General features: G+C 64.8%; 53 protein-coding genes and 1 tRNA gene (1 of these 54 running past the window's edge). 14 read left to right on the top strand and 40 right to left on the bottom strand.

Annotated elements, in window-relative coordinates; all coding sequences use genetic code 11:
• Positions 1–257: 257 nt before the first annotated feature.
• The 4 genes from BLV04_RS13975 (at position 258) to mtaB (ending at position 3523) form a co-directional block, all read left to right on the top strand.
• A complete protein-coding gene (locus tag BLV04_RS13975) occupies positions 258–749 on the top strand; it encodes a hypothetical protein (RefSeq protein WP_093033578.1) in 492 nt (163 codons plus the stop codon).
• 33 nt (positions 750–782) lie between these two features.
• A complete protein-coding gene (locus tag BLV04_RS13980; protein ID WP_139191937.1) occupies positions 783–1460 on the top strand; it encodes an Hsp20/alpha crystallin family protein in 678 nt (225 codons plus the stop codon).
• Between the two features lie 331 nt (positions 1461–1791).
• On the top strand, positions 1792–2190 hold the full coding sequence (locus tag BLV04_RS13985) for a YybH family protein (protein ID WP_093033177.1): 399 nt from the start codon (positions 1792–1794) through the stop codon (positions 2188–2190).
• The gene (gene mtaB, locus BLV04_RS13990; protein ID WP_093033181.1) at positions 2174–3523 is read left to right on the top strand and encodes a tRNA (N(6)-L-threonylcarbamoyladenosine(37)-C(2))-methylthiotransferase MtaB; all 1350 of its coding nucleotides are present in this window, start codon (positions 2174–2176) and stop codon (positions 3521–3523) included. The genes BLV04_RS13985 and mtaB overlap by 17 nt, the downstream gene beginning before the upstream one ends.
• Positions 3524–3558: 35 nt before the next feature.
• Here the strand turns inward: mtaB and BLV04_RS13995 are convergent, their stop codons facing one another.
• The 3 genes from BLV04_RS13995 to xthA all read right to left on the bottom strand — a co-directional run bounded on the left by BLV04_RS13995 (position 3559) and on the right by xthA (position 5949).
• The gene (locus BLV04_RS13995) at positions 3559–4113 is read right to left on the bottom strand and encodes a hypothetical protein (RefSeq protein ID WP_093033581.1); all 555 of its coding nucleotides are present in this window, start codon (positions 4111–4113) and stop codon (positions 3559–3561) included.
• A 35-nt stretch (positions 4114–4148) separates the two neighbouring features.
• On the bottom strand, positions 4149–5009 hold the full coding sequence (gene murI, locus BLV04_RS14000; RefSeq protein ID WP_093033184.1) for a glutamate racemase: 861 nt from the start codon (positions 5007–5009) through the stop codon (positions 4149–4151).
• Between the two features lie 121 nt (positions 5010–5130).
• Positions 5131–5949 carry an exodeoxyribonuclease III gene (xthA, locus tag BLV04_RS14005; protein ID WP_093033188.1) on the bottom strand — a complete coding sequence of 273 codons (819 nt, stop codon included), beginning with the start codon at positions 5947–5949 and terminating at the stop codon, positions 5131–5133.
• A gap of 192 nt (positions 5950–6141) precedes the next feature.
• Between xthA and murU the strand changes: the two genes are divergently transcribed.
• The 3 genes from murU (at position 6142) to BLV04_RS14020 (ending at position 9458) form a co-directional block, all read left to right on the top strand.
• The gene (gene murU / locus BLV04_RS14010) at positions 6142–6816 is read left to right on the top strand and encodes an N-acetylmuramate alpha-1-phosphate uridylyltransferase MurU (RefSeq protein WP_093033191.1); all 675 of its coding nucleotides are present in this window, start codon (positions 6142–6144) and stop codon (positions 6814–6816) included.
• A gap of 79 nt (positions 6817–6895) precedes the next feature.
• Complete coding sequence (locus tag BLV04_RS14015; RefSeq protein WP_093033194.1) at positions 6896–8320, top strand: glutamate-cysteine ligase family protein; 1425 nt, start codon at positions 6896–6898, stop codon at positions 8318–8320.
• 103 nt (positions 8321–8423) lie between these two features.
• The gene (locus tag BLV04_RS14020) at positions 8424–9458 is read left to right on the top strand and encodes a M14 family metallopeptidase (protein ID WP_093033197.1); all 1035 of its coding nucleotides are present in this window, start codon (positions 8424–8426) and stop codon (positions 9456–9458) included.
• Between the two features lie 157 nt (positions 9459–9615).
• Here BLV04_RS14020 and lipA read toward each other — a convergent pair whose 3' ends face one another.
• The 18 genes from lipA to BLV04_RS14110 form a co-directional block, all read right to left on the bottom strand.
• Positions 9616–10611 carry a lipoyl synthase gene (gene lipA, locus BLV04_RS14025; protein ID WP_093033200.1) on the bottom strand — a complete coding sequence of 332 codons (996 nt, stop codon included), beginning with the start codon at positions 10609–10611 and terminating at the stop codon, positions 9616–9618.
• 258 nt (positions 10612–10869) lie between these two features.
• Positions 10870–11442 carry an isopentenyl-diphosphate Delta-isomerase gene (gene idi, locus BLV04_RS14030; RefSeq protein WP_093033203.1) on the bottom strand — a complete coding sequence of 191 codons (573 nt, stop codon included), beginning with the start codon at positions 11440–11442 and terminating at the stop codon, positions 10870–10872.
• 48 nt (positions 11443–11490) lie between these two features.
• Positions 11491–12792: a RuBisCO large subunit C-terminal-like domain-containing protein gene (locus BLV04_RS14035; protein ID WP_093033207.1), complete on the bottom strand. Its 1302-nt coding sequence runs from the start codon at positions 12790–12792 to the stop codon at positions 11491–11493.
• Between the two features lie 3 nt (positions 12793–12795).
• Positions 12796–13224 (bottom strand): secondary thiamine-phosphate synthase enzyme YjbQ, encoded by a 429-nt coding sequence (locus BLV04_RS14040; RefSeq protein ID WP_093033210.1) that lies wholly within the window; start codon positions 13222–13224, stop codon positions 12796–12798.
• 81 nt (positions 13225–13305) lie between these two features.
• Positions 13306–13509, bottom strand: coding sequence for a light-harvesting antenna LH1, alpha subunit (gene pufA, locus BLV04_RS14045; RefSeq protein WP_093033213.1), 204 nt, complete (start codon positions 13507–13509; stop codon positions 13306–13308).
• A gap of 87 nt (positions 13510–13596) precedes the next feature.
• Entirely contained in the window at positions 13597–13740 is a 144-nt protein-coding gene (pufB, locus tag BLV04_RS14050; RefSeq protein ID WP_093033216.1) for a light-harvesting antenna LH1, beta subunit, read from the bottom strand.
• 145 nt (positions 13741–13885) lie between these two features.
• Positions 13886–14092 (bottom strand): light-harvesting antenna LH1, alpha subunit, encoded by a 207-nt coding sequence (pufA, locus tag BLV04_RS14055; protein WP_093033219.1) that lies wholly within the window; start codon positions 14090–14092, stop codon positions 13886–13888.
• A 203-nt stretch (positions 14093–14295) separates the two neighbouring features.
• Positions 14296–15378 (bottom strand): photosynthetic reaction center cytochrome PufC, encoded by a 1083-nt coding sequence (pufC, locus tag BLV04_RS14060; RefSeq protein ID WP_093033222.1) that lies wholly within the window; start codon positions 15376–15378, stop codon positions 14296–14298.
• Entirely contained in the window at positions 15375–16346 is a 972-nt protein-coding gene (pufM, locus tag BLV04_RS14065) for a photosynthetic reaction center subunit M (protein ID WP_093033225.1), read from the bottom strand. Before pufM ends, pufC begins: the two co-directional genes overlap by 4 nt.
• Positions 16347–16362: 16 nt before the next feature.
• Positions 16363–17199, bottom strand: a complete 837-nt coding sequence (pufL, locus tag BLV04_RS14070; protein WP_093033228.1) for a photosynthetic reaction center subunit L — start codon at positions 17197–17199, stop codon at positions 16363–16365.
• A gap of 115 nt (positions 17200–17314) precedes the next feature.
• Entirely contained in the window at positions 17315–17527 is a 213-nt protein-coding gene (pufA, locus tag BLV04_RS14075) for a light-harvesting antenna LH1, alpha subunit (RefSeq protein WP_175534637.1), read from the bottom strand.
• 80 nt (positions 17528–17607) lie between these two features.
• Positions 17608–17751, bottom strand: a complete 144-nt coding sequence (gene pufB / locus BLV04_RS14080; RefSeq protein ID WP_093033233.1) for a light-harvesting antenna LH1, beta subunit — start codon at positions 17749–17751, stop codon at positions 17608–17610.
• A gap of 785 nt (positions 17752–18536) precedes the next feature.
• Positions 18537–19976: a chlorophyllide a reductase subunit Z gene (gene bchZ, locus BLV04_RS14085; RefSeq protein ID WP_093033236.1), complete on the bottom strand. Its 1440-nt coding sequence runs from the start codon at positions 19974–19976 to the stop codon at positions 18537–18539.
• A gap of 25 nt (positions 19977–20001) precedes the next feature.
• Positions 20002–21495 carry a chlorophyllide a reductase subunit Y gene (gene bchY / locus BLV04_RS14090; protein ID WP_093033239.1) on the bottom strand — a complete coding sequence of 498 codons (1494 nt, stop codon included), beginning with the start codon at positions 21493–21495 and terminating at the stop codon, positions 20002–20004.
• A complete protein-coding gene (locus BLV04_RS14095) occupies positions 21488–22456 on the bottom strand; it encodes a chlorophyllide a reductase iron protein subunit X (RefSeq protein WP_371828644.1) in 969 nt (322 codons plus the stop codon). Before BLV04_RS14095 ends, bchY begins: the two co-directional genes overlap by 8 nt.
• A 26-nt stretch (positions 22457–22482) precedes the next feature.
• Positions 22483–23436, bottom strand: coding sequence for a chlorophyll synthesis pathway protein BchC (bchC, locus tag BLV04_RS14100; protein WP_093033242.1), 954 nt, complete (start codon positions 23434–23436; stop codon positions 22483–22485).
• A gap of 101 nt (positions 23437–23537) precedes the next feature.
• Positions 23538–24653: a methyltransferase gene (locus tag BLV04_RS14105; RefSeq protein ID WP_093033245.1), complete on the bottom strand. Its 1116-nt coding sequence runs from the start codon at positions 24651–24653 to the stop codon at positions 23538–23540.
• 405 nt (positions 24654–25058) lie between these two features.
• Entirely contained in the window at positions 25059–25925 is an 867-nt protein-coding gene (locus tag BLV04_RS14110; RefSeq protein WP_093033248.1) for a polyprenyl synthetase family protein, read from the bottom strand.
• Between the two features lie 118 nt (positions 25926–26043).
• Here BLV04_RS14110 and crtD point away from each other — a divergent pair, with 118 nt between their 5' ends.
• Together crtD and BLV04_RS14120 are read left to right on the top strand one after the other, a co-directional pair.
• The gene (gene crtD / locus BLV04_RS14115; protein ID WP_093033251.1) at positions 26044–27540 is read left to right on the top strand and encodes a 1-hydroxycarotenoid 3,4-desaturase CrtD; all 1497 of its coding nucleotides are present in this window, start codon (positions 26044–26046) and stop codon (positions 27538–27540) included.
• Between the two features lie 32 nt (positions 27541–27572).
• Positions 27573–28454, top strand: a complete 882-nt coding sequence (locus BLV04_RS14120) for a carotenoid 1,2-hydratase family protein (protein WP_342721913.1) — start codon at positions 27573–27575, stop codon at positions 28452–28454.
• 105 nt (positions 28455–28559) lie between these two features.
• Here the strand turns inward: BLV04_RS14120 and BLV04_RS14125 are convergent, their stop codons facing one another.
• From BLV04_RS14125 to bchF, 14 genes are all read right to left on the bottom strand, one after another.
• Positions 28560–29858, bottom strand: coding sequence for an AMP-binding protein (locus BLV04_RS14125; RefSeq protein ID WP_245731887.1), 1299 nt, complete (start codon positions 29856–29858; stop codon positions 28560–28562).
• A 153-nt stretch (positions 29859–30011) separates the two neighbouring features.
• Positions 30012–30617, bottom strand: coding sequence for a bacteriochlorophyll 4-vinyl reductase (bchJ, locus tag BLV04_RS14130; RefSeq protein WP_245731888.1), 606 nt, complete (start codon positions 30615–30617; stop codon positions 30012–30014).
• Positions 30614–31975, bottom strand: a complete 1362-nt coding sequence (gene hemN / locus BLV04_RS14135; protein WP_093033260.1) for an oxygen-independent coproporphyrinogen III oxidase — start codon at positions 31973–31975, stop codon at positions 30614–30616. The genes bchJ and hemN overlap by 4 nt, the downstream gene beginning before the upstream one ends.
• Positions 31976–31988: 13 nt before the next feature.
• The gene (bchE, locus tag BLV04_RS14140) at positions 31989–33644 is read right to left on the bottom strand and encodes a magnesium-protoporphyrin IX monomethyl ester anaerobic oxidative cyclase (protein ID WP_093033263.1); all 1656 of its coding nucleotides are present in this window, start codon (positions 33642–33644) and stop codon (positions 31989–31991) included.
• 372 nt (positions 33645–34016) lie between these two features.
• The gene (puhE, locus tag BLV04_RS14145; RefSeq protein ID WP_093033266.1) at positions 34017–34943 is read right to left on the bottom strand and encodes a putative photosynthetic complex assembly protein PuhE; all 927 of its coding nucleotides are present in this window, start codon (positions 34941–34943) and stop codon (positions 34017–34019) included.
• 265 nt (positions 34944–35208) lie between these two features.
• On the bottom strand, positions 35209–35664 hold the full coding sequence (gene puhC, locus BLV04_RS14150; RefSeq protein WP_093033269.1) for a photosynthetic complex assembly protein PuhC: 456 nt from the start codon (positions 35662–35664) through the stop codon (positions 35209–35211).
• 12 nt (positions 35665–35676) lie between these two features.
• Entirely contained in the window at positions 35677–36333 is a 657-nt protein-coding gene (puhB, locus tag BLV04_RS14155; RefSeq protein ID WP_093033272.1) for a photosynthetic complex putative assembly protein PuhB, read from the bottom strand.
• A complete protein-coding gene (gene puhA, locus BLV04_RS14160) occupies positions 36330–37097 on the bottom strand; it encodes a photosynthetic reaction center subunit H (RefSeq protein ID WP_093033275.1) in 768 nt (255 codons plus the stop codon). The genes puhB and puhA overlap by 4 nt, the downstream gene beginning before the upstream one ends.
• Positions 37098–37379: 282 nt before the next feature.
• The gene (gene bchM, locus BLV04_RS14165; protein WP_093033278.1) at positions 37380–38081 is read right to left on the bottom strand and encodes a magnesium protoporphyrin IX methyltransferase; all 702 of its coding nucleotides are present in this window, start codon (positions 38079–38081) and stop codon (positions 37380–37382) included.
• A complete protein-coding gene (bchL, locus tag BLV04_RS14170) occupies positions 38081–38992 on the bottom strand; it encodes a ferredoxin:protochlorophyllide reductase (ATP-dependent) iron-sulfur ATP-binding protein (RefSeq protein ID WP_371828643.1) in 912 nt (303 codons plus the stop codon). Before bchL ends, bchM begins: the two co-directional genes overlap by 1 nt.
• Positions 38989–42726, bottom strand: coding sequence for a magnesium chelatase subunit H (locus BLV04_RS14175; RefSeq protein ID WP_093033281.1), 3738 nt, complete (start codon positions 42724–42726; stop codon positions 38989–38991). Before BLV04_RS14175 ends, bchL begins: the two co-directional genes overlap by 4 nt.
• Positions 42701–44308 carry a ferredoxin:protochlorophyllide reductase (ATP-dependent) subunit B gene (gene bchB / locus BLV04_RS14180; protein ID WP_093033597.1) on the bottom strand — a complete coding sequence of 536 codons (1608 nt, stop codon included), beginning with the start codon at positions 44306–44308 and terminating at the stop codon, positions 42701–42703. The genes BLV04_RS14175 and bchB overlap by 26 nt, the downstream gene beginning before the upstream one ends.
• Before the next feature lie 4 nt (positions 44309–44312).
• The gene (locus tag BLV04_RS14185; RefSeq protein WP_093033284.1) at positions 44313–45596 is read right to left on the bottom strand and encodes a ferredoxin:protochlorophyllide reductase (ATP-dependent) subunit N; all 1284 of its coding nucleotides are present in this window, start codon (positions 45594–45596) and stop codon (positions 44313–44315) included.
• A complete protein-coding gene (gene bchF / locus BLV04_RS14190; protein WP_093033287.1) occupies positions 45593–46084 on the bottom strand; it encodes a 2-vinyl bacteriochlorophyllide hydratase in 492 nt (163 codons plus the stop codon). Before bchF ends, BLV04_RS14185 begins: the two co-directional genes overlap by 4 nt.
• Positions 46085–46655: 571 nt before the next feature.
• On the opposite strand from bchF, the gene ppsR (BLV04_RS14195) reads away from it, so the two are divergent.
• The 4 genes from ppsR (BLV04_RS14195) (at position 46656) to BLV04_RS14210 (ending at position 50601) form a co-directional block, all read left to right on the top strand.
• Positions 46656–48080, top strand: a complete 1425-nt coding sequence (ppsR, locus tag BLV04_RS14195) for a transcriptional regulator PpsR (protein WP_093033600.1) — start codon at positions 46656–46658, stop codon at positions 48078–48080.
• A gap of 5 nt (positions 48081–48085) precedes the next feature.
• On the top strand, positions 48086–48994 hold the full coding sequence (gene chlG / locus BLV04_RS14200; RefSeq protein WP_093033290.1) for a chlorophyll synthase ChlG: 909 nt from the start codon (positions 48086–48088) through the stop codon (positions 48992–48994).
• Positions 48995–49089: 95 nt separating this feature from the next.
• Positions 49090–50295, top strand: a complete 1206-nt coding sequence (locus BLV04_RS14205) for a geranylgeranyl diphosphate reductase (RefSeq protein ID WP_093033293.1) — start codon at positions 49090–49092, stop codon at positions 50293–50295.
• A gap of 39 nt (positions 50296–50334) precedes the next feature.
• Entirely contained in the window at positions 50335–50601 is a 267-nt protein-coding gene (locus BLV04_RS14210; RefSeq protein ID WP_093033297.1) for a hypothetical protein, read from the top strand.
• Between the two features lie 11 nt (positions 50602–50612).
• Here the strand turns inward: BLV04_RS14210 and BLV04_RS14215 are convergent, their stop codons facing one another.
• Together BLV04_RS14215 and ppsR (BLV04_RS14220) are read right to left on the bottom strand one after the other, a co-directional pair.
• Positions 50613–52808, bottom strand: a complete 2196-nt coding sequence (locus BLV04_RS14215; protein WP_093033300.1) for a PAS domain-containing sensor histidine kinase — start codon at positions 52806–52808, stop codon at positions 50613–50615.
• Positions 52809–52827: 19 nt separating this feature from the next.
• Entirely contained in the window at positions 52828–54201 is a 1374-nt protein-coding gene (ppsR, locus tag BLV04_RS14220) for a transcriptional regulator PpsR (protein ID WP_245731889.1), read from the bottom strand.
• Positions 54202–54340: 139 nt separating this feature from the next.
• Here ppsR (BLV04_RS14220) and BLV04_RS14225 point away from each other — a divergent pair.
• Positions 54341–54417: transfer RNA gene (locus tag BLV04_RS14225), tRNA-Arg, on the top strand.
• Positions 54418–54501: 84 nt separating this feature from the next.
• Here BLV04_RS14225 and BLV04_RS14230 read toward each other — a convergent pair.
• The 3 genes in view from BLV04_RS14230 to BLV04_RS14240 are tightly spaced (each overlapping or abutting the next) and all read right to left on the bottom strand, a layout consistent with a single transcriptional unit that may run on beyond the window.
• Positions 54502–55254, bottom strand: coding sequence for a type III pantothenate kinase (locus BLV04_RS14230; protein ID WP_093033302.1), 753 nt, complete (start codon positions 55252–55254; stop codon positions 54502–54504).
• On the bottom strand, positions 55251–56138 hold the full coding sequence (locus tag BLV04_RS14235) for a biotin--[acetyl-CoA-carboxylase] ligase (protein ID WP_093033606.1): 888 nt from the start codon (positions 56136–56138) through the stop codon (positions 55251–55253). Before BLV04_RS14235 ends, BLV04_RS14230 begins: the two co-directional genes overlap by 4 nt.
• Positions 56135–57671, bottom strand: partial view of a M61 family metallopeptidase gene (locus BLV04_RS14240; protein ID WP_093033305.1) — the 3' portion only. 305 nt of this gene lie beyond the right edge of the window; only the last 1537 of its 1842 coding nucleotides appear in the window; its start codon lies off the right edge, out of view — the gene reads right to left on this strand; it ends in the stop codon at positions 56135–56137. Before BLV04_RS14240 ends, BLV04_RS14235 begins: the two co-directional genes overlap by 4 nt.

Consider the following 57671-nt stretch of genomic DNA (forward strand, 5'->3'; position numbering starts at 1 on the left):
TGTTGTTCAAGCACCCCGAGGGAGGCCCACCGCTCTCCCTCATACAAGTTGACGATTTAAGAGGAAAAACCCATCAGGGAAGGTGGCCGTACTCAGCGAGGCCTCGTCTCGCTAAGGAACCTGCCGTATGCTTGTTCTCGCTCATCGCCCCACCGCAGACCGCGATCCGCCGACCGACCCTGAAAGCCAACAGCGACAGCATGATGGACGATCACGCCCCCCCCGCAAGCCCCCCACGCGTCCAGACGCTCGGCGCCATGGGTGCGCAGATCACACAGGTCCTGTCCTTGCTCGGGCGTTTCGGCCTGGAGTTCAGCCTTCATGATGCAGGCCAGCCGATTCCCGGCTCTTATTGGGGTGAGTCGGAAGCCGGCCTGGTCCGCGACGTCCTGCATGCCGCACCCGAGACTCCTCTGCACTCGGTTCTGCACGAGGCGGGGCATTGGATCTGCATGGACCCGGATCGGCGCGCGCGCCTGCATACGGATGCAGGCGGCGACGACCCGGAAGAGAATGCGGTTTGCTATCTCCAGGTGCTGTTGGCGGATGCGATCCCGGCGCTTGGGCGCGAGCGCCTCTTCGCCGACATGGATTCCTGGGGCTACAGCTTCCGGCTGGGCTCGACCCAGCGTTGGTTCGAGCAGGATGCCGAAGATGCACGACTCTGGCTCTTGGCGTATGGCCTCGTCGATTCGGCGGATCGCCCGACGTGGCGGGTGCGCCAATGTCCTCGACCGCCCTATACTTGATGTATCGGATCCCCGCAGATGTAGGAGTCACCGATGCGTATCGCCCACCTGACCGCCGCGGTTTTGATCATCGCGGTTTCCGCCCCGACCTTCGCGTGGGGTCCTTACGGGCCACCACCGGCCGGGCCAGCCTACCCCGCTGTCCCATGGTCCGGCGGATGGAGTGGCGCCGGCCCCTTCGCGGATCCGGGTATGCTCTACGGGCCGGAGTCTTTCGGACCACCGCCGTTCATGGATCCGCCGGGTTTGCCTGTACCGCCGAGCGACCCCTTCGCCGAACGATCGGATGCGCCTCCCGCGCAGCCCGCGACCTGGAGCCAGCGGGGTAGACATCTGTCGATTTCGCGACGGGCGACTCCCGACGCCTACCTCGTCGAGATCAGACTTGCGAACATCGATCCCGAGCAGGTTCAAATCAGTTCAAGAGGGCGCGGATTGAGGATTGCCTACCGGACAAGGGCCGAAGAGTATCGTGACGACAGCTTCGGCGCGGGCTATGGCCGGGGCTACAGTGTCATGAGCGGGTCGGCGAGTCAGCGTCTCAACCTGCCGCCGGACGCGGACATGGAAGCCATGTCTCGCGAGGTGAGCTCGGACCGGATCCAGCTGCGCATCCCGCGAGTGGATCTGCGGCGATCGGCGCCTTGGTTTAGTCCATCGGTGCCCGAACGGAACACGGAATCAGGCCCGAGCGCAGCTGCACCGGAGTGAGGCAAGGTCCGATGCAGGCGGTGGGCTTGCGGAGATCAGCGGTAAGCCAAGGTGGTTTCCGGAAAAAGGATCGGTCTCCGGTTGGGGCGAGTTAAGGTGATCGCCGGGAATAAGCATCCCGACTGCCCATGCCCGGAAGACCTGAAGGGCTGTGCGTGCGAATAAATTCGCACCTACACGCCTGCTGTGCCTTTTCCGGGCATCACTTGAGTCGCCCCAACGCGAATCGCAGGAATGCGCGGCCGGGATGTTTATTCCCGGAAGTCGCCCGACAGCGATCGGCCAATCGCCGACAGTCCACGATCAACCCATCAATCAGGAACCCACGCCAATGCCGTTCGACACACCTCAGGACGCCGAGGACGCCTTCTACGATGCGCTGGAGGCGGGCGACCCCGCGGCCATGACACAGGTGTGGGAGGACTCGGAGGGCATCGCCTGTCTCCTGCCGATGACGCCGCTGGTGATGGGGCGCGAGGTTCTGCAGCTTTGGCGCTCCATCTTCGAGCAGGCCGGGGCCTTCGACATCCAGGTGCGGCACATCGCCTGGATCGAGGCCGGAGAGACCGCGATCCACCTGATCGAAGAACGGATGCAGGGTGGGGCGCCGGGTCAGCCGGGGCCGGCGATCTACGGCACCAACGTCTTCAGGAAAGGGGCCGATGGCTGGCGTCTGCTGATCCACCAGAACTCGCCGACGCCGCAGGCGCCGAGTGCGCCGGGGGCGTGAGATCGGACCCGATGAAGATGGGCTCGCCGTAAGCCTCGGTCGTCGCGTCCATATTACGACGCTCGGCTGCCGGCTCAACGAGGCCGAATCCGAGGAGTGGGCCGAGCGTTTTCGGGACGCGGGTTTTCGCGTGGTCGACGCGAGCGCCCCGGCCGATCTGGTCGTCGTCAACACCTGCGCCGTCACACAGGAGGCGGTGCGCAAATCGCGCGGGGTCCTGCGGCGTAGCCAACGCGCCAATCCCGGGGCGCGGCTGATCGTAAGCGGCTGTCTCGCCACGCTCGGGGACAGCGCCGTCTCGGCAGAGTCCGGCGTTGATTTAATCGTCGCCAATCGCGACAAGGACCGTTTGGTCGAGATCGCGCTCGCCACCCTGAGCCTTCCGGCCATGCCCGAGACGGCTGCAAACGATGCCGCCGGAGCACTCTTCGCGCGGGGACGTCAGCGTGCCTTCATCAAGATCCAAGACGGCTGTCGCTACAGCTGCACCTTCTGCATCACCACCGTCGCGCGAGGTGCCGAGCGCAGCCGGACCCCTGCCGAGATCATCGGCGCAATCGAACGACTGGTCGAGCAGGGCATCCGCGAGGTGGTCCTGACCGGCGTGCATCTCGGCGGATACGGCAGCGACTCGGACAGCACGCTATCGGACCTGATCGCGCGCATCCTCGGCGAGACCGGGATCCCGCGTCTACGCATCGGCTCGTTGGAACCTTGGGATCTCGGCGATGCGTTCTGGCGATGTTTCGAGGATCCGCGCCTGATGCCGCATCTGCACCTGCCGCTGCAAAGCGGCTCGGACAGCGTCCTGCGACGCATGGCGCGGCGCTGCAAGACGGCCGAGTTCGCGCGCCTGGTCGAGCAGGGTCGCGCGCGCGTGCCGGACCTCAACATCACGACCGACATCATCGTCGGCTTCCCCGGCGAGAGCGAGGAGGACTGGGACGAGACGCTCGCCTTCGCCGGGTCGATGCGATTCGGCCACATCCATGCCTTTGCCTACTCGCCTCGGGCAGGAACCCGAGCGGCCGAGATGCCGGGCCAGGTCGATAGCCGGATCAAGCATCGGCGCTTGATCGCTCTGAAGGACCTCGCGCTGCGCATGCGCACGGCGGTCCTGCGCGAGCAGATGGGCAAGTCAGTCGAGATCCTCTGCGAGGGCAACCCCGACGGCGAGCGCCGGGAGACGCGATTCGGCTACAGCCCCAACTATCTGCCGGTACAGGTCGCGACGCACGAGACCGCGATCGACGGCAACCAGCTCGTCAAGATCGTGCTTGCCGGATTGGACGACGGCGGACTCGCGCTGGTCGGGCGGCCGACGGATCGGTGACCCGACAGCCGTGACTGAAACGACCGGGTCCGGGCTCAGAGGCCCCGGTCGATCTGCGCGGCGCGTGCGGCGTTGATCTCGGTGGCGACGTAAGCGAGCGCGAGGCCCATCTCGCGCGTCCAGGACAGCTCGATGCGCCAGGTCGGCGACGGCGTCCAGACATGCATGGCGACCCCCTCACCGCGACGGATCGCGACCAGACGGCGCCCGGGCGTGGTCGCATCGGGGGAGAAGCGGCTGCGGTCTTCGCCGGGACCGTAGATGTCGCGCAAGGCGGCATAGGTCTCCTCGTAGCGCAGTTGTGTGGAGACGCCGAAGGCACGCACGACCTTGTAGATCTGGCGGTTGAAGGCGAGCACATAGAGGCGGTCCGGGCCATCGACGAACACCAAGGCCAGACTCGCATCCTGCTCCTGGCGCACGAGCGGAGGCGGAACGGCCTGCAACAGCGGCCCGACGTCTCCGCCCAAACAATAACGCCCGAACACCATCTTGAGGCACGGCTCGTCGGCGAAGACACCCGGCGAAGCAAACGCAGCGAGGAGAAGGGTGACGATCGCGGCGATTCGGACTCTCATTTTTCCACGCATGATGTCTCCGCAACGAGGTTGCAAGCCGAGGGACATCATCGGCTGCACCCGGCGCCTTGAACGACGAGGGCCTCACCCTCTCCGAAAAGCGGTGTCGCCGCCTCCCGGGTCAAGGGATAGAGCTCCAGCGGTGCGCCCCAGAGCCGTTCCATCACCGCAGCGACCGTGCCCGGCTCGCCGCTCGTCCAGAAACGCTCGGTTCCCACGCGGCCGGGCGGTGCGAGCAGACCAACCTCGGCCAGACGGCGATGAACCTGCCGCGCAACGGCAGCCCCGGAGTCCAACACGGTCGTCCGGGATCCTGCAATCTCCGCGATCAGCCTACCAAGGTGCGGATAATGGGTGCAGCCCAGGACCAGGGTATCGGCACCCTGCGCCAAGAGCGGCTCGACGTAGGCCGCCAACAGGGCTCGCGTGCCTTCGCCCTCCAGGTCCCCGGCCTCGACCCGCTCGACCAGACCCGGACACGCCTGGAGGAGAATCTCCGGCCCCTCCCCCATGCGCGCGAGCAGCTGCTTGAAGGTGTGGCTCGCCAGGGTCTGTCGCGTGGCCAGAACACCGATCACGCCCGAGCGGGTCCGGTCGATGGCCGGCTTCACGGCAGGCTCCATGGCGATCACCGGCACCGAATACCGGGTCCGGAGCACCCGGGCCGCGGCACCGGTCGCCGTATTGCAGGCCACGACGATCGCCTTCGCCCCGCGAGCGATCAGCTGCTCGGTGACCGCAACGGCGCGCAGCTCGATCGCATCGGCCGACTGATCGCCGTAAGGCGCATAGGCCGAGTCGGCGACATAGAGCAGATCTTCGTGCGGCAGCGCGCGACGGATCTCGCGCAGGACCGATAGACCGCCGACACCCGAGTCGAAGACGCCGATCGGCTGATGCGCCGTCATCGCGTGAGTGCTCTTGCCGAAGCAGGTTTTCGGGACATGATGTGAGGCATCAGGATCGCCGTGTTGATTGAGTAAAGATGCTTGCCCGGATGCGAATCGCCGTTCGACCTCGAAGGCGGACTCAGAGATCGAATCGCGCCCAGACCGGACAATGGTCCGAGGGCTTCTCCATCCCGCGAATGGCATAGTCGATATCGGCGTCCAGCAGACGCTCGCGCAGGGGCGTGGTCACCAATAGATGATCGATCCGCAGCCCGTGCTTGGGGTCACGCTCGAAGCCGCGCGAGCGATAATCAAACCAGCTGAAGCGGTCGTCGACCTCGGGGTGCACCGCGCGATAGGCGTCGACCAGACCCCAATCGGTCAAGGTCTCGAGCCATTCGCGCTCCTCCGGGAGAAAACTGCATTTGCCGGTGCGCAGCCAGCGCTTGGCGTTGTCCGCCCCGATGCCGATATCCAGGTCGAGCGGCGCGACATTCATATCGCCCAGCACGACGAGGTTCTGATCGGGCGTGCAGAAGTCGCGAAGATAGGCCGTGAGATCCGCATAGAACTTGCGCTTGTTCGGGAACTTGATCGGGTGGTCACGGCTCTCGCCCTGCGGAAAGTAGCCGTTGATGACCGTGATCTCGCCCCCGCCGGGTAAGGGATAGCGGCCGATGATGGCGCGACGCTGAGCGTCCTCGGCGTCCCCCGGAAAGCCTTTAATGACTGCAAGCGGCTCGACCTTGCTCAAGAGCGCGACACCATAGTGCGACTTCTGGCCGTGGAAGTGCGTCGCAAACCCAAGCCGCCGCACCAGATCGACCGGAAAGGAGTCGTCGGCGACCTTGCACTCCTGCAGGCCAAGGACATCCGGATCATGGGCAGCCTTGATCGCTTCGAGCTGATGGGGTCGCGCACGAATTCCGTTGATATTGAAGGAGATAATCTTGAACACGACGAAGACGCTCGCTCACCTCGTTGGCCGACAGGGCGCGAAAAGGCTACCACGGCAACGGCGGGCGTCCAAACCGGCCGTCCGCTGCGTTCGAGCCGCAGGATCCCGATCGAGTCGACGACCCCGGCGACGCCGGCTGATGGATCTTCTGGTGTATCTTGGAGACACCCCCACAACAGTCTGCCCGCTCTTATGAAGGCGATGATCCTCGCCGCCGGCCGCGGCAATCGAATGCGCCCCCTGACCGATCGTGTCCCCAAGCCCCTGCTCGAAGCCGGCGGTCGCCCATTGATTCAATATCATCTGGAACGTCTGGCCGCGGCCGACATCCGGGACATCGTGATCAACCACGCCCATCTCGGCGAACAGATCGAGGCGGCACTGGGTGACGGCAGTCGATTCGGCGTCCGCATCCGCTATTCCCCCGAGCAAACGGCCCTGGAGACCGGCGGCGGCATCTTCAAAGCCCTACCGCTTCTTGGTCCGGACCCCTTCCTCGTGATCAACGGCGACATCTGGTCCGATATCGATCCGATCGGCCTGCACCTCTCGGGGAGCGACCTCGCTCACCTGGTGTTGGTCGACAACCCGCCGCACCACCCGAGCGGCGATTTCGCCTTGACGGGCGGCCGGGTCCACGCCGAGGGAGGCCACGCCGAAGGACGTAGCCGTCTGACCTTCAGCGGAGTCGGCGTCTACAGCCCGAGCCTGTTCGCAGGGTGTCGCCCGGGGGCCTTTGCGCTGGCACCGCTGCTTCGAGACGCAATGGCGCGGGGCCGGGTCGGCGGAGCGCATCACCGCGGACACTGGCTCGACATCGGCACGCCGGAGCGACTCGCCGAGCTGGATCGGCTCCTGCGGGAGTGATCGCACCCCGCATCGCCTATCGAACGGCCCGCGAGCGGACCATAATGAAACCTAAGTCAACCGTCACGGGGGACAAGGGATGGGCCAAGAGATTGCGGGGGCGCATTTCACCGAGCAGGACTTCGTCGAATTCGCCAATCGGCTGCACGAGGAGACGGCGCTCTTGGAGGACTGGCTCGACTCCGATCGGTTCGAGGTCTCCGAGCCGACCGCCGGATTCGAGCTGGAGGCTTGGCTCGTGGATCCTCGCCTGGATCCGGCACCCGAGGTCGAATCGCTGCTTGCGGGTCTGAATGACCCCTTGGTGGTCGCGGAGCTCGCGACGTTCAACGCGGAGATCAACGGCTCCCCGATGCCGCTGACGGGCGACTGTCTGTCTCGACTCGCGACCGAGCTGACCGCGACGCTGCAACGATGCGACCGCATGGCTCAGACACTGGGGACGCGTCTCTTGACGATCGGCATCCTACCGACCGTGCGCCCGCAGCATCTGAGCCTCGGCGCGATGACACCGCGACAGCGTTACCGAGCGCTGAACGACCAAATCTTCGCCCTGCGGCACGACCGCCCCCTGAGGCTCGAGATCGCGGGACGCGACCATCTCGCGCTGGAGTGGCACGATGTCATGTTGGAGGCCGCCGCGACCTCGTTTCAGATCCACCTCAAGGTGACCCCGAAGGAAGCGGCGCGCGTCTACAACGCATCGAAGATCATCAGCGGCCCCATGGTCGCCATCTCGGCCAACTCGCCTTATCTCTTCGGACACGACCTCTGGGACGAGACCCGGATCCCGCTGTTCGAGCAGGCGGTCTCCCCGGGCGGCCCCATCCTGCAGGAACGCGTGAGCTTCGGTTTCCGGTTTGCCGAGCGTTCCATCATGGAGACCTTTCGCGCGAACCTGGAGCGCTATCCGGTCCTGCTCCCGCACCTCATGGAGGAGGAGCCGCAGGCGTTGGCCCATCTGTGTCTTCACAATGGTACCATTTGGCGTTGGAACCGCCCGCTGATCGGCTTCGATGCGGCACGGCGACCGCATCTGCGCATCGAGCACCGTGTCGTTCCGGCCGGCCCGACGGTGTCGGACATGATCGCCAATGCGGCCTTGTATCTCGGTGCCGTGCGCGATCTAGCCGATCAACCCGAGCCACCGGAATCGCGGATCCCCTTCCTGCACACCCGCGCGGCCTTTTATGCCTGTGCACGCGAAGGACTGGATGCCCGGATTCAGTGGCTCGACGGCGCGATGCTTCCGGTCACACGCATCCTCCGAGAGGATCTCTTGCCCCGAGCGCGGCGCGGGCTGCTGGCTGCGGGCATCGACCCGACGGAGATCGCACATTGGCTCGGCATCGTCGAGCGACGGCTCGAAACGCGCCGAACCGGCGCCGGTTGGCAACGCGCCTGGGTCGCCCGTCATGGCCCCGACATGGCCGGCCTGACCGCCGCCTACCTGGAACAGCAAGACACGGGGCGGCCGGTACACGAGTGGGCCTTGCTCGGCTGATCGGATCGTGCCGAACCCACGGATCCCTCCAACGAATCACGACAGGCTCGACCGCATACCGAGCGACCTTTCAACCCACTCCCGAATCGACGATCAAGACGCCATGCTGCAAGAGCTCGATGATCTTCCGGAAGGCCTCCTCGAGGCCGAAAGCCATGAGCTGGATCGGCTGCTCGGCGCGCCGACATTGATCCATCTGCCCGGCGCTCGCGAGCCCGCGCTCTTCGTGTCGGTGCTCATGCACGGCAACGAGACGGTCGGGTGGGAGGCGATCCGCGCTTTGCTGCGCGAACGGCTCGAACGCTTCGGCGAGCTGCGCCTACCGCGGGCGCTCAGCATCTTCATCGGCAACGTGAGCGCGGCGGCATCAGGGGTGCGCCGTCTGCCCGGACAACCGGACTACAACCGAGTCTGGCCCGGCACCGATCGCGCGCACACCCCCGAGCACGACCTGATGGCGGAAGTCGTGCGCATCATGGCCGAACGCGGACTCTTCGCCAGCCTGGACATCCACAACAACACGGGCTCGAATCCGCATTACGCCTGCGTGAAACGGATCGACAACCGGTTTCTGAACCTCGCCAATCTGTTCGGACGCATCGTCGTCTATTTCACCCGACCGACCGGCGTGCAGTCGCTCGCCATGGCCAAGCTGTGCCCGTCCGTCACGGTGGAATGCGGCAAGGTGGGAGAGCAGCAGGGGATCGAGCATGCCCGCAGCTTCATCGAGGCCGCGCTGCATCTCGCACGCATCTCGCCCCATCCGGTCGCGCCGCAAGATATCGATCTCTTCCACACGGTTGCTCAGGTGAAGGTCCGCGAGGATGTGGGGTTCGGATTCTCTCCGGAAGAGGCCGACCTTCAGCTCAATCCGGCCTTGGAACATCTCAACTTCTGCGAGCTGCCCCGAGGCATGGCCTTCGGTCGCATCGCTCCGGGCTTGGGGATCGGTCTGGACGTGCGCGACGAGCACGGAAGGGATGTCGGCGAGCGCTACTTCCACGTCGAAGACCAAGAGCTGCGGCTACGACAACCCGTCATGCCCTCGATGCTGACGAGCAACCAGGTCGTCATCCGACAGGATTGTCTCTGTTATCTGATGGAACGTTACAGCGACCATCTGCCGACGGAAGACTAAAGGGATTCCGGAACTACTATGCCCGTAGTCAGTTGTGCTGACGATAGGAAGCACAACTTGCGCCGACGGTTGGTTTTGCCTCGCACGGCTCGGCACAACGGCACTCGGCGCGCCGGTGCCGGCGCGCCATCCATCCCGGGTTCTCGGCGGCCAGCCGTCAGACCTGCTCCGACTCCAAGCCGTCGAAGATCTCGCTCGCCTGACGATCGGCGTGGTAAGAGGAGCGCACCATGGGAGCGCTCGCGACGTTGGAGAACCCGATCGACTCGGCGAAGCGCCCGAGGTCTTCGAACTCGTCCGGGGTCCAATAGCGCTTCACGGGCAGGTGATCGCGACTGGGCTGAAGATACTGACCCAAGGTGAGCATGTCGCAACCGTGCGTGCGCAGATCACGCAGGGTCTCCTCGACCTCCTCGCGCGTCTCCCCGAGTCCGAGCATCAACCCCGACTTGGTCGGCACGCCGGGATGAACCGCCTTGAAGGCGGCGAGCAACTGCAACGAGCCCGCATAGTCCGCCCCCGGGCGCGCCTCTCGATAGAGCCGCGGAACCGTCTCGAGATTATGGTTGAAGACGTCCGGCACCCCGGCTCCCACGAATTGCGCGAGCGCGAGCCCCTCACGGCCGCGGAAATCGGGCACTAGGACCTCGAGCTTGATCGTCGGACTGCACTCGCGAACCGCGGCCAGGCAGGCCGCGAAATGCGCGGCTCCGCCGTCGCGAAGATCGTCGCGGTCCACCGATGTGATCACCACATAGCGAAGACCCATGGCCGCAATCGACTCGGCCAGATGTCGCGGCTCGTCCGGATCGACAGGCTGCGGACGCCCGTGCGCGACGTCGCAGAAGGGGCAGCGCCGCGTGCAGATGTCGCCCAGGATCATGAAGGTCGCGGTGCCGTGATTGAAGCACTCGCCCAGATTCGGGCACATCGCCTCTTCACAGACGCTCGCCAGTTTGCCTTTGCGCAACAGACTCTTGATCCGGTTGACGCCCGCTCCGACAGGCGCCTTGGCCCGGATCCACGCGGGCTTGCGGAGGATCTCGGTCGCGGGTTCGATCTTGATCGGGATACGCGAAACCTTATCGTGTCCGCGCTGATGGGTTTCGGGTGTCGTCCGCGAAGGGGCGTCGAGCGGTTGTTCGGGGGCCATGGCTGATATCGGGAAAGCTCGGGAAGGCGATCGACATGATACGCACGCTCGGCGGGCGGGCGAAACGTCTGCGGGGTGTGCAGCGATTCACGGCGGTCGGTCGTGCACCGGAAGCCGATCGCATTCCGGTGCAACCGATGGTAGGTTGCCGCGATCCGGGGAAGGGTTGGGGCTCGCTCGGCCGATCACCAGGCCGGTCTCGGTCAAGCTCGTCTGTTCGAGCGTCTCATTCGGCGAACCGACCCGTCGGCAGCCGATTCAGCGCGGAAACAGACGTTTCATCAGCAGGCCGAACCAGGGCGTAAACCACTCGGGGCGACGCGCCAGAGCGCGATGGATGGCCGGGACGGACATCCATCGCCAGGCACCGATCTCGGATGGATCAGGCCGCGGATCCCCGGCGTAAACGCCGAAGAAGACATGGAGATACTCATGCTCGATCAGACCCGATGCTTGGTCCTCGGCACGGTAGACGAGCTGGGTGCGCTCCACGAGCGGCACGCGGATTCCGAACTCTTCCTTCAGGCGACGGCCTGCGGCCTGCGTCGTCGGCTCGTCCGGCCTGGGATGACCGCAACAGGTATTGGACCAACGCGTCGCGAAGTGATACTTGGCATCGGCGCGTCGCTGCAGCAGGAGCCGGTCGGCCGCATCGAAGACCAGGATCGAGAAGGCACGGTGCAGTTGACCGTCACGATGCGCATCGATCTTGCCGGCACACCCGAGGGTGCGGTCACGGTCGTCGACCAAGATCACCTGCTCGCAGGCGTCGCGCTGCGCTGCGCGCTCCAGAGCTTCGGCTGCAAGCGGCGGTACGATTCGGGCACTCAAGGATGACCTCCAACGAAACATCTCATCGGGACGTCGCCGTCATGCGGCTCAGGCACTGCAACCGAAGGTGTCGATCGCGGCACGCAGCTCGGCATGATGCCGGGCGTGATCCTCGATCGGGATGCCGGCAGCGATGGCGTCCCACGCCTGACGAATGCTCGCGGCACCGCCGCGCGGCCCCATCGGGTGCCCGAAGACCCCGCGTCCCGGCACGAAGCCGAAATCACGCGTTCCGAGCGTGTCGTGAACCCGCTTCAGCGTCCCGGCCCAATCGCTTCCGCCGGGCACCGGCAGACTCGGGCGCAGAGCGCCCATCGGCTCGAGGCAGGCCGCGGCGTTGCGACACACCTCCGCATCCGACATGAACATTCGCCCGCCGAAGCCCGGCATGATGACGACATCGAATCCGGCAAGTCGCTGCAGCTTGGTCATGACCAGCGAGCTGATGCCGAAATGCTCCAACCGACTCAGCGCCGCGAGCATCGGGAAATGCGCCACCAAGGGCACTCGGGTGTGGTGCGCCAGCATCCGAACGGCACTCAAGCCCACCGGAAGAGCGTTCACGAGTAGGGCATTGGCACCGTTGCCGACGGCCACGTCGTGCAGATCGCTCAACCGATCCACCTCGTCGGTCACGTTGGCCAGGTAGACCTTCGGCGTGCCCGTCTGCGCCTCCGCGCTACGCCGGGCGGCGCCCAACAGCGCGGAGCGTCGCTCGAGGCTACACCAATCGGTATCGCAAAGCATCTCGTCGTCTTTGGCGACATCCAGTCCGCCCAGCCATCCCTGGAGACCAAGCTCGGCCATATCCTCCGGCGGCAATCCGATATTGGGCTTGATGACCCCGAAGAAGATCGGGCGGTCGTAGACCCCGAGCAGGTCACGGAAACCTTCGACACCGTAGCGCGGCCCGTCGAAATGGCTCAAATAGGCATCCGGGAAATGAATGTCGAGCAACTTCACGACAGGGGCGCCCGGCGAGAAGAAGGTGCCTTCGCCGCAGACCGCACTCAAGAGGTTGGGAATACGAGGACCGAAGTTACGATGGGGATGGGCGATGCGGACACGACACGCATGAATCTTGCCCTCACCCGGCGCCTTCAGCCCGTAGCTGAAGTCCGGCAGGGTCGCATCGACGGCGAGATGGACGACCTTCGCACCGAATTCCCCGCGCAAATCCTCGCTCGAGCCGACCCGGCGCCACTGGGCGGTCGACTGCTCCGAGCAGAAGTGTGCGACTGCAACGCGCGGGTCTCCCCGGCACTCCATGTAATAGTCGAGACGCAGATAGGCGTCGGGATCCAGGGTATCCGCATCCGCGAAAAACCCTTCGAGATCGGCTGCCGTCATCCGCTATTGCTCTCCGATGATCTGCATCAGAAGCCGACGCTCGTCGCGCGGGCCGTCCAATTCAATGAAAAAAATCGATTGCCATCCACCGAGGAGCAGTTGTCCATCGGCAACCGGGATGGTCTCCGAGGCGTTCATAAAGAGTCCAAGAAGGTGGGAATGCGCGTTGAGGCGACCGTCGACCGGGTCGCGATTGTGACGAAAATCCGAGTCGGCGGGAACGAGGCGGTGAAGGAAGTCGAGCATGTCGCGCTGCAACATATGCTCTTTTTCGTTCAAGCACACGAATGCGGTCGTGTGAGGCGAGAATAGGGTCACTTGGCCCTGAACGACACCGCTTTCTTGGAAGGCGGTTCGGACTGTTGCCGTGACATCGATGATCTCGATCGGTGCGGCCGTGCGCAGGAGGATTGTTTCGCAGGGGAAAAACATACGTTGAGCTTCGGACGCTGCGATCAGGGGCGGGGCCGGCGTTGCATGCCGCCCGCCCGAGATCGCAACTCGCGGCCTGATCTAACGGCCGGCAGGCAGGGGAGCCATCTGTGCCGCAGGCGTCACAGCGGCAGCCTTACCGGAGGCGGGCACGCCGTCGGACAGCCAGTTGAAGTCGGCCGTGCTGAGCAGGATGAAGTGAATCAACAGCCCGAGCACCATCAGGAATGCGAACAAAGCAACCAGCGTTCTGCGCGGATCGAAGATCTGCCAAATTTTGTGCATGAGTTTATCTCCTAAAGACGTAAAGCGGGACGGTGCAGATCGCTGCGCTCCTCCCGTCGGAATCCATCGCGAGTCTACTGCGCTCGACTACAGCCAGGGGCGCCAGAGCCAGGCGAGGATATGGGCGACGATAACGACGCCGAAGAACCCGGTCATGCTCTGCACGAAGATGCCGTGAAACTCCTTCGCCTCTTCTTCGGTCAGACCGGTCATGCTTTTTGCTTCAGCCATGGAATTACCCTCACTTGTCATGTTTTGGCCATTTGGCCGTTACCGCGATCTTCCCCGCGGCGGGGACCACAGTGGAGTACCCGCGTCCTATCGAACCCTTTAGGGCCATCACTCGGACACGTGCACCGGACTAAACGCCTTCCGACTAACGGCCAGCCGGCAGTGGAGCCATCTGAGAGGCAGGCGTCACGACTGCGGCCTGTCCCGTGTAGGCAGGAACGCCATCGCCCAGCCAGTTGAAGTCTGCCGTGCTGAGCAGGATAAAATGGATCAACAGCCCGAGCACCATCAGGAAACCGAACAAAGCAACCAGCGTTCTGCGCGGATCGAAGATCTGCCAAATTTTATGCATCTGTATACTCCAGTGACTATCAGAGGGGTGCTGCTGTATCAGCAAATGCCCGTTGGGCCGTTGTTAATCGTTGCCCCTCTGCCCGATCAAAGCCAGGGAAGGGCACGGCCTGCTGAACCATCTCACCCGACGTGCGCCGGACCGGAATCCGGCGCTGCCTTTGGCCTCCTTGCCTTAACGGCCAGCCGAGCCGGCCGAGGTCATTACAACTGCTTCGGCTGGACCGCAGGCGCTGCTTCTGCCGCGGGCTGGACCGGAGCCGCTTCCTCGGGCGCCGCAATCAGGGTCGGACCTGCAAGTGCGGGGTAGTCCTTGAGCATCTGAGCACCGTAAAGCGGCTTATAGGCGCCCTGATGGCAGGTCGCGCAGCTCACGCGGTAGGGATCGCCCAGCGGACCCTTACGTGTCTCGGGCAACACCTCGTTCAACGGCCAGATGTATTCCTGGTTGATCTCACGCACATGCCGGATCGCATACCAGGCGGTGGTGCGCTGCGGGGTACTCTGATCCCAGGCAAAGAACGACCGACTGTTGTGGCAGAAGGTGCAGTTGACGCCGAGCGCATCGGAGATCTGCATCATCAAGCCATAGGTCCACTCCGCTTGCTTGATCGAAGCCAAGTTGCCGCTCGGCAGGGCCGCATCGCCGATCACCCGGATCTCGTTGGCCTGATCGAGGAATGGCGTGAAAGGATCGAACGGCAAAGACGCATAGGCAACCGTCGATGACGCGATGTTCTGCCCTGTCGGCGACACGCCGGACGGCAGATTCGGACCCGGATCGGTCGTCCAGACATACTCCGGCACCGGCTTACCGCGATGACAGGTATAGCAGGTGACGCCCGTAGCCGCGACATGGTCCTTCCATGCGGAATTGGCCTGTTGCGTCATCTGGAACATGCGACGCGATACGACTTTCGTATAGATGTCGTCCGAAGCCCAATTGCCGGGAACGTGGCAATAGTTGCAACCCTGCTCCGGAGAGACCCAAGTCGTTACGGCCACCATCAGACGGGTGAAATCCGCAACGGTGAGATCGCTCAGGACCTGGACATTCTCATAGACTTCGGAGACCTTCGGTCCGCCGGGCGGTGCCGCCGGAATCACCTCGGGAGGCTGGTTCGCCTTATAGCTGCTAGCCAGATCACCGGGGTTCTGGACGTGCTCCATCGCAAGACCGCGGTAACCCAATTGGACGGTCTCGGGAGGCGGCGCTTCACAGCCGGCAACAAAAACCGAAGCGACAATAGCGGCCAGCGGGATCGACGTGTAATTAGCCATCTTCATTGCGAAACCCCCTGCAACAGCGTCGGATCCGTAGCGCCATCAAGCGGATAGACGGGAGCAACACCATGCTTCACGGCCCACAGATACCAGTTGTCGACCACGGTACCGGTCAGGAGAATCCCGATGCCGGCGGTGATGACGGTCAAGACCGCGAACCACCAAGCCCAGCGATGAATCGATTCCATCGTGGCATTGAAGCCCATCGTCCAGCGCCAGAAGAGAGCTGCGCGCTCCGCTGCCGTGCCGCGATCCGTAATCTGGTCGATCTCGCGATCGCCACCGAACCGGCTCACGGCGAGGATGGTCGCACCGTGCATGGCAAACAGCAGGGCCGAGCCATACAGGAAGGCAATCGAGAGCATGTGGAACGGGTTGTAATAAAGGTTCCCGTACCGAATCGAGAAGGCCGCCGTCCAGTCGAGGTGGGGGAAGATACCGAAAGGTACCGCCTCCGCCCAACTACCCATCAAAACCGGGCGAATGAAACCCAGGCTCAGATAGAAGAAGATCGCCGCCGCGAACGCCCAAGACAGCCACTGACTCAAACCCAGATCCGCAGCCCGCTTGTAGGTCCGGATCCACCAAAGAATGATGGACGTGGTCAGAAAGAAACCGGCGATCAACCACCAGCCGCCATCACCCAAAGGAGGGATACTGAGGCCGTAGGACGGCGGTGGCGGCTCAAGCGCCAGCCAGAAGAAGTTCTTCAGAAACTCCATCGGGCTCCAATTTACGGAAGCCGCCATGTTGAAGCCGATGATCTCGATGGCGATGAAGCCGAAGAGCAAGGATGCAACACCGGTGAACCCGAGATAGATGGGGCCAATCTGAGCATCGCCGATCTTACCTGCCCAGTAGGAGAAGATCGGCTTGCCGAGACGCGGCAGATTGCCTTTCGGCATGGGCGTTCCGGGGTAAGCCGGAGAGCGCACCTGCACGCTTGTAAAAATGTTCTGATATTCAGCCATTGTTGTCTCCTAGACCCTACCAGAGCGGAAGCTCAAGCCACCAGTTCCACCATTCCGGCCAGCCGCGCGTCCAGAAGGGTCCGCTGATCACGATGCAGACGGCGCTCCAGAAGACTGCGCTCAGCGCCAGGAACAAACCCAGGCGATGGATACCAAGTGCGCCGACGGAGTAGCCGATCAGATCCCGGAAGAAGGTGTTCTCGTGCTCACCGGTCTTGACCGGCTCGCCCTTCGCGGGATTGGTCACCGACAAGATCAGGGAGCCGTGCATCGCCAGCGCCAGACATGTGGTGAAGAAGAAAGTGATCGCGAGCATATGGGCCGGGTTGTAATGGAAGTGCAGGTATTGGTAACCCACATTCGAAACCCAGTCTAAGTGGCTCATGATTCCGTACGGGAAGCCATGACCCCACGCGCCCATCAAGATGGGACGAATCACCACGAGCGTCACAAAGGCACCGATCGCGAAACTGAAGGCGAAGGGGACGTGGAAACCGATTCCGAGCTTGCGGGAAATCTCGACCTGCCTCAACGCCCAGGAGACGAATGCCCCGATCGCGCAGAGTGTAATGAACTGCCAAAGACCGCCCTGATCAAGCGGAGCCATTCCTAGGCCGTAGCTGAGATCCGGGGGAGCGATGCTGATCTGCCAGAGATTGAACGTCTGCAGCTCAGGCGTCGGACCGAGGGTGGCGCCCCAGACGATCAAGAGCGTACCTAACAATGCGAAGAAGAACGCCGAGACTCCGAAGAAGCCGACATAGAACGGCCCCACCCAGAAGTCGAATAGGTCTCCCCCTATCAGCGTCCCGCCACGGACGCGGTATTTTTTCTCAAAACTGAGCATGGCCATCGTAAAATCCTCTGCTGGGGAGGCATCCGATTCGGCTGCCTCCTCTTAGCACTGTCGGCGGTAGGTGGGGCCTGGCCAATGGGTCCAGCCTCCCCTGCCACCCCCGTAAAGGACGCTATTGCCTTTGCGGCACAACCGGCGTCACTTGCATCTGACTGACTGCGGACTTGGCGGGGACGCCGTCTTCGAGCCAGTTGAAATCTGCAGTGCTGAGCAGAATCATGTGAATGGCTAGACCAAGGACGATCAGGAATGCAAAGAGGGCGACCAGGATGCGACGCGGATCCATGATCAGCCAAATTTTCCACAAGCTTTCGGTCGAGAACATATTTATTTCTCCTGGAGTCAGGACGAGTTAGATGACCGTGCGACCGGCACCCTCGGGCGCCAGCGCCGAATTGGTTTTTGCTACAGCCAGGGGCGCCACAGCCACGCCAGGATGTGTGCAACGATCACGATTCCGAAGAACGTGGTCATGCTCTGCACGAAGATCCCGTGGAACTCTTTCGCTTCTTCTTCGGTCATGCCGGACATGCTGGTGTTTTCAGCCATTGATCGATCCTCCAGTAGGAGATGAACCTAAGTGACGCCGCACCGACCCCGTGCGGCAAGGGTTTCGTCGCGGACCAATAGACCGCGACGGAGAAGCTGCTCGAAACGCCCGACCAGCCACTCGACTCCATCGTCCCGAATAAAGGGACGGGCAATTCATGTCGCGCGGGGCATTCGCTCCGTTCGACAAGCGAAACTCGCCAGCACCCGGCGAAACACCTCGCCCGTGGACCTCGACCTCCGAGGGAGTCTTGCGCGACGTAACCTGCGAGAAGCTCGGAACGTCGAATCGCGGATTGTTCAGGTCGGGTCTCACGGGTCCGGTACGAAAGCCTTGCAGGGTGACTGGATTAGGTGTCAGTCTAGCTTGACTGACGTAGATGTCAATCTACATTTACACCTCTTTTGCGCCGCAGCTGCGCCCGGACAACGAACAGAGGTCATGCCGCCCCCAAGTGCACGGTGGCACTGGAGAAACGGCCGTGAAAACAGGGACCCAAGGCGTGACGGCGAGAATTTCGAGCCGGCGGAAACGGCAGACTGAAGAAGAGCGCGGCAACGGGGAAGCAAACGAGGCGTCGCCGGCCGACCTGACGAGGTGTGAATCTGGGCGACGCGACGCGACGCGACGCGCCGCCCGGCTCCCCACGAGCCTAGTGGCGCAGTGCAGAGATTCCGAGATCGTTGTCGTTGTCGTCGTATCGATGTTCGATTACGACAACGAACGGTCCAGACACATCTGCCGTGAAGTACTCGTGACTGGCGACCAACAAGAGGGCCGGTCGCTAGACCGAGCGCTGGGCCTCGACCACGCGATCGAGAGTCACCCGCTCATCCCCTGCATTGCGTGAGGCGCGCTCGGCGGCATCGCGCAGGCGCTTGGCGGCCGAGATGCGCACCAGCACAGGCTGGGAATCGACGATGCGATCGAATGCCGCGAGGGCGTCCTCGTCCCAGGGCAGCTCGCGATGGAGTCGCGCAGGAGTGGCGTCGACCTTGTCGAGATCGGTCCCGAGCGGAATGATGTTGAAAAGCGCGTCGAAGAGGGCATTGCACACCTCCTGGACGATATAGGTAGCACCCGAGTAGCCCATGAAGGGCGTGCCGGTGTGACGACGGATCACGGTGCCCGGGAACGACGCAGGGATATAGGTCGCGCGGGCGCCGATCTCGGACAGATACATGCGCTCGTTGTAGCTTCCGAAGACGATCAGCGGCGTCTTTTGATGCACCGCCTCGCGCACGACATCGTTGTCCGGCTTCACGCCGGCCTTGCGCGAGAAGGCGAAATGACAGGGCAGACCCAGCTCGTCTTCGAGAAAATGACGCAGGCCTCGAGCATAGGTGTCGGTAGCCACGACGCCGAAGCTGGCCGTGCCGAAGAAATCCTGCGTCACCGACCGCCAGAGGTCCCAAATGGGCTTGATGGTCGTGTGCTTTTCCTGCTCGATGAACGGCTCGGGATCCAGCTCGAGCAGCTCGCCGAGGGTGCGCAGGAACTTGGTCGTACTGTGCAGACCGATCGGGGCCTGGATAAAGGGCCGCTCGAGCGCCTCGCAGAGGCTGCGCCCGAACTCGCGGTACATGCAGATGTTGACCTCTGCATTCACCAGCTCGGGCACTCGATCGAGATGGCTCCCCAGCGGGAAGACCTGATTGACCTTCGCGCCGATACCTTCCACCAGACGCCTGATCTCGGCGAGATCGGACGGGGTGTTGAAGGTCCCGTACATGGGTCCGATGATGTTCACGCGCGGCGGCTCGCCGGGCTTGCGCGGCTTGGCCTTCGGAATCGCGCCCTTCTTCGGACCGTACTGAGTCCACAGCCAATACATGGCGCGGTTGGCGCTCTGCCACTGATCCTCGTCGATCGTGCGCGGCAGAAAGCGATGGATATTGGTGCCTTCCGGGGTGACGCCGCCGCCGATCATCTCGGCGATCGAGCCCGTAACCACTACGGCTGGCCGCTTCGGATCCAGGGTCGCATAGGCGCGACGCATCGCCTCCTCGGTCCCTTTTTGGCCCAGCTCTTCCTCGCCCAGGCCGGTGACGACAACCGGAAGCTCGTGCGGCGGCAACCCGTCCGTATAGTGCAGAACGGCGGTGACAGGAAGGTTCTCGCAGCCGACCGGCCCGTCGATGATGACCTGCAGGCCCTTGATGGCTGCGAAGACGTAGACGGAGCCCCAATAACCGCCGGCGCGGTCGAGGTCGTTGATCAACATGGGTAAAACGTCCTCGTGACCGGACTCATAGCGGCTTGACGACTGAGGATGGGGCGGGCACGGCGACCGACACGGGCGGCTGATCCCAGATCCCGCAGGTCTCTCCTGCGCCGACGCCCTCGAAGAAGCTGCGCATGGCGGTGAATCGATGCCGATTGGCCAGCGCCGTATTGATGACCTGCGCCAGAGAACCGGCACCCGCGGGCCCCATCAGCGGACGCGCCGAGATGAGGTTCGTGAAATAGAGCGCCGGGATGCTCATCTCCTTGGCCGCCTGCACGACCGGCGTGGTGCCGATCGCGAGATCCGGCTCCAGCGCCTTCACGGCCGCGATGTCCTGCTCCAGGGACGCACGGAACTGAACCGGCACGCCGCGCGACTCCAGCCAAGCCAGATCCGCTTCCGACCAAGGCGTGCGCCCGCAGGCGGTGCCGACATAGGGCACGTCCGCGCCGGACTCGATCAGCAGACGCGCGACCAGCAGCTCGGAGCCTTCGTAACCGGAGACCGTGACTCGGCCCTTGATCGGACTGCCCGACAGGGCACCGGCAATGGCCGGCAGGATCTTGTTCTTGGCCAGATCGACCTTGTCTTGAGCGATCCCGCAGGCCGCTCCGATCGCGTCGAGCCAGCTCGCGGTGCCTTCGCACCCGACCGGTGCCGAGCCGACGACGGGGCGACCCGCCAGGGCAAACTCGCGCGCACTCGCGGTGTATTGAGGGTGAATCGCCGCGGCGACCCGACAATCGAGCGCCCCGTAAAGCTCGCGCCATTCGCGGGTCGGCACGACCGGGCCGGGGGCCAGCCCCATGGGCTCGAGCATCATCCCGATGCCGACCGGATCGGCCGGGAACATCTCCCCGAGCAGGGTCACGGTCGGCCGCTCGCTGCGCCCGCCGCGCGGTGCCTGCACCGGGCCTTGCTCGGCCTCGGTCCGCGCATAGTGCAGCATGGCACCGGCGAGCACGTCCTTCGCCTCGGCATGGGTCGGCACCCCGAACCCGGGCACGTCGATACCGAGGATGCGCACGCCGTTGAGCTCTTTGGGCAAGAGACGCAGCGGCACGCCCGAGGCGGTCGGCACACAGAGATTGATCACCACGACGGTATCGTAGTGATCCGGATCGGCGAGCTTGAGCACCGCCTCGCGCACGTCCTCGAAGAGCGCACCCGAGACCAGGGTCTCCGAATCGAAGGGCACATAGCCGACCGAGCGGCGTGCGCCGTAGAAATGCGAGGTGAAGGTCAGACCATAGACACAACAGCCCGAGCCTGCGAGCACCATGGCCGTGCGCCGCATCCGCAGCCCGACCCGCAAGGCGCCGAACGCCGGACACATGGTCTGGGGTTGATCGTGCGGGCCTTTCGGATAGTCCTCTGCGTAGCGCTTCAGCAACTCACGGTTTCCCGAGGCGACCGCGGCGGCGTGCAAGGTCTCGGCACCGCCGTGACAGCCGCCTTCCCCCGCGTCGACCGAGCGATCACCGATCGGACCTTCGCGCTCGGATGGCTTAGACATCGTCGTAGATCACCTCAAGCGAGGGTTTCTTAAAGGTCTCGGCACTGCACATATCCTCGGGCCGCGCCGGCTCGAGCACCACATGCCGACCGACCACGTCGCCCGTGAAGAGCCCGAGGAGCCCGTCTTGATCGAGCGGCTTGGGATGGATCGGCGGGGCCAGCGCGACATTGGTCGCCAACTCTTCGAATAGCGGACCCCAGCGGTCGCCGGGGCGGCCGATGATCTCGTAGTTGGCGCTCATGCGGCGAATCTCGTCGTGTGCCGGGATGGTTGCCAGGATCGGGATCTCGACGGCCTTGGCAAAGGCCTGCGCCTCGCCGGTGCCGTCGTCCTTGTTGATTACCATGCCCGCCACACCGACGTTGCCGCCCAATCCGCGGAAATACTCGACCGCCGAGCAGACGTTGTTGGCGACATAGAGCGATTGCAGATCGTTCGATCCGACCACGATCACCTTCTGGCAGAGATCGCGCGCGATCGGCAGGCCGAAGCCGCCGCAGACCACGTCGCCCAAGAAGTCGAGCAGGACATAGTCGAAGTCCCACTCGTGAAAACCCATGCCTTCGAGCAGCTCGAAGCCGTGGATGATGCCACGACCGCCGCAGCCCCGACCCACATCCGGACCGCCCAGCTCCATCGCGAAGACACCGTCGCGCTTGAAGCAGACGTCGCCGATGCCGACCTTGTCGCCGGCGCGTTTCTTCTCACCCGAGGTCCCCAGGATGGTCGGACAGGCACGGCCGCCGAACAGCAGGGTCGTGGTGTCGCTCTTGGGGTCGCAGCCGATCAACAGGACCTTCTTGCCCTGCTGCGCCATCATGTAGGAGAGGTTGGCCAGCGTGAAGCTCTTGCCGATGCCGCCCTTGCCGTAGATCGCGATGATCTGGGTCTCCTTGATGGAGGGCGTGGCGATCGAGGGTGCGCCGACCGGATCCTTGGTCGATTGGCGCCCGGGCACCAATGCGGGACTCTTGACGGATACACTCACGAGATCGATCTCCAATCCAGGATCATTTTCAGACAGTTGGGGTCACTAAACGCGGTGCGATAGGCCTCATCGGCACGGGTCGCGGGCTCGCGATGGGTGATGAGCCCGTCGAGCGACAGGCGTCCCGAATCGACCAGCTCCTTGACCGCGACCATATCCGGCGGACGCCACTCGGCGGCGACCCGGATGCAGGTCTCGCGCATGAAGGCCGGCGGAAACGAGAATGAGAGGGGTTGGCTGTAGAAACCAGCGAGGATGACCTCCCCGCCCGGCGCCATGCGTGCGATCAGGGTATCGAGGATCCCCGAGTCACCGCTGACATCGCAGATGCGCCGATAGTCCGTGCGATGATCCTGATCCGGCGCGACGACCTGGTAGCCGTGACCTTCCGCGCCATGCGTGCGCTCCGGGTTCGTCTCCCATACCGTGGGGCGAGCGCCCTCGGCCAAGGCCGCGATCCGCGCCACCAGTCGACCCAGCACGCCGTGGCCGATGACGAGGTCGACCGGGCCGGCACTCAGGCCGCCGATCGCGTGATAGGCCGTCGCCGCCAGCGCGAGCAGCACGGCATCCTCCCCGAGCACCTCGCTGACCGGCACGGCACGCTCGCCGGGGAGCACGATCCGGGAGGCCGCTCCGCCGAACAGACCGCGCGCCTCGTTGTAGCAGCGCGCTCCGGGCACGAAGACGCGCTGGCCGATCTCGAGCCCCGACCGATCGCCGGCCCAGGTCACACGACCGACCGACTCGTAGCCGGGTACCAAGGGATAGCCCATGCCGGGAAAGCTCGGCATACGCCCGGACCAGAGCAAACGCTCGGTGCCCGTGCTGATTCCGCTCCATTCGATCGCGACCATGACATCCGCGTCGCCCGGCGGGGTGAGCGTCAGCGGTTTGAGCGCAAGGGATTCAGGCTGATCGAGAACGACGGCGAGGGTATCGAGGTTCAATGTTCGACCCTGATAGTGACAGTGACAATCAAAGGCATCGGAGTTTAACCCAACTCAAGCGCGTCCGGCAGAAGCTGCCGGACTTTTCCATCCTACCGACCTCATGCCATCCTTGTCGCGGCCAACAGGCGCGTCAGGATCGGACGCACGGTCGGCACCAAACGCACCGGATCGAAGACGTTGAGCCGCAGCATGTTGTCGATCTCCACCGGGGTGCGCGGGCGCCCGCTGCCCATGGCGAGGAGATAGAACCCGAAATAGGCGTCGCCGATCGGCTCGGCGCCGGGCGTGCCGGACATCGGCTCGGCGACCAAGAGGGTTCCGCCGGTCGGCAGGACCCGCCGAGCGGCCTTGATGATCGCGAGCGCCTCGTCATCGTCGTGATCGTGCAGCACCCGGACCAGCGAGACGACATCCGCGCCCTCCGGCAGAGGATCGCGCATCACGTCGCCGCCGACCGCAGTGGCCCGATCGGCGAGCCCTTCGCGCTGGAAGCGGGCTTTCGCGCGCTCGGCGACCGCGGGCAGATCGAACAGGATGACCTTCAGGTGCGGCCAACGCTTGGCTGCCGTCACCAGGAAGGTGCCGTCGCCGCCGCCGACGTCCAGCAGACACTTGTGCCCCTTCAGTGAATAGGCATCCAGCACATCGCCGGCGATCAGAGACTGACTGTCGGACATGAGCGCCGTGTAGCCGTCGATCGACTGCTCGTCCACGTTCGCCGCGTCGGTGTTGGCCGCGTAGGACCAATAGCTCGACAAGGCCGTGCGCTCGACCTCGCCACGCAGCAGGGCGACCGGATCGGCGAGATCCGAATAGACCATCGCGTGATGCTCGACCATGGCGGCGATCCCGGGGTTTCCGATCATGGCCGCGCCGAGCTCGCCCAAGGCGTAGCGCTTGTCCTCGCACACGGCGACCAGCCGCAGACTCCCCGCGGCGCGCAGCAGGCGAATCGCACCTTCGGGCGGAAGCGCCATCCGCTTCGCCAGCGCGTCCGCGCTCTGCGGACCCTCCGCAAGGATCTCGAACAGCTTCAGACGCACGCACGCGAACAAGATCTGCGAGTAAACGAACCCGGCGACGATGTCGAAGAGCTCGCGCGCGCGTTTCTGCGCGATCGGGCGGGTCAAGGGGAAGGCCGAGGCCCAGCGCTGGAAAGCGGGGCTTGCGAGCAGACGGTTGCGTACATCCAACCAGGAATCGAAGATCGACACGTCAACAACCTCGACGAAATGAGAAAAAGGTTAAAGGGCAAATGGCGAAATCGGGCGCGAGGACGCGCGGAGCGCGTCCCCGTCGACGAAAACCAGCGCTAAAAACCGCGTCCCGCCCGAGCGGCGTCGTCCAACGACACACAGTAGGCGGCACACCACAGGCGCGAACGACCGAAAGCGGTTGGTTGACGTGCGAACCGACGTGACCTAAACCGCGTCCAGAGCGAAATGCGTCATTTTCACTTTGTGTTTGGCTTTGAGGATATCCTCAATCTCGGCGAGACGCGGCTTAAGATATTAAATCTTAATCTTTTTAATACCTTAAGCCGCGCCAACTCCAACAGTCGTCGGAGCTGGCGCGGCCAAGCCTATCCAACAAACTTCGCATATCCCAACGGGCGCGGTTTAAGCGCGATCGGCGAGACCCTTCGGCATGATGTGGCGCGACTCGGCCATCAGGACCTCGGCGAGCTGTGCGGATCCCGGACAAGGCGGGATCGCATCGATGGCACCCTTGACCAAACCGCGAAGCAGCGCGACTGCGCCGTCCACGCCGAGCTCGCCTGCTGCGCTCGGGCGGTTCAGCACGGCATCGCGACCGACGGGCTTGCCGACCTCTTGCGCACTGGCGGCGACGTCGCGCAGATCGTCCGCGACCTGGTAGGCTTCGCCGATCTTGTCGCCGACCACGCGCCAGGCATCGGCATCGGCGCCGGCCACTTGAGCACCGGCGGCGGTCGCGGCGGCAAAGAGCGCGCCGGTCTTCGCTCGGTGATAGTCTGCGACCGAGACCTTGGGCTCGCACTCCCAGGCCTGACCGGCGACGATGCCGGACGGCATTCCGACGGCTCGGCTGACGGTCATCAGCAGCGGCGCCAAACGCTCGGGGCTGTTGCCCAAGACCCGGGCAAGATTCTCGAAGGCGAGGACGATCAAGGCATCGCCGGCCAGCACGGCCAGCGGCTCGCCGTAGGCCCGATGGACGGAGGGCAAACCCCGGCGTAACGGGGAGTCGTCGAAACAGGGAAGATCGTCATGGACCAGGGACGCGCAGTGCAGCAGCTCGATGGAGGCGCCCGCAGCATCCGCCGCCTCGACATCGCGGCTTCCACACGCCGCAGCGACCGCCAAACAGAGCCTCGGTCGCACGCGCGCACCGCCCGGAAAGACGGCGTGGCGAACCGCCTCTGCAAGCCTGGGCGGACAGGCCGATGTCGTCACCGACTCCAAAGCCGCTGCCAATGCCTGCTCGATTCGCATGGTTGGATCCATCGCCGCTCCCCCGGTCGCCGCCGATCTGTAAATATTAGTTGACACTCACAAGTGTCATGTACAATAGACACGGACGCCAACGGCGTCAAATACAAATCGAAAGAGAGGCCATCATCGGATGCCCACAGAGAAAGTGATCGTCGTCGGCGCCGGCATCGGCGGACTCGTCACCGCGGTTCAGCTGGCCTCGCGCGGCCTGGAGGTGCGTGTCCTCGAACGGGCCGCCGCGCCCGGCGGCAAGATGCGGGAGGTCGCGGTCGGCGGTCGACACATCGACGCCGGACCGACGGTCTTCACGATGCGCTGGATCTTCGAGGAGATCTTTGCCGAGGCGGGCGCATCGCTGACGGACTATCTGACGCTCGAACCGTTCGAGATCTTAGCACGCCACGCTTGGAGCGAGCATGAGCGCTTCGACCTCTATGCCGACGAGGAGCGCACCATCGAGGCGATCGGCGACTTCGCCGGCGCGGCCGAGGCAAAACGCTACCGGGGCTTCTGCGAGCACGCACGCACCATCTTCGAGACCCTCGACGGACCTTTTATCCGATCCTCGCGGCCGAACCCGGTCAGTCTGGTAAGTCGCTGCGGGATCAGCGGCTTTCCGGGCCTGCGGCGCATCAAGCCGTTCGACAGCCTCTGGCAGTCACTCGGCGAGCATTTCAAGGATCAGCGTCTACGCCAGCTCTTCGGGCGCTACTCGACCTATTGCGGCTCCTCGCCCTTCCTCGCACCCGCCACCCTGATGTTGATCGCCCATGTGGAGCGCCAAGGCGTCTGGTCGGTCGAAGGCGGCATGCATCAGACGGCCGTCGCCCTGGCGCGACTGGCCGAATCGCTCGGCGCGAGCATCACTTACGGGGCCGACGTGGCGGAGATTTTGGTCGAGCGCGGGCGCGCCCGCGGGGTTCGACTCGGCTCGGGCGAGCAGCTCCAGGCGGACGCCGTCGTCTTCAACGGCGACGTCGCCGCGCTCGCCGACGGGCACTTGGGGGCAGGTGTGGGACAGGCCGTGGCCAAGACCGCGCCGTCGGAGCGCTCGCTCTCCGCCATCACCTGGAGCTTGGTGGCACGTACGGAGGGCTTCCCTCTCCTGCGCCACAGCGTCTTCTTCTGCCGTGACTACCCGGCCGAGTTCGAAGACATCTTCAGGCGCGGCCAGGTCCCGCGCGAGGGCACCGTGTATGTCTGCGCCCAGGATCGCGGCGCCCACGACGACGCCGCACCGCAGGGACCCGAGCGTCTACTCTGCCTCCTCAACGCCCCGGCAAAGGGCGATCGGCACCCATTCGACACCGCGGAGATCGAGCAATGCGAGCAGCGGGCATTCTCACTCCTGGAGCGCTGTGGGCTCCAGGTTCATCGGACACCCGAGACGAGCGTCGTGACGACGCCGGCCGGCTTCAACCAGCTCTTCCCGGCGACGGGCGGGGCACTCTACGGTCAAGCGTCGCACGGATGGAGGGCCTCCTTCACGCGTCCGCCGTCGCGCAGCAAGGTGCCGGGGCTCTATCTGGCGGGGGGGAGCGCGCATCCGGGAGCCGGGGTGCCGATGGCGGCCATGTCGGGACGCCTGGCGGCAGCGACACTGCTCGCGGACCTCGCTTCGACCTGAGGATCACGCCCGGCGGCTATCTCTGGTGGTACGTGGATGCGTTGAGCGACGACGGCGACCATGGCCTGACCATCATCGCCATGCTCGGCAGCGTCTTCTCGCCCTACTACGCGTGGGCGCGGCGGCGCGGCAATCCGGACCCGCTCGATCACTGCGCGCTCAATGTCGCGCTTTACGGCAAGGCCGGTAAGCGCTGGACCATGACCGAGCGCGGGCGCAAGGCACTGCGTCAGGCACCGGGGCGACTCGACATCGGGCCGAGCCACCTGACCTGGGACGGCACGGCGCTGACCATCGAGGTCAACGAGATCACCGCCCCCATTCCCTCGCGCGTGCGTGGTCGGATTCGGGTGATCCCGGCCGCCGTCAACACGCGCGAGTTCACACTCGATCCGGCGGGACGTCATGTCTGGTGGCCGATCGCGCCCATCTCGCGCGTCGAAGTCGATCTGGAAAAACCGGCGTTGCGCTGGAGCGGGCACGCCTATCTCGACTCCAATCGCGGGGAGGAGCCGCTCGAAGACGCCTTCGAGTGTTGGGACTGGTCGCGCGCCAATACGCCGTCGGGCACCACCATGCTCTACGACGTGACCGCACGTCACGGGACCGGCGCCGGGCTCGCGCTACGCTTCAATGCCTCGGGCGAGGTCGAAGAGTTCGCGCCACCGCCGCGGGTACGGCTGCCCACGACCGGGATCTGGCGCATCAAGCGTGGGACCCAGTGCGAGCCGGGGCATCAGGCACGCGTCGTGGAGACGCTGGAAGACACGCCCTTCTACGCACGCTCGCTGGTCGAGACCCGCCTGGCCGGCGAGACCGCGACCTGCGTGCACGAGAGCCTCTCGCTCGATCGCTTCGACTCGCGCATCGTCCAGTTAATGCTGCCGTTTCGAATGCCCCGGGTCGGTGGCTGAAAAGGACTCAATACCGTAGTGCTTAAACCGCGCCGACTCCAACGGTCATCAAGTCTGCCGGGGCCGATCTCATCCAAAGCCATCGCATACCGCGCCGGGCGCGGTTTAAGGGCTGGATCCGGATTCCAGTGCCAGGGCACGGATCGCAATCCGATCGTATTTGCCTGAATCGAGCAGCGGGAGCCCGGCGACCCGCTTGAAGACGCGGGGTCTCTCGGCGCCCGAGAGGGCGCCGTCGCACCAGCGCTCGAAGGCACGCTCGTCGAGATCGCCGGTGTAGACCACCACTAAGCGGTGTCCCCAGATCGCATCCGCGAGAGCGACGACGGCGAGATCCGAGACGCCGGGGGCCGCGCGTAGCAGCCCATCCACACGGGTCAGCGAGATGTTGTTGCCGCCGATGACCAAGACGTCATCGGCGCGTCCGACAACCCTGAGCTCACCCTCCGCATCGATGCCGCCCAGGTCGGAGGTTTCGAACCAACCCTCGTCGAGCCCCTGACCCGCAAGGCGTCCGGGGTTGGCGTAACCTGCCATCACCATGGGTCCGCGGACACGCAGTCGGCTCGGACCTTCGAGCCCATCGCGCCTATCGATTTCCACGCCCGGGAGCAACGGACCCACGCGGCCGTCGGAGGGGACGCGCTCCAGCGCATGGGCCGAGGTCGCGATCTGCGATGTGGTCTCGGTCATGCCGTAGGTGAGAAAGAGCGGCCATCCGGCAAGGAGTGCGCGCTCGGCCAGCACCGGACTCAGCGCTTGCCCACCCACCAGGACGACGCGCAGCGAGGGTGGGGGTGCGGCACCCGTGTCGATCAGGCGGCCCAACATCGGCGGCACCAGAGAGATATGTGTCACTGCATGACGCTGCAGATCCTCGGCAACGGCCTGCGCATCGAATCCCTCATGCAGGACCAGGCTACCCCCGGCGAGCGCCCAGCGATGGATGATCGACAGACCGCCGATATGACTCAGACGCAGACAACAGAGCCAGACATCGTCGGACCCGAAACCGAGGCGTCGATTCACCGCCGCAGCCGAGGCGATGAGATTCTCGCGGGTCAACATTACGACCTTCGGCCCGCCGCTGCTGCCGCTGGTTTTCACGAGCAGGGCCAACGCCGAACCCAAGGACCCGGGGCATGGAGATGCCGTCCCGGTTGCAGGCTCGAGCGGGATCAGGGTCGCGGAGTCGGGAGACCAACGCCACTCGGCGCCGGTCGACGCAGCCAGCTCGAGGATCTCGCCCCCGGGCAGACCGGTGCGATACGGCAGCAATGCCGCCCCGACCTGCATGAGCGCCAAGCTCATCGCGACCGGCTCGATGACCGGGGTGTCAGGACAGAGGACGACCTGTCCGGGCCGCAGACCCTGATCCCTCAGCGCAAGCACACGCTCGCGCACGCACGCCTCTCGCTCATGCGGATTCCAACAGGTGCGGCCGGCGAGAACGCGGCCCTGAAGAGCGAATCGATTCGACAAGGCGATGGATGGAGAGAGTCGGTCGCGGATGAGTCGACGACGGCGCCGAGAAGGCCGAGTTATCGGGCTGGCGCCCTACCAGCGGACCTCGAATACACAGGCATCGGCGCCGTGGGCCTGGCAGGCAATCTCGGTAACGCGCGTGTTCGGATGGACGAGCCGGGAGAACAGGCGCTCGAAGCTCCCCGCATAGAAATCGCAGAGCGGCTCGTCGGCCGAAGCGCCTCGACAGATCGGACCATCCGTCACGGTTAGTCTGGTCGGGCGACCGGGCGTGCCGTCGAAGACGCCGCTGCCGACAAAGGTCCAGGCGTTGCGACGAATCGCCGAGATCAGAACGCGGCTCGCCAGGCGCGCTGGCAGGATCTCGAGGAGACGCTGGACCGGACGCGGGATGCGATTGGCGAGCAGATAATCGCCCGTGCGCAAACCCGCATCGTGCGACACGGGCCGGGCAACAGCGAGTCCCAATTGCTCGCGCAGCGCCGCTTGGAGCCGGGTGACCTCGCGCTCGTCGACCATCTCGCTCGGGAGCGTCGTCAGGTAATGTTCGAGCCCTGCAGCCATGAACACCTGTGCGACGACATCGGCACCGCGGGCCTCGCCGAGCGCCTCGGCGACACGGATGACGGCGTTGGGTCCGACCCTCGCGGTCGCTCCGAAATCGGCCGGCGCGTTCACGGCCCGGCCGTCGCGCGCCACTGGGTGCTTCCCCAGTCGACGGAGGCGTCCTGCTCGACGCAGAGCCCGTGCAGCAGATAACGGCCTTCCTCGGTGACCCGGATCCCGTCGTCCGTCACCTCGAGTAGGCCGCGTCCGCCGTCGCGGCAGAGACTTTCGTACTCGCGCTCCAGACCGTGCGCGGATGACGCAGGGAGCTCGAGGTTGCACATGAGGTAGAGAATAGCCTCGCGGCGGCGCCGATCCTGATCGCTCAGCCGACGTCCCCAGGACACGGGAAGCAGCCCGGAGGACACGCAACGCTGCCACGTCTTGAGGTCCGGCGCATTCTGAACCAAGGCTCCGCCGACCTCCCCGATCCCGCTCGGTCCGAAGGCGAGCACTTGCTTGGCGGGCATCGGGGTGTAGCCGATCGCGTTGCGGTAGAGTCGGCCCTCGTCTTGGGCACTCGTCAGCTCGTCGGCCTCGCGCGCGAAAACATCCAGACCGACCCAGCGATAACCCGCTGCCGAAAAGGACTGCACGGCCTGATGGAACAGGGCCAGCTTCTCGGCCACCGACGGAAGGTGATCCGCACTGATGGCGTGTTGATGGGGCCTGGTCACGGGGTCATGGGCGTAGCTGAAACAGGCGATCCGGTCCGGCCCGAGTGCGACGATCTGGTCGAGTGTCGCTTGGAACCCCTCCGGCGTCTGGAAGGGCAAGCCGTAAATCAGATCGAGATTGATGCTCTCGAACCCGGTGTCGCGCGCCGTCAGAAAGACGTCGCGCACCATGTCGAGTGACTGGACTCGGCCGATCGCGCGCTGCACGTCCGAGTTGAGGTCCTGCACACCGAAGCTGATGCGTTTGAAGCCGAGCCCGTAGAGAAGATCGAGCTGTCCAGCCGAGGTGCGGCGCGGGTTACACTCGATCGAGGTACAGGCTTGTTCCGCAATCCGGAAGTGGCGCTCGACGATCTCGATCAGTCGAGCCAGTTGGGGCTCGTTGAGATGGTTCGGCGTGCCGCCTCCGACGTGAAGCTGATCGGTGACACGGCCGCGGCCGATGATGTCAGTGACTAGCCCCATCTCCCGGTCGAGAGTATCGAGGTACTGGTCGACCTTCTCCTCGCTGTGGGTGATGGTCGTGTTGCACGCACAGTAGAGACAGCGCACGTGACAGAAGGGCACGTGCACATATACGGAAACGTGCTCATCGGGGCTGTCGCGCAGCCCCACGAGTGCTTCTTTGTAGTTCGAGTCCGAGAAGGCCGCGTCACCGCCCATTTGCGAGGTCGCCAAGGCACACCCGGGCGGCAAATGTCCGAACCGCTCGAGAAGCTCGATCGGTAGGCTTGAAGGCAGTGGAGGCGCCATGTCTTGAACCCGGTTAGTCAGGTTGGACTGCTGTCATCTTGGGCTTGGAGACGGCGGCCCTGACCGGCAGATCCGATTCCGAAACCTGTAGATCGTCCGGGGCGCCGCATGCCACGATCTTGACCGGCGTCCCTTTGAAGTTCATGTCCGCGGACAGCTCGGGACGATCCCGCTTCAACTGCGCGATCTCGTCGGCAGTCAGCACCTTGGACGCATCGAATCCCAGATCCACCTCGGCCGACATCCCCTTCATCTTGAGCCGCTCGAGGTCGTAGAACTTCTTCGAAGCCGTGGTCTTGGCGAAGGCCTTGAGGCAGCCGAGCATGTAACGTCTGCGGAACTTGTCCTTGATCCAAGGATACTCCAAGAAACTCTTGCGCATATAGAAGCGCGCATAGTTCTTCAGGACGCCCTTGAGGACCTGCTCGCGCGTCATCGCCTCGGGCTTCATGATCGGCGTCACGAAATTGTACTTGGAGTAGTCGCGAACCTCCACCCTGTCGCCCAACTCCTCGAAAAGCTCCGCGAAGGGCCATGGTGTGTACATGTTCCAGTTCGCCATGTCGGGCTTCCAGTCCTGGGCGAGCTTGTAGGTCTCCTCGATGGTCTCGGGCGTCTCGTTCTCGAGACCCATGATGAACTGGACCTCGGCGACGATTCCGGCCTGCTGCAGGAGCTTGACCGCCAGCTTGTTCTGCTCGACCGTGGTCTGCTTGCGGAAGGTATCGAGATTCAACTGCGAGACCGCCTCGGTGCCGAGCGAGACATGGACCAGACCCGCCTTGCGGTACAGGGGCAGCAGGTCGCGGTCGCGCATGATGTCCGTCACGCGGGTGTTGATGCCCCAGTGCAGCGGCAGATCGCGCTTGATCAACTCCTCGCAGAGTGCGACGAACTTCTTTTGGAAGATCGTCGGCTCCTCGTCGGCGAGGATCATGAAGCCGACGTTGTAGTCGCGAACCAGGGTTTCGATTTCGTCGACAAACTTCTTGGGATCGCGATGACGATACTTGCGCCAGAACTTCCACTGCGAACAGAAACGGCAGGTGAAGGGGCAGCCACGCGCGAAGTTCGGCACGGCGACCCGGCAGTTGAGCGGGGTATAGATGTACTTGTCCCAGTCGAGCAGGGACCAATCCGGCGTGAGGGTGTCCAGATCCTCGATAACCGGACGCGCCGGGGTCGCCACGACCTGGCCGTCGTCGTCGATGTAGGCGATACCCCAGATGCGCTTACGATCTTGCCGATGCGTGCCGGCCTCGATGGACTGCAGGAGCGCAACGGCGATCTCCTCGCCTTCGCCGCGCACGATGTAATCGATCCAGGGCGCCTCGCTGAACACCTGGGTGTACATGAACGTCGGGTGGATGCCGCCCAACACGGTGACCACGTTCGGCAGCACCTCTTTGGCAATCTGGAGCGTGGTCTGCGCCTTGTAAATCTGCGGGGTGATGGCGGTAGCCAGAACGACGTCCGGCTGGTTGACCCGGATGATTTCGCGCAGCTTGTCGTCCGGAATATCGTAGGTCATGGCATCGATGAACCGGATGTTCGTCATGCCCGCGTGCTTGAGCGCACCGCCGATATAGGCAACCCAACCGGGTGGCCAGTTTCCCGCGATTTCCGCACCACCACAGTGATAGTTCGGCTGGATCATCAATATACGCATGAGAATTCCTCAGGAACGGGTCGAACGGGAAACGGCCATTCGAGCCTGACCGCATCAGTCCGATCTTTGGCGTAGCCGAGCTCTTCGAGCCAGCGGCATCGCCGAGGACACCGGGACACGATGCCGCCGCGGTGCGATGGCCTTAAACTCAGCCCTATCCGAATCGGGTCGTTTGGTATCGCGCCGTCCGGGCGCGCATTGCTCTATACCTTAGCTGATTCCCGACCAGCTCGATATGATTCGCGTCAACCGAGCCGGGCGATACGACATCGTCTCACCGACCCTCGCCTTGACCGATATGCGAGTAAGCCTAGCCCAGTCTTCGGCTCGGATCAAAGCGCACCGGCGAGGATACGCGCCATGAATCCACGTTCATGGAAGCTCCGCTATGGGAGTCCCGCGTCGACCACCCCCGGCGGAGCGGCAGGGTGACGGCGAAGTGGCCTGCTGACCCAACGCTTTTCGGGAGGCAGCCATTCTCCGGGTCGATCCATCGGAATTCGATCCGCCCTGACCGCGTTCCCCGCCCGGCTCCGCGTCGCCATCGCGCGAGGGCAGTGCCCAAGCCCAGAGCGCCTCGTCCGGCAGTGGAAGCACGAGGAACCAGTGCTCGAGAATGCCCAGCGCCAAAAGGGTCGACACCAGGATCAGGCTCACGACCTCGAACTCGCTCGCACCCGGACTCAGCGCCCCGGACACCATCAGAACGACGATCAAGGTGGGCACGGTCACCGAGATCGGAAACAAGAGGTTCATGCTCCGCTTCGGCATGTAGGACTTCAGATAGGCTAGATGCTCGGGCAGCCAGTCGTTCAGATTGGGAACACCCAAGAAGAGATTGAGCTTCGCGCTCCAGCGCATCAGCCAGAGAACAACGAAGGTCCAGGTTCCGACCTGGTTGGGCTCGCCCCACGAGATCACGACCAGGAAGGCCACCGCCGAGAGGACCGCAAACTCATGATAGAGGCTGGTCAGAATGGCGAGACCGAAGCGCTTCCACGCCGCACAACCGGGTGGGCACGGCGTCTTGCGCGGCCCGGTCAGGAGCCCGGTGAAATAACTCATCTCCAAGACGCCCCAGACCACCACGCCGGAGGTGAAGGCAATGTAGGCCGCGCTCAGAGAAGTGGAGGTACTGCTGACGACAAGCGCAAAAACGGCAAACGCCAGCACCGCGGTGCCGCCGAGCATCGTCCACCCGAAGGTGCGACCCGGTAGATTGTCCAGATAGAGCACCACACCCGTGCTGAACCACCAGAGCCCGAGCGCGAAAAGAACGGGGTAACCATATTCGAGCATGAAATGCGCCCTATTCTCTGGCCGATGGCGATCGGAATGCCTCCGCTTCCGGGATCACCCCTGCCCTGCAGCGAAGGACCTCGCCAACGCCGGATCGAGGATCGACCGACGCGATTGCTCGGATGGAGCCGATCCCGCGGACGCGGGATGTCGAGGTCGGGGAGCCGGGATCATAGCAGGCGAGACGTCGCGCGAGCAGGGTTCGCTTCGTCGCGACAGCAGCCGGAGCAAAGGGCATCGCTCGCCCCGAGACCCGGCCGCAGCCTCACTGAACCGGCGGCGATGCCGATAGGAAGCGGCCGACGGCGGCCTCGTTGGTCGGGCCGAATGCCCTGAGATCGATAAAGAAGTCGGTCGTTTGATCCTCCAACGTAAAACGACCGTTCTCGCGAAGGCTCAGCCGATAAGGTCCATCCAGAGCGACGCTGTGCATCCGACGCTCGCGCTCCAACGTACGCAGCACGCCGCGGATGAAACCGTCCTCGCCCGGCGGGAGTGTCTCCAACAGCACCCCGGACTCGGCATCGTAGACCGCGAGATCGCCCTGGCCGACCTCGACGAAACTCAGATCGCGAACCGCAACCTCGGGCGAGACGGGAGCCTGACTTGGGTCAAAGCCGGTGAGCCTTGCGACAGCGACCGCCAGGATCGTGAAAACGATCAGCGAGGCAACCGCGATCAGCATGCCCCGCGGAAACGGACGATCATGCAATTCAGTCAAGATTCAACCTCTTCAGGATGTCGGTGTAGGGTCGGATCCAGCGCGGTTGGCCGTGCCCGCATCGGCGTGCTCGGCGCCCTTTTCGGTTTCGGCCAGAAAGCGGTTGAGGGCATCCGACAGGATCCCGGCGACCCGAGCAACATCGGGAATCGCTCGGAGCATCGGCTGCGGTTTGGTGAAATGCCAGGGACGGACATGCGGCCACAGAACCGTGTAGGAGGTCCGCGTAGATGCGACCAGGATGATGGGGATGTCCCCGGTCTCGTCGCGATGACGCTTCATCTGCGCGGAGTGGATCTGCGCAAACGGAAAGTTCACGATCATCGGCAGTGCCACACCGAAACGCATCACCACGCGGCGCGAGGTAATGGTATAGACCGTGGACCTCGCCATCGCCCAAGCCAGCAGCAGAAGGCCGCCGATCGAGACGACGCCGAGCGCCGTGATCCAGAGCGCGCCGACCACGACCTCGCCCGTCGTCTCCCCCGCGGAGAGATCCGCGAAGATCCGCCACACCAGAATGATGGCGAAATAGACGGCGACCTTCCGGACATGAAAGGCGCGCCGCGCCAAAGCGGTCCAGCGCGGCGCACCCTGCCAGAGCATCTCCTCGCCTGGAGGAAGATGCTCGGGCAAGCCCCGAATGGGCTCGAACTCATACTCTCTCACAGCAGAGGCTCAGACCGATCCGCAGCTGCGTAAAGTTGGCCACCGGCATAGTAGGCGCAGATCTTGTCCTCTTCGTAGAGGGTGACCTGATCGGGCTTGGCCAGACCCGGCACGTTCGCGAAGTGCTTGCCGGCGATCGACTTGACGTTGACCTTGCGGTTCTTCTTGTCGAAGCGCGTGAAGTTGATCGGCAGCAGGACCTGCTTGCCGCCCTTCGCCACCTTAACCTCGAGGTAACGGATCTGCGGCTCGGAACGGTCGACCCAGACGTCGGTCACGGTTCCGCCGACTTCGCCGTCGAATCCGACAACCGTCATGCCGCGCGGATCCGGATCCTTCTCGGCGATCGAGAAATCGGTGGCGACACGCAGCGGGACGATCTTGGGCGCGCCCTCGAAGGTCAGATCCGGATGCTTCTCGCGGTCCGGGGAAGCGGACGGACCGAATCCAGACAGCATCGGATCGCCGTTCGGGATGAGCGGGGAGCCCGCGCCCGGCTGAGCCGGCGTCGCATTGATCTTCTCGGCCGCCTCGACACGCGGCACCGTGACGGTTCCACCGTTGTGCGGCAGCAGATAGGTCTTCGGCTGCGGCATCGAGGGGAAGCCTTCGATCTTGATCTTACCGCCGCGGGTGGATTCGAGCGGATAACCTTCACGCTTGTTTTCGCGGTGCAAATAGAAGACAAGCCCGGCGAAGAAGAACCAGAAGACATAGAGGACGATTTGAGCGACGTCGATATAGCTGGTAATGGCTGCTGACATGATAAGACCTCCGTAGGACGAAAGACTAACCGTTAAAGCCGGTTAGGCCGAAGCGCGATGACCGTCGTTGATCGGATTTGCTCGGGGGAGCGACAAGCCGATCAAGGTCGACCAACGTGGGAAAAACCGCTCTGGATCTCGATGTGATTGACGACTCCCTAGGGAATGAAAGGACCGGCCGAGGCCGGGCCGAAACCACGCCCGAGTGCCTTGCCGCAACCTTCCGCGGCATCGTCTGCAGGGGCGCACGGACGGCAGTCTCGAAACACCACACTCGACTGCTCACGCGGGCACCAACTCCAGTGCCTGCGACGTATAAAAACCGACGGCGATCCGCCTGGTCCGCTGCGGCTGCCAGCCCGCGAGGGCCGGCTCGGCGGCCAGGAGCGCGCGCAGCCGATCCGGTGCGACCGGCACGATCGCAGGCGAACGGTTGCCGCGCGGAAAGAGCTGCCCGACGGCGTGCATGATGGCCAGCGCGGGCGTTTTAGGCGCGAAGGTGAAGAGGATCGAGCCGCCGGTCCGCCCGGCCAACCCGGCCAACACCTTCACGACGTCCGCCGGCACGTAATGGATCAAGGAGTCCATGGCGACAACGTGATCGAAGCGCCCGTGCGCCGGATCCAGCATGTCGCCGGCCTCGAAATGGACCGACCCGGGGCCGAGATCCTTCGGGGTGCGCTCCTGCGCGATCCGGATCAGGGTCGGTGCGACGTCGATGGCGACGACCTCCGCGCCGCGCCGTGCCGCCTCGAAGGCCAGTGCACCCGTCCCGCAACCGGCGTCGAGCAGTCGCTTGCCCGTCAGATCGGCGGGCAGCCAATCCAAGAGGGTCGCCCGCATGTCGTCGCGACCCGCGCGCACGGTAGCCCGGATGCGGCTGACCTTTACGTCGGATGTCAGCTTGCGCCAGGCGTCGGCGGCGGTGCGATCGAAGTAGGTTTCGATCTCTTCGCGGCGCTCTTGATACGAGCCGTTGGCCATCAATCGAACCCCAGAAAATCAAAGATATCGCGGTCGCGCATGGGCTGCGCGTCCAATGGCTCGACCCCGTCCCACAGCATCTGCGCCAGACGAAGATACTCGGACTTGGCATGCTCCAGTCCGTCTGCGTCGTCCATCTCGAACAGGGTCGACTTCTTCAGCCGACTACGCCGAATCACATCGAGGTCCGGCAGATGCGCAAGCCGCTTGAGGCCCACCGCGCCGTTGAAGCGATCGATCTCGTCGGTATTCACGCTGCGGTTGGCGATGACGCCGCCGATGCGCACGCCGTAATGCTTGGCCTTGGCCTGGATCGCCGCGGCGATGCGATTCATCGCGAAGATCGAGTCGAAGTCGTTGGCCGTAACGATCAGCGCACGCTCGGCATGTTGCAGCGGCGCGGCAAACCCGCCGCAGACCACGTCGCCGAGCACGTCGAAGACCACGACGTCGGTATCTTCGAGCAGGTGATGCTGCTTTAAGAGCTTGACGGTCTGGCCGACCACATAGCCGCCGCAGCCGGTGCCGGCCGGCGGACCGCCCGCCTCGACACACATGACACCGTTGTAGCCCTCGTAGACGTAATCGCTCGGGCGCAGCTCCTCGGCATGAAAGTCCACGGACTCAAGGATGTCGATGACCGTGGGCACCAAGCACTTCGTCAGCGTAAAGGTCGAGTCGTGCTTGGGGTCGCAGCCGATCTGCAGCACCCGCTTGCCGAGCTTGGAAAAAGCGACCGACAGGTTCGACGAGGTCGTGCTCTTGCCGATGCCGCCCTTGCCGTAGACGGCAAAGACCTTGGCGGTATCGATCCGGATATCCGGATCGAGCTGGACCTGAACACTGCCCTCCCCGTCCGGGTGCCGTGGAAAGTCGCCGAGCATGCCGGCCGGGATCTCTTGGATCGTCACGCGGCGGCCTCCTCGACAATACCTTCGAGCCGATCTTCAAGCTCTTCGCCGGCCTGACGCAGCGCCTCGAGCGTGGCCGCATCGGGCGACCAGTAGTTGCGCTCGTGGGCCTCGATCAGTCGGTTCGCGACCTTGGCGGATGCCGTCGGGTTGAGCTGCGCGAGACGATTGCGCATCTCCTCGTCGAGCACATAGGTCTCGGTGAGCTGCTGATAGACCCAGGGCGCGACCTGACCGGTGGTGGCCGACCAACCCATGGTGTTGGTCACATGGACCTCGATCTGACGGACACCTTCGTAGCCGTGCTTGAGCATGCCCTCGTACCACTTGGGATTGAGCATGCGGGTGCGCGTCTCGAGCGCGACCTGCTCGGCCAGGGTGCGCACCACGCCGTCGCCGCGTGTCTGATCGCCGATATAGACGGGCACCTCGTCGCCCTTGAAGCGGCCGACCGCGCGGGTGATGCCGCCGAGGGTGTCGAAGTAATGATCGACCGTGGTGACGCCCAGCTCGACCGAGTCCAGGTTCTGGTAGGCCAGCTGTACGGTGGAGAGCACGCTCTTGAGCAGCTCGGCCTGACGGACCGGCTGACCGGTACGCCCGTAGGCGAAGCACTTGCGACGTGTATAGGTCTCGGCCAGCTCGTCCTCGCCGTCCCAGTTGCTGCTGTCGACCAGGTAGTTGACGTTGGCGCCGTAGGCCCCGTCGGCGTTGCTGAAGACCCGCAGCGAGGCGGTCTCCAGATCGCAGCCCTGTGCCTCTTGATAGGCCAGCGCATGCTTGCGCACGAAGTTCTGCTCGAGCGGCTCGTCGGCCTGGGCTGCAAGGAAGGCGGCCTCGGCCAACAGACGGGTCTGCAGGGGCAGCAGATCGCGGAAGATCCCGGAGAGCGTCATGACCACGTCGACACGCGGGCGGCCCAGCTCTTCGAGCGGAATCAGGGTCGCGCCGGCCAGACGGCCGTAGTTGTCGAAACGCGGGAGCGCACCGATCAGCGACAGGGCCTGCCCGATGGGTCCGCCTTCTGTCTTGAGGTTGTCGGTCCCCCAGAGCACGAGCGCAATGGTCTCGGGGAAGCCGTTGCCCTCCTCCGACATGTGTCGCTCAAGCAGACGCTGGGCCTGACGCGCGCCGTCCTTAACCGCGTAGGCGCTCGGCAGACGGAAGGGGTCGAAGCCATGCAGGTTGCGCCCGGTCGGCAGGATCGCCGGGGTCCGCAGCAGGTCGCCGCCCGGTGCCGGTCGAATGAAGCCGCCGTCGAGTGCGTGCAGGATCGCCGGGGTCTCGGTGTCCTGGATCAGGAGCCGGTCGGTCTCGGCCAGCTCGCGGAACAGCTCGACGTTCTCGTGGGAGGTGGGCATGCCGCCGGCCTTGAGCGCCTTTTCGGGCGTCTTGCCGGAGACCAGCGCCTCGATGGCGGCGCGCGTCGGGTGCATGTCCTTGGACGCCTCGGCGACCGCGAGCAGCAGGTCGAGCCGCTCCTCTTCGGTCGGCGCCTCGCCGACGACATGCAGCCCGTGCGGGATCAGGGTGTATTCAAGCTCCAGCACCTTGTCGTGGAGCTTGGCAATGCGGCTCTCCGCATCGTCGGTCCAGGTCGGCTCCAGCTCGGCCAGATCAAGCTCGGCGGCCTGGGCCTGAATCAGCACGGCCAGCTCGGCGCGCTCGTCTTTCTCCTCGGGGGGCAGACCGCGCATGCGCTCCATCGAGCCCTTCAGATCGATCAGACCCTTATAGAGTCCCGCGTGGGCGATCGGAGGCGTGATGTAGCTGATCAGGGTCGCCGCGGCTCGCCGCTTGGCGATGGTGCCTTCGGACGGGTTGTTCGAGGCGTAGAGATAGACGTTGGGCAGATCCGTGATCAGACGATCGGGCCAGCAGGCCCCCGAGAGACCGGCCTGCTTGCCGGGCATGAACTCGAGTGCGCCGTGGGTTCCGAAGTGCAGCACCGCATGGGCACCGAAGTCGTCGCGGATCCAGCGATAGAAGGCTGAGAAGGCATGGGTCGGTGTGAAACCTTTCTCGAAGAGCAACCGCATCGGGTCGCCCTCGTAGCCGAACGCGGGCTGGATGCCGACGAAGACATTGCCGAACTGGGCGCCGAGCACGAACAGCGAGCCGCCGTCGGTCTGCTGCTTGCCGGGTGCCGAGCCCCACTGGGCCTCGATCTCGGCCAGCCAGGGCTCGCGCCGGACATGATCGTCGACCGGAATGCGGACATGCACGTTCGCATGGGAGCCGAAACGCCCCGAGTTGCCGTTGACGATCTGCTCGCGCAGCGCGTCGACATCCTTGGGCACATCGACCTTGTAGCCTTCCGCGTGCATCGTCTTCAGGGTGTGATAGAGCGAGGCAAAGACGGACAGATAGGCGGCCGTGCCGGTGTTGCCGGCGTTCGGCGGGAAGTTGAACAGCACGATCGCGACCTTGCGCTCGGCACGCTTGGTCCGGCGCAGACGCACCAGACGCTCCACACGCGAGGCCAGACGTTGCGCGCGCTCGCTGTGTGACTGCATGTCGCGCGCGCCGTCACCCGCACCGCCGCCGCTGCGACCGCCGTAGACCATGGAGCCGGTCGCGCCGTCGAGCTCGGGGATGGCGACCATCATAGTCGCTTCGACCGCGAGCAGACCCTGGCTCGATGACTCCCATTGGTCGACGTGCTGGAACTCGACCGCCAAAGTGGACAAATAGGGCACGTCCAGCTTGGTCAGGATCTCTTCGGCCGCTTTGGAGTCGTTGTAGGCCGGCCCGCCGACCAGCGAGAAGCCGGTGAGCGAGATGACCGCATCGACCGTCGCCTTGCCGTCCTTTAAGAAGAACCGCTCGATCGCCGGGCGCGCGTCCAGACCGCTTGCGAAGGCGGGGATGACCTGCAGACCGCGCGACTCCAGCGCCTCGATCACGCCGTTGTAGTGGGCGGCGTTGCCGGCCAGCACGTAGGAGCGCATGAGCAACAGACCGACGCGACCGACGGGGCGGCCGTTGACGGGCGGCAGGCTCGCGAGCTGATCGGAAATCCGGCCCTTCATCTTGGGATGATAGAGACCGACGTCCGGGTACTCGACGGGCGGCGCGGCCTTGATGGTCCCGCGCAGATGGCGCCTCGGGCCGTCCGCATAGCGGTCGACCAGGAACCGGATCATGTTGCCCAGATTCTCGTCCGAGCCGGCCAGCCAATACTGAAGCGTCAGGAAGTAGGCGCGCACGTCCTGGGCGGTGCCCGGGATGAAGCGCAGCAGCTTGGGGATGCGTCGCAGCATCGACATCTGCTGGGCGCCCGCACTTTGCTTCTTCTCCTTGCCGCCGCGCAGACGCTTGAGCAGCGCCATCGGGCCGCCCGGGGATCCGTCCATCTTGAATCCGCCGAGCCGTGTCATCTTCATCAGCTCGCCGGCCGACATGCAGACGATCATGGCGTCACACTGGTCGCGGCGGGCGGCCAGCGCAGGCAGGATGGGTTTGAAGTGCTCTTCCATGACCAGCATGGTGATCATGATGATGTCGCCGCGTGCGATGTCTTCGCGACAACGCTCGAGCAGCTCCGGGGAATCGGCCCATTCGGTCGCGGCGTACAGCGTCAACTGAAGGCCGGGCAGCTCGCGCTGCAAGGACGGACGCGCCCGCTCGGTGGTGCCGGCGAGGTGCCCGTCGAGATTCACAATGACCACACGGACCGGGGTGATGTCCGTGGTCGTGGCGCGCTTGTCAGCGGCCGAAGTGCGCTTTGGCATCGTAGAGCGTCTCCACAGTGATGGTCTGGATGCCCTGTTCCGCCGCGAAGCGCTCGGTATTCCGACGCGCCTTGCCGCGCACGAAGAACGGGATCTTTTTCAGCTCCTGCTCGGCTTCCGCTGCCCAAATGACGGTTGAAGCATCGGCCTGCACCGGCGAATCGACTGGCGAATCCGCCGGTTCGGCCGCCGACTGCGACTCGGATCCGCCCTCGGCCGGACGACTCGTCCCGACCCGCGATCCGAGATGCGACGCCGTGGCCGCATCGTGAAACTCGAAGTCCTCCCGGAACATGGTGATGAGATGCTCTTCGAGCCCCATCATCAAAGGGTGGACCCAGGTGTCGAAGATCACGTTCGCACCTTCGAAACCCATCTGCGGCGCATACCGCGCCGGAAAATCCTGGACATGCACGGGCGCGGAGATGACCGCGCAGGGGATACCCAACCGCTTGGCGATGTGGCGCTCCATCTGGGTGCCCAACATCAACTCGGGCTGAAGCTCCGTTGCCCGTTTCTCGACCTCGAGGTAGTCGTCCGTAATCAGCGGCTCGACGCCGTAGCGCTTGGCACACTCGCGCACGTCGCGGGCAAACTCGCGGGCATAGGTCCCGATGCCGACGACGGTAAATCCCAACTCTTCGGCGCACATCCGCGCCGCGGCGACCGCATGGGTGGCGTCGGCGAAGATGAAGACACGCTTGCCGGTCAGGTAGGTCGAATCGACGGATCGCGAGTACCAGGGCATTCTAGACGAAATCGGCGACTTGGCATCAGTCACGTCGATCCCGGCGATGCGCCCGACCTCGTCGAGAAAATCACGGGTCGCGCCGATCCCGATCGGCACCGTCTTCACCGTCGGCTGACCGAACATCCGCTCCAGCCAAAGACAGGTCTGATCGGCCGTCTCGGGATAGAGACAGACGTTGAAATCAGCCTCCGGGATGCGGAGCAAATCTTCCGGGGTGGCGCCCAAGGGCGCGACCACATGGACATCGACGCCGACCGAGGCGAGCAGCCGAGTGACCTCTTCCACATCGTCGCGGCAGCGAAAACCCAGCGCCGTCGGGCCGAGCAGATTCGCACGCGGGCGCCGATCGGCCGGTCTGGGCTCCGGGTGGCGTCCAGCCTCCGGGACGCGGGGCTTCAGCAGACCACGGACCAGTTGGTAAAAGGTCTCGTTGGCGCCCCAGCATTCCTTGCGCGCGTAGGCCGGCAACTCAAGCGAAAGAACCGGTACCGGCAGACCCATCCCGCGCGCCAGCGCGCCGGGCTGATCCTGGATCAGCTCGGCCGTGCAGGCCTCGCCGACCAGGAGGACGCGCGGTTTGAAGCGCTCGAAGGCCTCGCCGACGCTGGTCTTCACCAGCTCCGCGGTATCGCCGCCCAGCTCGCGCGCCTGGAAGCTGGTGTAGGTTACGGGCGGGCGTGTCGCGCGCCGCTCGATCATGGTGAAGAGCAGATCGGCGTAGGTGTCGCCTTGGGGCGCGTGCAGGACCAGATGCACGCCTTCCATGGAGGCGACGATCCGCATCGCGCCGATGTGCGGGGGTCCTTCGTATGACCAAAGTGTCAGCTGCATGGCGTCAGACCCGCAACAAGGCAGCACGCCGCAGCGGCCGCGCGAAGAGCTCGGCAAGATCGGCGGCTTGATCGAAGCCATGAACCGGCGTGAAGACCAGCTCGATGGACCACTTGGTCCGCAGACCCTCGGACTCCAGCGGATTGGCTAGGCCCAGACCGCAGACTGTGAGATCGGGGCGATCCTCGCGCAGCCGATCGAGCTGCCGCTCGAGATCCTGACCCTCGGTCAAACGCACGCCCTCGGGCAAGAGGCGCATCTCCTCGGCCATGAGCTGGCGGTCGAGAAACGGCGTACCAACCTCGACCAGCTCCATGCCGCATTCGCGCCGCAGGAAGCGCGCCAGCGGGATCTCAAGTTGCGAATCCGGGAGGAAGCTGATGCGCTTGCCTGCGAGGGACGCGCGATGATGCGCAAGCCCGCGCTGGGCCCGCGCGATCGCCGGCGCCGTCACGGCGTCGAGCACCTCGCCCGTCACGCCCCAGGCCTCGGTCGCCGCACGCAGCCAGCCGAGTGTGCCTTCGGCGCCGAAGGGATAGGGCGCGGTCAGCAGACTTGCCCCCCGCGCCTCGCAGGCCCGTGCCGTCTCCCCTAAAAAGGGCTGGGCCAGCAGGACCTTGGTCCCGCTGCCCAGGGGAGGAAACTCGGTGGTCCGACGCGGCGGCAGAAAGTGCACCGGACCGATCCCCAGCTCGGCGAACAGCCGGGCGAATTGATCTTCGACCACGTCGGGCAAGGTCCCGAGGACCAGCAGAGAGCGCTCGCCGCTCGGCAGCTGCGGCAACTCGGGCACCAGCGCCTTCAGACAGGCGTCCTCACCTTGCGTGAAGGTGGTTTCCAGACCGCTCGCCGAATAGTCGAGGATCCGCACCCGTCCGCGATAGACACCGGACAGACGCTCCGCGGCCTTCGCCAGATCGAGCTTGATGACCTCGGACGGGCAGGAGCCGACCAGGAAGAGGGTGCCGATGTCGGGGCGCCGCTCCAGGACCTCGGCGACCACCCGATCCAGCTCGGCGTTGCAGTCGGCCAGACCCGCCAGGTCGCGCTCGTGCAGGATCGCGGTGGCAAAGCGCGGCTCGGCGAAGATCATCACACCCGCAGCGGACTGCAGCAGATGCGCACAGGTGCGCGAGCCGACGACCAGGAAGAAGGCGTCCTGGATCTTGCGGTGCAGCCAGACGATCCCGGCCAAGCCGCAGAAGACTTGCCGCTGGCCGCGCTCGCGCACGACGACCGGGAGTGCGTCGCCCGCGGCGGATACCCTGCCCAGTTGCTGCACACTCATTCGGCCGCCTCCGCAAGGGTCTCGCGATCCTTATCGAGGCGGGCGGCGCGCAACTTGATCAGGAACTGCCCGGCATTGATGACATAGGTCGCATAAGCGGCCAGTGCCAGCCACATCAGCCCTTGCGTGTCGAGCGCTGCGGTGGCGAGCGCGACCAGATAAGCCGTATGCAGGGCCAGCACCAGCATGCTGAAGACGTCTTCCCAAAAGAAGGCCGGCGCAAAGAGATAGCGCCCGAAGACCACGCGCTCCCAGATCGCGCCGGTGATCATGATGGCGTAGAGCACGAGCGTCTTCACGACGATCGATACGGTCGCGGCAAGCTCGCCCTCGCCTGTCGCCAAATAACGCAGCACCAGATAGAGGCTCACCAGGAAGACCAGAAACTGCACCGGCGCAAGAATGCCCTGAACCAGCGTCCACGGGGACTCATCGCGGCGGAGGCGCTCCTCCGGGGTGTAGAGAGGTCTGCGTTGCTGCGGTTGCATTCGAGAATGATTCATCAGTGGACGAACTAGGGTATGATCCGCCGTCGCGTTCTACATATGACGAATCTAGTCCGCTTTCAGGGATGCGTCAACCAAACTTTACGTAAACCTGACTTGACAACCCCGTACCAGGCACCACAATAGGGTAGCGAGCCCGACCGTGGTGAACCGGCGTTTCTGCATTGCCATCGGCAGCAGCCGCGCCCCGCAGCTGGCGTATGCCTGCTGCGGCAAGCTCTCCCGACTCGGACTCCGCACAACGGCGGCACTCGGACGATCCCGAACGGATCGGCAGGGCGGCACGCACCTCGCGCCTCGGCGTATTTTCCTTGACGACTGTCGTCCCCGAGCAGCGCAAGCGGTCTCTTGTGATCATCGATACGAGACAGGATCCGGCCGAAGCCGGGAGCCGCGTCGGGCGATGCGCTCGAGGCCGAGGGACGCCACCGCGCAGGTGTCGGATGCCCACGGGCATGCCGCCCCGTCAGGGACGTTCCGGCGAGCCAGCCGCTATCGGCACCGAAAACGGGTTGCGCGGGCGCGCCCAGAGGCATTGGAGGGTCTGGTCGTCGTGAGTCCGTTCAGAGCCCCGAAGGAATCGTTCGGCACCCTCGATGCCGAAACGGCGGCGGCGCTGGTTGAAGGCGCAACCGACATCGCGGTCGTGGTTGACCAGGCGGGCATCGTCTGCGATATCTCCTTCGGCAGCGAGGACCTTTCGAGCGAGCTCAGCAGGGACTGGATCGGGCAGCCCTGGCTGACGACCGTGCTGCCGGAGAGCCGCGCCAACCTCGAAGCCTTGCTCAGCGAGGCATCCGACTCCGGCGTCACCCGTTGGCGACAAGTCAATCATCCCTCCGTGCGTGGGACCGACATCCCGATCCAGTACCGGGCCTTGCGTCTCGGAACAAGTGTCGTGGCCCTGGGGCGCAACCTCCAGGGCATGGCCGCCCTGCAACAGCAGCTCGTCGACGCCCAGCAAGCACTCGAGCGCGACTACTGGCGCTTCCGCCAGGTCGAGACCCGTTATCGGCTGCTGTTTCGTATGGTTTCGGAGGCCATCCTCATCATCGATGCGCCGACCCAGCGGGTCGTGGAGGCGAATCCCGCCGCGGGACAACTGCTCGGCGAATCCCCGACGCGGGTCATCGGCCGCCCATTCCCGGAAGGGTTCGACACCGAAGGCACACAGGCGATCAATGGTCTGTTGGCCGGTGTGCGTGCTGCCGGACGGGCCGACGACGTGCGGGCCAAGCTGGCCGACGGCATGCAGGAGTTCCTGGTGTCGGCCTCGCTGCTGCGTCAGGAGAACCTCTCGTTCCTCTTGGTGCGGCTCTCCCCGATCATCGCCGAGACCGCTACCTCGACCCTGCCGGAGAATCGGGCACGCTATCTTCGGGTCCTCGAGAACGCACCGGACTGCGTCGTCATCACGGATGCGGACGGGCGGGTCCTGAGCGCGAACAACACATTCCTGGCCTTGACCGAGATCGCCGCGGAGCAGCAGGCGCGGGGCGAGTCGCTCGACCGTTGGCTCGGACGTCCGGGCGTCGACCTGAATGTCTTGATGGCCAACCTGCGGCAACACGACACGGTCCGACTCTTCGCGACTACCTTGCGCGGCGAGTACGGCTCCACGACGGATATCGAGATCTCCGCCGCGGCGGTACGCAACGGAGAGCGCCCCTATTTCGGGTTCTTCATCCGCGATGTCGGTCGCCGGCTCCATGCCGAGCAACCGACGAGCCCGGAGCAGCCGCGCTGGCTCGATCAGCTCACCGACCGGGTCGGGCGAGTCCCTCTCAAGGAGCTGGTGCGCGAGTCGACCGATACCATCGAGCGGCTTTGCATCGAGGCGGCGCTCAAGCTGACCGGGGACAATCGCGCCTCGGCGGCCGAGCTGCTGGGCTTGAGCCGCCAAAGCCTATACGTCAAAATCGATCGTTACGGCATTTCAGACCAAGCAGCCGAGCCATCGGCGCCAGACGACAAGTGAGCGGCATGAATCGAAGCGCTTTACCCGCGGCAGCGTCCGCATATCCGTCCATGCCCGCGATTTTGGAAGTGTCGCATCCCATCACCTGGTTCCCGCCGATGTGGGCCTTCGCGTGCGGGGTCGTGTCCTCCGGGGCGCCGGTCCTGCAACAGTGGTGGCTGCTGATCGCCGGCGTGCTGTTGGCCGGCCCCCTGATGTGCGGGACGAGCCAGGTCGTCAATGACTGGTACGACCGCCACGTCGACGCCATCAACGAGCCGAACCGCCCGATCCCCTCGGGGCGAATCCCGGGGCGCTGGGGCCTCTATCTCGCACTCATCTGGACCGCGGTCTCGCTGCTGCTCGCTTGGGTACTCGGGCCTTGGGTCTTCGGGGCATCGCTGATCGGCATGGCGCTGGCCTGGGCCTACAGCGCACCGCCGTTCCGTCTCAAGGGCAACGGCTGGTGGGGCAACCTCGCCGTCGGCTTCTCTTACGAAGGATTGGCCTGGGTCACCGGGGCCGCCGTCATGCTCGGCGGCGCCATGCCGGACTGGCGCATCCTCGCGCTCGCCGTGCTCTACAGCATCGGCGCGCACGGCATCATGACGCTCAACGATTTCAAGGCGATCGAGGGCGACAAGCAGATGAACGTGCGCTCGCTGCCGGTTCAACTCGGTGTCGACGGAGCCGCGCGTCTGGCCAGCATCGTGATGGCCGTGCCTCAGGCGATCGTGATCGCGCTGCTGCTCGCCTGGGACAAGCCGGCCCACGGGATCGCCGTCGGCGTGGTTCTGCTGATCCAACTGCTGCTGATGATTCGCTTCCTGCAGAGTCCGCGCGAGCGGGCGACCTGGTTCAGCGGTCTCGGCGTCAGCGTCTACGTCACCGGGATGATGATCAGCGCCTTCGCCGTGCGCGGGCTTCTCGCTTGAGCCAAACCCGACCGGACGCTTGATCGCGCCTGCCCGGCGCTCGCGCCCCGGGCTTCGGAACACTTCGATTTACCCAACCTCAGGGCCAGCATTCGATGACAAAGCTTGAAACATTCGACGTCGTGATCGTCGGCGGCGGGCCCGCCGGTGCAACTGCAGCAACCGATCTGGCAAAGCGCGGTCGCCGCGTCCTCCTGCTCGATCGAGGCGGGCGCATCAAGCCTTGCGGCGGCGCCATTCCGCCACAGGCGATGCGTGAGTTCGATATCCCGGAGTCCATGCTGGCGAATCAGGTCAACTCAGCCCGCATGGTCTCCCCGTCCGACCAGCGTGTAGACATGCCCATCAACGGCGGCTATGTCGGCATGGTGGATCGCGAGCATTTCGACGAGTGGCTGCGCGAACGTGCGGCGCAGGCCGGAGCCGAGCGGCGCACCGGCACCTTCGAGGCGGTCGAGCGCGACACCGACGGTATGGCACTCATCCGCTATCGACCGGGCGCGGGTCGCAGCGGCAACGAGTCCGAGCGGGTCCGCGCCCGTGCCGTGATCGGTGCCGACGGGGCACACTCGGCGGTCGGGAAGCAGTGCGTTCCGGGCGCGGACAAGATCAAATATGTCGCCGCCTATCACGAGATCGTGCGGACCCCCCCCAACGGCGGCCCGGCCGATTTCGACGGCACGCGCTGCGATGTCTACTATCAAGGCGACATCTCGCCGGACTTCTACGGCTGGGTCTTCCCGCACGGCGACACCACCAGCGTCGGCGTTGGCACCGCGGTGGAGGGCTTCTCACTGAAGAGCGCGACCACCGAGCTGCGTCGCCGCGCCGGGCTGGAGCACGCCGAGACCCTGCGTCGCGAGGGCGCGCCCATCCCGTTGAAACCGCTCAAGCGCTGGGACAACGGACGTGACTTGGTGCTGGCGGGCGATGCCGCCGGGGTGGTGGCTCCGGCCTCGGGCGAGGGCATCTATTACGCCTTGGTCGGCGGACGGCTGGCCGGCGACGCGGTCGACACCTTTCTCTCCACCGGCGATGCACGCGCACTCAAGAGCGCACGGACACACTTCATGAAAGCCCACGGCAAGGTGTTCTGGGTGCTGGGGATGATGCAGCACTTCTGGTATTCCAGCGACAAGCGTCGCGAGCGCTTCGTGAGCATGTGCAAAGACCCGGACGTCCAGTCTCTGACCTGGGATGCCTACATGAACAAGCGTCTGGTCCGCGCCAAGCCGGCGGCCCATCTGCGGGTCTTCTTCAAGGACATGGCGCACCTCTTGGGTTTCGTCTCGGCGCGCTGACGCGACGCGATCGCGCCGAGCACACCGGGAGGCGCCATCATGGCCGAGCTCTTCGCAAGCGGGCGCTTGATCGATCTGATCCTCGGTCTGGTCGTGATCGAGGCGATCGCACTGACACTTCTCCACCGCCTGACGGGCAAAGGTGTCGCTCCGCGCGATCTGGTCGGACTGCTGCTCGCGGGCGCCTTCCTGCTGATCGCGGTGCGTTTCGCCTTGACCGGTGCCGAGTGGGTCTGGATCGGAGCCTGGCTGGCCTTGGCCCTGGTCGCACATCTCGCCGACCTTGCCCTGCGCTGGCGACCCTGACCAAACCCGCGTCAGTTGCCGGCAAGCGGATCGCTCTTCGTGTTCTGAGCCGAATACCAAGCGAGGTGCTCAAGGAGCTGTGTGGTGCGCTGGACCGATGACTGAACGGCATCGACCAATGCAGGCACGCGGCCCAAATCGACGCCGTCGGTCACCTCGAGCGCGGCAAGCTGCGCATTCCCGACGATGGCCGAGAGCAGCTCGCGGTACAGCGGGTTGGCACTCCATTGCAACTGCTGGCGCATCAGCTTTTGCTGCTCCAGCAGGCCGGCCTGGACCCGATGCCGGGCATCCTCGGCCCTCTTGCGCTCGCTCAGATCGGTCAGCAAGAGCACGAAGCCCAAGACGCGCTCAGGCGAGGAAAAGACCGGATCGGCGCGCACCAGAAACGGGCGAAGGCCGACGTCCCTGGTGTTCAACTCTACCTCGCCACGCCAAGCGCGACGATGCGTCACCAGCTCATGGAGACGGCGACGCGCCTCCGACTGCGTCGGCTCCGAGAACAAGGCCAGCAGATCGTCCAAGCATTTCGGGCGCGATTGATCCGGATGCAGGAGCCGCTCGAAGGACTGCGTGGTCAGCAGAAAAACGCCGTCCGCATCGGCGATGAGTATTGGCTGCTCGGAGACACTGACCTGAGAGCGGACTTGGGCAAGCTGCGCCTGGGCGATGAGCACACGGACCGAGCGAAACTGCTGGATGACATCCGCGACGGATTCGCCGATCAATCTGGCCGTGGCCAGATTCGCGGAAGTCCAGGGATCGGATGTGCCCTCGACCACCTGATGCCATTGAGCGAAGGAACGCCGCGGCGAAAGCTGCGAAGGATCGTCTCCGCTGAAGACCGGCTTGAAGGGATTGCCGCCCCAGGTGACGGTGCGCACGCGCTCGGGACGACACCAGATGAGATACTCGCCCGTGCAGCTCGAGACCGGCGCGGCGAGGATCCCGCTCGCCACCGGCGTCAGATAGGCCAGACGAGGCTCGTCGCGCCGCAACGAGGCGGTCGCCATCACCGCACGCTGCGGCTGTGCATCCAGCCAAGCGCCGATCTCGCGTAGGTCACGCGTTCCGGGGACATCTCCGGTGGTCAGAATCCTGCCGTCGCAGAGCAAGGCCGCTCCCGCTGCATCGACGGTCTGGAGCAGGGTTCGGGGATCGTCGAAGAGGGCGGAGGTCCAGTCGCCCTCACGCGAGATCGCCTCGACCATCCGCTGCTCGAGCCGCCGCACCGACAGCTCCGCCTGAGCCTGAACAAAGCTCTCCAAGGCGGCGATCCTTGTCGCCACCGCCTCCGCCAGGAGCTCGCAGACCGCCCGAATCTCGTACTGCACGAAGCGCGGCCCGCGATGATGGCAGGCAATGAGGCCCCACAACCTGCCGCCGACCAAAAGCGAAGCAACTAGTGTCGCCCCGACACCCATGTTCTTCAAATACTGGATGTGGATCGGCGACATGCTGCGCAGACTGCACAGCGACATATCCAGATCCTCGCCCGTGACGGGCGAGGCCCGGGGGTGGAGACGCACGGGTTCGTAGTCCACATCAACCAGAAGCCGGATCCGATTGCGCTCGTAGAGCCGACGTGCAATTTGGGGGATATCGGAGTCCGGGTAACGGTTGCCGAGGTAGGCCTCGAGCTCGGGCTCGCGCTGCTCGGAAAAGACCTCGCCGTGCCCCTCGTCGTCGAACCGATAGACCATGACCCGATCGTAGCCGGAGATCGCCTTGAAGATCCGGGCGGCTTCGTCGCACAAGGACCGCAACGACGCAGAGGCGATGATCGTCTGCAGCGCCTCATTGATCCGGCCCGATAGATCGACCGTAGTCCCCGATGGCTCGAGCTCGACGACCAATCCACCCGCCGGCGGACGATGCACGATGGCATCGAAATAGCGCCTGGGGTCCGCCCCTAACGGGGTTCGCAACACCAGCGGGATCTGCCCCAGATCATCGTCGAGTCTCGGACGGACCCGCGCGGCCAGAACGGGCACGAGGTCGCCGAGAGGACACCCGATCGGATCCCGGTCGAGACGCAGCAGGCTCCGCGAATTCTCGCTCGCCTGGATCACGACAAGATCCGGCTCCGACAGAACGATCAGGGCACCGTGGGGTTGAATGGATGCGGCAAGCTGAATCTGCTCGCGCTCGCAATTGGAAAGATCGGCGTGCCCGAATGCCGGCGAGGAGATGAGATCGGGGGTCAAGTGGACTGCACTCCGATGCTTAGGGCCGATGTCCTGGATCCGTAATCGTGTCCTGATCCATCCCGTACCGCTTGAGCTTGACGTAGAGACTCTGGCGACTCAGACCCAAAAGGTCGGCGGTTGCGGTGCGATTACCGCGCGTGAGGTCCAATGCCTCTTCGATATAGTGCTGCTCGAGCACGCTGACCGCCTCGTCCACCAAGGCGCGCAAGGGGCCTTTACCGATCCGCCCGGTCAAGGCGGTCAAACGTCCGCCGAGACGCTCGTCGTTGTCTCGCCGCGGCAAACGCCTGCCGACATCGCGGAACAAGATGCCGATAGACGTCGGGTCGCTGTCCAGATCGCCGGCCGCCGAGATCTCGACCTCTGTCTCGGCGCCGAGATCGCCGCGGAGGCTGGTCAAGAACGGACGGACGACGCCGAGTCGCGCGATCGTCGTCAACAGCACGCCCATATCGGCGCCGGGCCGGTCGAGCCAACGTCCCAGACTCTGCTGCAACACCCCGCCCGAGGTCGGCATTTGAACGAGGTCGAGGAAGGCCGGATTCACCCAGCGAATCAAGCCGCCTCGATCGGTCACGACGAATCCGTCGGGCAAGCGCTCGATCAGGACGTCCGCAACCCCCCCGTCGGCAGACTGCCGAGGCGTCGACAATTCCCGGGTGGCGGTCAGTTGCAGAAGGTACAGTGAACCGGCCTCGGAGGCGAGCCGCGACGCACGCACCATCCAAGCCGCTCGCTCCGCACCGAGATGAAGCAGAATCCCCGGGGCGCTGCCCTGGTCGTCGAGCCGTTGGAGCATCGCGTGAAAGACGTCGCGCTCGCCGTCGACCAACTCGCCGGAAAAATCTTTGCCGACCAAAGGCCGATGCGCTCCGGTCGAACCACCCAGGACGCGCGACGCGGCCGGGTTGACGTCCTGTATCGCCAGACCGTTGACTCGCAACAGAATCACCGCATCGCTGGAGGATCCGAACAAGAGCCGATACCGGGTCTCGACCTCGCGCAGCTTCCAATAGTCCCGCTCCATCGTCTGCTGCGCCTCTACCAGGCGCGTCTGCAGCTCGGTCACGGCCTGGAGACTGCGGCCGATGGCGACCAAACCGGCATCGCCTCCCAAACGCACCGCGGTATACTCGATCGGAAGACGTAGCCCCGACGGAAAGATTTGGTTGACCTGCCGGAATGCCGAGACACCCGAGTCTCGAGCGTCGTCGACGAGACTCTGCAGGCCCTCGCTCCCGAGCTCCTCGACCGTTTCGGTCCATGGACGCCCGACCCAGGCATCCAGTGCCTCGCCGTGGATCGCCGGGGACAAGGCAGCGCGCCGGATCACGCCCGCGTGATCGAGGAAGATGGTGACGTCGGGCTGGGCCAGATTGGTCATGGACATGGACGTAGGGACCTGATCACGCTTCAATAATCACCGCTTCTCGGCTGGACTTCAACCGAAATCGGTCTGAAAAAGATCGTGACCGGTGCCTGCGGCCATTCCCCGGGTTACACTGTAAGCCGACGGATGTCGACAGCATGCCCTCGTAGCTCAGTTGGATAGAGCGATCGCCTCCTAAGCGGTAGGTCACAGGTTCAAATCCTGTCGAGGGCACCAAACACCCGTGCATGACCGCCCCTACACTCACGTCGCGCCTCAAGCCGACGCACCCGATTCGGACCCACCCATCGAGGCGAACACTCATCCGATGGCCGGGGCATCGCCCGAGACGACCTCAGAGAGCCCGCGCAAGACCAAATCAGGCATCACCCGAGCGGGTCGATCCATCGCCGGGATCAGACGCTCGGCGTCGCCGCCGGTCAAGATCAACGCCGGGGATGTCTGCGTCTGCCGCTCGAGTCGATCGTAGAGCCGAGTTGTCAGGGCCGCGATTGCCTGAAGGCTGCCGGCCGCGACGGCGGGTCCCGTATCGGCCGCCCAGGGTTCATCGGTCGGCTCGGAGGCGATCCGCGGGATGAGGGTTCCGGCCAGAAGACTCGCCCGCATCATCTCCACCCCGGGGAGGATCAGACCGCCGAGATGACGCCCGTCGGCGAGCAGGAGGTCGAAGGTGGCCGCGGTTCCGGCATCCACGACCAACGCCGTCTCCGGGACGAGACGATGGGCGGCGACTAGGGCGAGCCAGCGATCGACACCGAAGCGCTCCGGCTCGGGATAGGCGATACGCAAGGCGCCGAAGTGCGCTCGGGTCTGTACGAATTCGACGTCGAGTCCCCAATAGGCCCGGGTTGCGCGGCTGATCGCCGCGGCGACCGCTGGGCCGCCCACGTTGCTCGCGACGATGCGCCCGGGCGCCTCCAGCCGCTCCCAATCGGCCAGTAGATCGAGCGGTACCGCTGCGCCGTGGCGCACGATCCGCACCTCGCCGGGAGAACCGCCGTCCGAGAGCGCCCAGCGCAGGTTGGTGTTTCCGATATCAAGCAGCAGCATCATCTCTCGCCCTCGCCCTCGCCCTCGCCCTCGCCTGCGACCTCGGCCTCGACGTCGCGTCGCAAACTGACCTCTCCCGCATGGAAACGCATTTCCCCGTCGGCGGTGTCGAGCCGTAAGGCGCCGTCCGAAGCGATGCCGAGCACCCTGCCCCGAATCTCTCGGTCCGAGAGCAAGAGGCGCACCTGCTCGCCGCGAAAGGCGTCGAACTCGGCCCAAAGCGCGAGGAACGGGGTCAGGCCCTCGCGACCGAAGCGCTCGAATGCGTCGATCAGGGCCTCGGCAACCAGCGCCGCCAATGCGTTGCGACCGAACCGCGGATGACCGAGAACCTCGGCAAGGTCGACCCACGGCTGGTCGATGACACGCCCTTGATCGGGCGCCATCCCTACATTGATCCCGACCCCGACCACCAGAGCGCAGGGGCCTTGAGCCTCGCCGGCAACCTCCAAGAGCATCCCGCCGAGCTTACGCCGACCCCAGAGCAGATCGTTCGGCCATTTGAGCGCAAGCCCCTCTGCCCCGATCCGACGCAGCACGTCCGCGACGACGGCCCCCGCGACCAAGCTGAAACCGCCCAAGGCAGCCGGCGGCGCGCTGTATCGCCAGAGCATGGACAGATAGAGGTTGGACCCGCAAGGCGAGATCCAGGGACGCCCGAGACGCCCCCGTCCGGCGGTTTGACACTCCGCGAGGCAGAGCGTCCCGCAGGGCGCGCCCCTCGCCGCCTCGCGCATCAGGTAGCGATTGGTCGAGTCGATCTCCGTGTGAATCACCAGACGAGCAATTGCCCGGCGAGCGCCCGGGGACAGTGCCGCGAGGATCCGCTCCGCGTCGAGGAGCTCCGGGCGCGCGTCCAGGTCATGCGACCTTGAGCCGGGTGTCACGCCTCGCGATCCCCGCTGTCGCGGACGACGCTCGCGAGCCAACGCGTGCGGGCCTCGAGCACCGGCGGCGGCACCGCATCCAAGAGCATCAAATCGCAGGTGTCGGATCGCGCCGGCGCCGGGATGGCGAGCACCTCGATCAACTCGTCGCGCCGAAAGAGATGGATCCTGACCCCGGACGGGGCCGAAACACGCACGACCAGGGACTCCAAATTCTCCGCAGTAGCGCGCAGGCCGTCGACCGCGACCACGACGTCTCCCGGGGCGATTCCCGCGCGCTCGCCCGGCCCGCCGCGGATGACGTTTTGCACGATCGCCTCGGAGGCGCCCGGACGCAGGCGCAGATCCAGGCTCGGGCGCGCCTCCCGATGCTCGAAGCGCTCCGGGCACCCGCCCTGATCCTTTGGCCCGTCCGCGGGGCGCAGCCGCATCGCGATCCCGACCCCCGCCAAGAGCGGCTCGAGATCGAGGTCCTCGGTCCCGTCCAAGGCGGACGAGAAGAAGCCGTCCAGATCGAGTCCCGAGACCTCGGTCGCGACCGCTTCGACTCCGTGCTCCGGAACGCCGAGACCCATGCGGCCATAACGGCCCCAGAGCGCGCGCATGACGTCGTCGAGCGATGACGTACCCTGCGTCCCCGCCCGAATCGTCAAGTCAAGCGCCAAGGCGACCAAGGCGCCCTTGACGTAATAGCTCACGATGGCGTTGGGTGCGTTTTCGTCTTGTTTGTAGAACTTGGTCCAGGCATCGAAGCTTGACTCGGCCAGGGTCTGCACCTCGCGCCCGGGGGTTCGCATCAAGCGGGTGATGGTCGCGGCAAGCAAGCCGAGATAGGTCCGGACATCGATACGGCCGCTGCGCACCAAGGCGAGCTCGTCGTAGTAGGACGTGATGCCTTCGAATGCCCAAAGCGTGCGCGTGTGGATCTCTCGATCCAGACCACCAGCCATCAGCGCCGAAGGCCGAATGCGCTTGACATGCCAGAGATGGAAATATTCGTGGCTGCACAAGCCCAAGAAGCGGACGTATGCATCGGTGCGCTTCTCGTCGGTCGGATGGGGCAGGTCATTGCGCGAGCAGAGCAGGCTGGTGGAGAACCGATGCTCCAATCCGCCGTAGCCCTCGCCCAGAGCCGTCACGAGAAAGAGATAGCGATCGATCGGCAATTCACCGAACAGGGCTACGTGCTCGGCGCAAACACGCAGGAGGTCGCTCTCGAGTCGTGCCTTATCGGCGTGGTGACGACCCGTGATCGCGACGCGATGCGGCACGCCAACAAGATCGAATTCGATACGGTCGAAGCTACCCATCTCGACCGGATGATCGATCAGGTCGTCATAGCTCTCGGCGCGATAGAGACCGAAACCGCGCGAATCGATTTGCTCCGGCACCAGGCTGGTTGCGACATCCCAATCCCCGTCGACTCGTCCGTCGGGCGGTAATAGGTCGATCAAGCAGGGGCGGCCGTCCATACCCAGAATCCGCATCAGGAGAGCGGAGCCGTTGAAATAGGCGTGCGTCGTATCGAGATGC

It is taken from the genome of Thiocapsa roseopersicina (assembly GCF_900106925.1).
In the GTDB taxonomy this organism is placed as follows: Bacteria; Pseudomonadota; Gammaproteobacteria; order Chromatiales; family Chromatiaceae; genus Thiocapsa; species Thiocapsa roseopersicina.

Coding starts and splice junctions, on each gene's coding strand:
- crtD (WP_093033251.1), top strand. CDS start 26,044: ATGCCCACAGAGAAAGTGATCGTCGTCGGCGCCGGCATCGGCGGACTC.
- BLV04_RS14175 (WP_093033281.1), bottom strand. CDS start 42,726: ATGCCAAAGCGCACTTCGGCCGCTGACAAGCGCGCCACGACCACGGAC.
- pufM (WP_093033225.1), bottom strand. CDS start 16,346: ATGGCTGAATATCAGAACATTTTTACAAGCGTGCAGGTGCGCTCTCCG.
- BLV04_RS14210 (WP_093033297.1), top strand. CDS start 50,335: ATGGCCGAGCTCTTCGCAAGCGGGCGCTTGATCGATCTGATCCTCGGT.
- bchZ (WP_093033236.1), bottom strand. CDS start 19,976: ATGTTGATCAACGACCTCGACCGCGCCGGCGGTTATTGGGGCTCCGTC.
- pufB (WP_093033216.1), bottom strand. CDS start 13,740: ATGGCTGAAGCAAAAAGCATGACCGGTCTGACCGAAGAAGAGGCGAAG.
- BLV04_RS14040 (WP_093033210.1), bottom strand. CDS start 13,224: ATGTTTTTCCCCTGCGAAACAATCCTCCTGCGCACGGCCGCACCGATC.
- lipA (WP_093033200.1), bottom strand. CDS start 10,611: ATGGCCCCCGAACAACCGCTCGACGCCCCTTCGCGGACGACACCCGAA.
- ppsR (WP_245731889.1), bottom strand. CDS start 54,201: ATGTCCATGACCAATCTGGCCCAGCCCGACGTCACCATCTTCCTCGAT.
- BLV04_RS14015 (WP_093033194.1), top strand. CDS start 6,896: ATGGGCCAAGAGATTGCGGGGGCGCATTTCACCGAGCAGGACTTCGTC.
- hemN (WP_093033260.1), bottom strand. CDS start 31,975: ATGGCGCCTCCACTGCCTTCAAGCCTACCGATCGAGCTTCTCGAGCGG.
- bchB (WP_093033597.1), bottom strand. CDS start 44,308: ATGCAGCTGACACTTTGGTCATACGAAGGACCCCCGCACATCGGCGCG.
- pufB (WP_093033233.1), bottom strand. CDS start 17,751: ATGGCTGAAAACACCAGCATGTCCGGCATGACCGAAGAAGAAGCGAAA.
- BLV04_RS14110 (WP_093033248.1), bottom strand. CDS start 25,925: ATGGATCCAACCATGCGAATCGAGCAGGCATTGGCAGCGGCTTTGGAG.
- BLV04_RS14185 (WP_093033284.1), bottom strand. CDS start 45,596: ATGAGTGTGCAGCAACTGGGCAGGGTATCCGCCGCGGGCGACGCACTC.
- puhA (WP_093033275.1), bottom strand. CDS start 37,097: ATGTCAGCAGCCATTACCAGCTATATCGACGTCGCTCAAATCGTCCTC.
- bchM (WP_093033278.1), bottom strand. CDS start 38,081: ATGGCCAACGGCTCGTATCAAGAGCGCCGCGAAGAGATCGAAACCTAC.
- BLV04_RS14020 (WP_093033197.1), top strand. CDS start 8,424: ATGCTGCAAGAGCTCGATGATCTTCCGGAAGGCCTCCTCGAGGCCGAA.
- BLV04_RS13985 (WP_093033177.1), top strand. CDS start 1,792: ATGCCGTTCGACACACCTCAGGACGCCGAGGACGCCTTCTACGATGCG.
- pufA (WP_093033213.1), bottom strand. CDS start 13,509: ATGCACAAAATTTGGCAGATCTTCGATCCGCGCAGAACGCTGGTTGCT.
- murI (WP_093033184.1), bottom strand. CDS start 5,009: ATGACGGCGCATCAGCCGATCGGCGTCTTCGACTCGGGTGTCGGCGGT.
- chlG (WP_093033290.1), top strand. CDS start 48,086: ATGAATCGAAGCGCTTTACCCGCGGCAGCGTCCGCATATCCGTCCATG.
- bchE (WP_093033263.1), bottom strand. CDS start 33,644: ATGCGTATATTGATGATCCAGCCGAACTATCACTGTGGTGGTGCGGAA.
- BLV04_RS13980 (WP_139191937.1), top strand. CDS start 783: ATGCGTATCGCCCACCTGACCGCCGCGGTTTTGATCATCGCGGTTTCC.
- BLV04_RS13975 (WP_093033578.1), top strand. CDS start 258: ATGGGTGCGCAGATCACACAGGTCCTGTCCTTGCTCGGGCGTTTCGGC.
- BLV04_RS13995 (WP_093033581.1), bottom strand. CDS start 4,113: ATGCGTGGAAAAATGAGAGTCCGAATCGCCGCGATCGTCACCCTTCTC.
- pufL (WP_093033228.1), bottom strand. CDS start 17,199: ATGGCCATGCTCAGTTTTGAGAAAAAATACCGCGTCCGTGGCGGGACG.
- pufA (WP_093033219.1), bottom strand. CDS start 14,092: ATGCATAAAATTTGGCAGATCTTCGATCCGCGCAGAACGCTGGTTGCT.
- BLV04_RS14230 (WP_093033302.1), bottom strand. CDS start 55,254: ATGATGCTGCTGCTTGATATCGGAAACACCAACCTGCGCTGGGCGCTC.
- bchY (WP_093033239.1), bottom strand. CDS start 21,495: ATGTCTAAGCCATCCGAGCGCGAAGGTCCGATCGGTGATCGCTCGGTC.
- pufA (WP_175534637.1), bottom strand. CDS start 17,527: ATGTTCTCGACCGAAAGCTTGTGGAAAATTTGGCTGATCATGGATCCG.
- puhE (WP_093033266.1), bottom strand. CDS start 34,943: ATGCTCGAATATGGTTACCCCGTTCTTTTCGCGCTCGGGCTCTGGTGG.
- BLV04_RS14205 (WP_093033293.1), top strand. CDS start 49,090: ATGACAAAGCTTGAAACATTCGACGTCGTGATCGTCGGCGGCGGGCCC.
- pufC (WP_093033222.1), bottom strand. CDS start 15,378: ATGAAGATGGCTAATTACACGTCGATCCCGCTGGCCGCTATTGTCGCT.
- bchF (WP_093033287.1), bottom strand. CDS start 46,084: ATGCAACCGCAGCAACGCAGACCTCTCTACACCCCGGAGGAGCGCCTC.
- BLV04_RS14035 (WP_093033207.1), bottom strand. CDS start 12,792: ATGACGGCAGCCGATCTCGAAGGGTTTTTCGCGGATGCGGATACCCTG.
- murU (WP_093033191.1), top strand. CDS start 6,142: ATGAAGGCGATGATCCTCGCCGCCGGCCGCGGCAATCGAATGCGCCCC.